Origin of the sequence: Dyadobacter sp. 22481, from assembly GCF_052044875.1 — a bacterium.
Taxonomy (GTDB): domain Bacteria; phylum Bacteroidota; class Bacteroidia; order Cytophagales; family Spirosomataceae; genus Dyadobacter; species Dyadobacter endophyticus.
Genome location: NZ_JBQENV010000006.1, coordinates 115,344 through 173,014, shown reverse-complemented (window position 1 = coordinate 173,014; position 57,671 = coordinate 115,344). Strand labels below are relative to the sequence as shown.

At 49.5% G+C, this 57,671-nt stretch carries 53 protein-coding genes and 1 tRNA gene (2 of these 54 cut by a window edge); 29 read left to right on the top strand and 25 right to left on the bottom strand.

Features of this window, described 5'->3' with window-relative positions; genetic code table 11:
• The 6 genes from ACTJJJ_RS30650 to ACTJJJ_RS30625 all read left to right on the top strand — a co-directional run.
• Window positions 1-37, top strand: partial view of a gliding motility-associated C-terminal domain-containing protein gene (locus tag ACTJJJ_RS30650; protein ID WP_440703804.1) — the 3' portion only. The gene continues 2,870 nt to the left of window position 1, outside the view; 37 of the gene's 2,907 nt are visible here — the last part of the coding sequence; the start codon falls outside the window, past its left edge; its stop codon occupies window positions 35-37.
• Window positions 38-324: 287 nt separating this feature from the next.
• Entirely contained in the window at window positions 325-3,177 is a 2,853-nt protein-coding gene (locus tag ACTJJJ_RS30645; protein ID WP_440703803.1) for a gliding motility-associated C-terminal domain-containing protein, read from the top strand.
• Between the two features lie 127 nt (window positions 3,178-3,304).
• Entirely contained in the window at window positions 3,305-4,183 is an 879-nt protein-coding gene (fabD, locus tag ACTJJJ_RS30640; protein WP_342084556.1) for an ACP S-malonyltransferase, read from the top strand.
• A gap of 67 nt (window positions 4,184-4,250) precedes the next feature.
• A tRNA-Gln gene (locus ACTJJJ_RS30635) sits at window positions 4,251-4,321 on the top strand.
• Window positions 4,322-4,568: 247 nt separating this feature from the next.
• Entirely contained in the window at window positions 4,569-5,174 is a 606-nt protein-coding gene (locus ACTJJJ_RS30630; protein WP_188939090.1) for a TetR/AcrR family transcriptional regulator, read from the top strand.
• A 97-nt stretch (window positions 5,175-5,271) separates the two neighbouring features.
• Window positions 5,272-6,780 (top strand): lipopolysaccharide biosynthesis protein, encoded by a 1,509-nt coding sequence (locus ACTJJJ_RS30625; protein ID WP_188939091.1) that lies wholly within the window; start codon window positions 5,272-5,274, stop codon window positions 6,778-6,780.
• A 13-nt stretch (window positions 6,781-6,793) separates the two neighbouring features.
• Here ACTJJJ_RS30625 and ACTJJJ_RS30620 read toward each other — a convergent pair whose 3' ends face one another.
• Entirely contained in the window at window positions 6,794-7,540 is a 747-nt protein-coding gene (locus ACTJJJ_RS30620; protein WP_188939092.1) for an ABC transporter ATP-binding protein, read from the bottom strand.
• A gap of 21 nt (window positions 7,541-7,561) precedes the next feature.
• A complete protein-coding gene (locus tag ACTJJJ_RS30615; protein ID WP_188939093.1) occupies window positions 7,562-8,290 on the bottom strand; it encodes an MlaE family ABC transporter permease in 729 nt (242 codons plus the stop codon).
• Between the two features lie 62 nt (window positions 8,291-8,352).
• On the opposite strand from ACTJJJ_RS30615, the gene ACTJJJ_RS30610 reads away from it, so the two are divergent.
• From ACTJJJ_RS30610 to ACTJJJ_RS30600, 3 genes are all read left to right on the top strand, one after another.
• A complete protein-coding gene (locus ACTJJJ_RS30610) occupies window positions 8,353-9,063 on the top strand; it encodes an SDR family oxidoreductase (protein WP_440703802.1) in 711 nt (236 codons plus the stop codon).
• A 74-nt stretch (window positions 9,064-9,137) separates the two neighbouring features.
• A complete protein-coding gene (locus ACTJJJ_RS30605; protein WP_426292509.1) occupies window positions 9,138-10,046 on the top strand; it encodes an ROK family protein in 909 nt (302 codons plus the stop codon).
• A gap of 60 nt (window positions 10,047-10,106) precedes the next feature.
• Window positions 10,107-10,817, top strand: a complete 711-nt coding sequence (locus ACTJJJ_RS30600; RefSeq protein ID WP_188939096.1) for a glycosyltransferase family 2 protein — start codon at window positions 10,107-10,109, stop codon at window positions 10,815-10,817.
• 60 nt (window positions 10,818-10,877) lie between these two features.
• On the opposite strand, the gene ACTJJJ_RS30595 is transcribed toward ACTJJJ_RS30600, so the two are convergent.
• The 3 genes from ACTJJJ_RS30595 to murB all read right to left on the bottom strand — a co-directional run bounded on the left by ACTJJJ_RS30595 (window position 10,878) and on the right by murB (window position 15,277).
• On the bottom strand, window positions 10,878-12,923 hold the full coding sequence (locus tag ACTJJJ_RS30595; protein WP_440703801.1) for a T9SS type A sorting domain-containing protein: 2,046 nt from the start codon (window positions 12,921-12,923) through the stop codon (window positions 10,878-10,880).
• A 100-nt stretch (window positions 12,924-13,023) separates the two neighbouring features.
• Window positions 13,024-14,256 (bottom strand): hypothetical protein, encoded by a 1,233-nt coding sequence (locus ACTJJJ_RS30590; RefSeq protein WP_440703800.1) that lies wholly within the window; start codon window positions 14,254-14,256, stop codon window positions 13,024-13,026.
• Between the two features lie 4 nt (window positions 14,257-14,260).
• Window positions 14,261-15,277 carry a UDP-N-acetylmuramate dehydrogenase gene (gene murB / locus ACTJJJ_RS30585; protein WP_440703799.1) on the bottom strand — a complete coding sequence of 339 codons (1,017 nt, stop codon included), beginning with the start codon at window positions 15,275-15,277 and terminating at the stop codon, window positions 14,261-14,263.
• A 111-nt stretch (window positions 15,278-15,388) separates the two neighbouring features.
• Here murB and ACTJJJ_RS30580 point away from each other — a divergent pair, with 111 nt between their 5' ends.
• Both ACTJJJ_RS30580 and gmd read left to right on the top strand, forming a co-directional pair.
• Window positions 15,389-15,955 (top strand): SPOR domain-containing protein, encoded by a 567-nt coding sequence (locus ACTJJJ_RS30580; RefSeq protein ID WP_426292506.1) that lies wholly within the window; start codon window positions 15,389-15,391, stop codon window positions 15,953-15,955.
• Window positions 15,956-16,009: 54 nt separating this feature from the next.
• Entirely contained in the window at window positions 16,010-17,122 is a 1,113-nt protein-coding gene (gene gmd / locus ACTJJJ_RS30575) for a GDP-mannose 4,6-dehydratase (RefSeq protein WP_188939101.1), read from the top strand.
• Window positions 17,123-17,187: 65 nt separating this feature from the next.
• Here the strand turns inward: gmd and ACTJJJ_RS30570 are convergent, their stop codons facing one another.
• Complete coding sequence (locus tag ACTJJJ_RS30570) at window positions 17,188-17,643, bottom strand: thioredoxin family protein (RefSeq protein ID WP_188939102.1); 456 nt, start codon at window positions 17,641-17,643, stop codon at window positions 17,188-17,190.
• Window positions 17,644-17,798: 155 nt separating this feature from the next.
• Here ACTJJJ_RS30570 and yihA point away from each other — a divergent pair, with 155 nt between their 5' ends.
• The 5 genes from yihA (at window position 17,799) to ACTJJJ_RS30545 (ending at window position 21,950) form a co-directional block, all read left to right on the top strand.
• The gene (gene yihA, locus ACTJJJ_RS30565; RefSeq protein ID WP_188939103.1) at window positions 17,799-18,407 is read left to right on the top strand and encodes a ribosome biogenesis GTP-binding protein YihA/YsxC; all 609 of its coding nucleotides are present in this window, start codon (window positions 17,799-17,801) and stop codon (window positions 18,405-18,407) included.
• Window positions 18,408-18,505: 98 nt separating this feature from the next.
• The gene (locus ACTJJJ_RS30560) at window positions 18,506-19,039 is read left to right on the top strand and encodes a DUF5606 family protein (RefSeq protein ID WP_440703798.1); all 534 of its coding nucleotides are present in this window, start codon (window positions 18,506-18,508) and stop codon (window positions 19,037-19,039) included.
• Window positions 19,040-19,095: 56 nt separating this feature from the next.
• Window positions 19,096-19,755: a deoxyribose-phosphate aldolase gene (gene deoC / locus ACTJJJ_RS30555; protein WP_440703797.1), complete on the top strand. Its 660-nt coding sequence runs from the start codon at window positions 19,096-19,098 to the stop codon at window positions 19,753-19,755.
• Complete coding sequence (locus ACTJJJ_RS30550) at window positions 19,752-20,864, top strand: glycosyltransferase family 4 protein (protein ID WP_440703796.1); 1,113 nt, start codon at window positions 19,752-19,754, stop codon at window positions 20,862-20,864. The genes deoC and ACTJJJ_RS30550 overlap by 4 nt, the downstream gene beginning before the upstream one ends.
• A gap of 141 nt (window positions 20,865-21,005) precedes the next feature.
• Window positions 21,006-21,950: a 3-oxoacyl-ACP synthase III family protein gene (locus ACTJJJ_RS30545; protein ID WP_188939107.1), complete on the top strand. Its 945-nt coding sequence runs from the start codon at window positions 21,006-21,008 to the stop codon at window positions 21,948-21,950.
• A gap of 89 nt (window positions 21,951-22,039) precedes the next feature.
• Here the strand turns inward: ACTJJJ_RS30545 and ACTJJJ_RS30540 are convergent, their stop codons facing one another.
• Window positions 22,040-24,040: a M1 family metallopeptidase gene (locus ACTJJJ_RS30540; protein WP_188939108.1), complete on the bottom strand. Its 2,001-nt coding sequence runs from the start codon at window positions 24,038-24,040 to the stop codon at window positions 22,040-22,042.
• Window positions 24,041-24,173: 133 nt separating this feature from the next.
• Here ACTJJJ_RS30540 and meaB point away from each other — a divergent pair, with 133 nt between their 5' ends.
• Complete coding sequence (gene meaB, locus ACTJJJ_RS30535; protein ID WP_440703795.1) at window positions 24,174-25,172, top strand: methylmalonyl Co-A mutase-associated GTPase MeaB; 999 nt, start codon at window positions 24,174-24,176, stop codon at window positions 25,170-25,172.
• 93 nt (window positions 25,173-25,265) lie between these two features.
• Complete coding sequence (locus ACTJJJ_RS30530) at window positions 25,266-25,745, top strand: lipocalin family protein (RefSeq protein WP_440703794.1); 480 nt, start codon at window positions 25,266-25,268, stop codon at window positions 25,743-25,745.
• Between the two features lie 50 nt (window positions 25,746-25,795).
• On the opposite strand, the gene ACTJJJ_RS30525 is transcribed toward ACTJJJ_RS30530, so the two are convergent.
• On the bottom strand, window positions 25,796-26,230 hold the full coding sequence (locus ACTJJJ_RS30525) for a YybH family protein (protein WP_188939111.1): 435 nt from the start codon (window positions 26,228-26,230) through the stop codon (window positions 25,796-25,798).
• Between the two features lie 225 nt (window positions 26,231-26,455).
• On the opposite strand from ACTJJJ_RS30525, the gene ACTJJJ_RS30520 reads away from it, so the two are divergent.
• Both ACTJJJ_RS30520 and ACTJJJ_RS30515 read left to right on the top strand, forming a co-directional pair.
• On the top strand, window positions 26,456-27,331 hold the full coding sequence (locus tag ACTJJJ_RS30520) for a diacylglycerol/lipid kinase family protein (protein WP_440703793.1): 876 nt from the start codon (window positions 26,456-26,458) through the stop codon (window positions 27,329-27,331).
• A 21-nt stretch (window positions 27,332-27,352) separates the two neighbouring features.
• A complete protein-coding gene (locus ACTJJJ_RS30515; RefSeq protein WP_188939113.1) occupies window positions 27,353-27,685 on the top strand; it encodes a translation initiation factor in 333 nt (110 codons plus the stop codon).
• Window positions 27,686-27,697: 12 nt separating this feature from the next.
• Here the strand turns inward: ACTJJJ_RS30515 and ACTJJJ_RS30510 are convergent, their stop codons facing one another.
• Both ACTJJJ_RS30510 and ACTJJJ_RS30505 read right to left on the bottom strand, forming a co-directional pair.
• Window positions 27,698-28,138: a hypothetical protein gene (locus ACTJJJ_RS30510; RefSeq protein WP_188939114.1), complete on the bottom strand. Its 441-nt coding sequence runs from the start codon at window positions 28,136-28,138 to the stop codon at window positions 27,698-27,700.
• Window positions 28,139-28,201: 63 nt separating this feature from the next.
• The gene (locus ACTJJJ_RS30505) at window positions 28,202-29,446 is read right to left on the bottom strand and encodes an ABC transporter permease (RefSeq protein ID WP_188939115.1); all 1,245 of its coding nucleotides are present in this window, start codon (window positions 29,444-29,446) and stop codon (window positions 28,202-28,204) included.
• Window positions 29,447-29,570: 124 nt separating this feature from the next.
• On the opposite strand from ACTJJJ_RS30505, the gene ggt reads away from it, so the two are divergent.
• Window positions 29,571-31,337: a gamma-glutamyltransferase gene (gene ggt, locus ACTJJJ_RS30500; protein ID WP_440703792.1), complete on the top strand. Its 1,767-nt coding sequence runs from the start codon at window positions 29,571-29,573 to the stop codon at window positions 31,335-31,337.
• Window positions 31,338-31,351: 14 nt separating this feature from the next.
• Here the strand turns inward: ggt and ACTJJJ_RS30495 are convergent, their stop codons facing one another.
• Window positions 31,352-31,858: a cupin domain-containing protein gene (locus ACTJJJ_RS30495; protein WP_440703791.1), complete on the bottom strand. Its 507-nt coding sequence runs from the start codon at window positions 31,856-31,858 to the stop codon at window positions 31,352-31,354.
• A gap of 135 nt (window positions 31,859-31,993) precedes the next feature.
• Between ACTJJJ_RS30495 and nudK the strand changes: the two genes are divergently transcribed.
• On the top strand, window positions 31,994-32,581 hold the full coding sequence (gene nudK / locus ACTJJJ_RS30490; protein WP_440703790.1) for a GDP-mannose pyrophosphatase NudK: 588 nt from the start codon (window positions 31,994-31,996) through the stop codon (window positions 32,579-32,581).
• 54 nt (window positions 32,582-32,635) lie between these two features.
• Here nudK and ACTJJJ_RS30485 read toward each other — a convergent pair whose 3' ends face one another.
• From ACTJJJ_RS30485 to ACTJJJ_RS30475, 3 genes are all read right to left on the bottom strand, one after another.
• Entirely contained in the window at window positions 32,636-32,965 is a 330-nt protein-coding gene (locus ACTJJJ_RS30485; protein WP_188939119.1) for a YtxH domain-containing protein, read from the bottom strand.
• A gap of 161 nt (window positions 32,966-33,126) precedes the next feature.
• A complete protein-coding gene (locus tag ACTJJJ_RS30480; protein ID WP_440703789.1) occupies window positions 33,127-33,858 on the bottom strand; it encodes an SIMPL domain-containing protein in 732 nt (243 codons plus the stop codon).
• A 224-nt stretch (window positions 33,859-34,082) separates the two neighbouring features.
• Window positions 34,083-34,517 (bottom strand): MarR family winged helix-turn-helix transcriptional regulator, encoded by a 435-nt coding sequence (locus ACTJJJ_RS30475; protein ID WP_188939121.1) that lies wholly within the window; start codon window positions 34,515-34,517, stop codon window positions 34,083-34,085.
• A 177-nt stretch (window positions 34,518-34,694) separates the two neighbouring features.
• On the opposite strand from ACTJJJ_RS30475, the gene ACTJJJ_RS30470 reads away from it, so the two are divergent.
• The 3 genes from ACTJJJ_RS30470 to ACTJJJ_RS30460 are packed head-to-tail and all read left to right on the top strand — an operon-like array spanning window position 34,695 to window position 37,630.
• Window positions 34,695-35,603: a glycosyltransferase family 2 protein gene (locus tag ACTJJJ_RS30470; RefSeq protein WP_440703788.1), complete on the top strand. Its 909-nt coding sequence runs from the start codon at window positions 34,695-34,697 to the stop codon at window positions 35,601-35,603.
• A gap of 23 nt (window positions 35,604-35,626) precedes the next feature.
• On the top strand, window positions 35,627-36,160 hold the full coding sequence (locus ACTJJJ_RS30465; protein ID WP_188939123.1) for a dTDP-4-dehydrorhamnose 3,5-epimerase family protein: 534 nt from the start codon (window positions 35,627-35,629) through the stop codon (window positions 36,158-36,160).
• 24 nt (window positions 36,161-36,184) lie between these two features.
• Complete coding sequence (locus tag ACTJJJ_RS30460; RefSeq protein ID WP_440703787.1) at window positions 36,185-37,630, top strand: lipopolysaccharide biosynthesis protein; 1,446 nt, start codon at window positions 36,185-36,187, stop codon at window positions 37,628-37,630.
• Between the two features lie 51 nt (window positions 37,631-37,681).
• On the opposite strand, the gene ACTJJJ_RS30455 is transcribed toward ACTJJJ_RS30460, so the two are convergent.
• The 3 genes from ACTJJJ_RS30455 to rpsU all read right to left on the bottom strand — a co-directional run bounded on the left by ACTJJJ_RS30455 (window position 37,682) and on the right by rpsU (window position 41,505).
• Window positions 37,682-40,264, bottom strand: coding sequence for a phosphoenolpyruvate carboxylase (locus tag ACTJJJ_RS30455; RefSeq protein ID WP_188939125.1), 2,583 nt, complete (start codon window positions 40,262-40,264; stop codon window positions 37,682-37,684).
• 66 nt (window positions 40,265-40,330) lie between these two features.
• Window positions 40,331-41,203 carry a tyrosine-type recombinase/integrase gene (locus ACTJJJ_RS30450; protein WP_188939126.1) on the bottom strand — a complete coding sequence of 291 codons (873 nt, stop codon included), beginning with the start codon at window positions 41,201-41,203 and terminating at the stop codon, window positions 40,331-40,333.
• Between the two features lie 107 nt (window positions 41,204-41,310).
• Window positions 41,311-41,505: a 30S ribosomal protein S21 gene (gene rpsU, locus ACTJJJ_RS30445; RefSeq protein WP_090154901.1), complete on the bottom strand. Its 195-nt coding sequence runs from the start codon at window positions 41,503-41,505 to the stop codon at window positions 41,311-41,313.
• A 157-nt stretch (window positions 41,506-41,662) separates the two neighbouring features.
• Here rpsU and ACTJJJ_RS30440 point away from each other — a divergent pair, with 157 nt between their 5' ends.
• The 3 genes from ACTJJJ_RS30440 (at window position 41,663) to ACTJJJ_RS30430 (ending at window position 45,967) form a co-directional block, all read left to right on the top strand.
• The gene (locus ACTJJJ_RS30440; RefSeq protein WP_188939127.1) at window positions 41,663-42,598 is read left to right on the top strand and encodes a Ppx/GppA phosphatase family protein; all 936 of its coding nucleotides are present in this window, start codon (window positions 41,663-41,665) and stop codon (window positions 42,596-42,598) included.
• A gap of 63 nt (window positions 42,599-42,661) precedes the next feature.
• Entirely contained in the window at window positions 42,662-45,232 is a 2,571-nt protein-coding gene (locus ACTJJJ_RS30435) for a zinc-dependent metalloprotease (RefSeq protein ID WP_440703786.1), read from the top strand.
• Between the two features lie 60 nt (window positions 45,233-45,292).
• Complete coding sequence (locus tag ACTJJJ_RS30430) at window positions 45,293-45,967, top strand: peptidoglycan DD-metalloendopeptidase family protein (protein ID WP_440703785.1); 675 nt, start codon at window positions 45,293-45,295, stop codon at window positions 45,965-45,967.
• Here the strand turns inward: ACTJJJ_RS30430 and ACTJJJ_RS30425 are convergent.
• The 4 genes from ACTJJJ_RS30425 to ACTJJJ_RS30410 all read right to left on the bottom strand — a co-directional run bounded on the left by ACTJJJ_RS30425 (window position 45,964) and on the right by ACTJJJ_RS30410 (window position 51,865).
• Complete coding sequence (locus ACTJJJ_RS30425; protein ID WP_440703784.1) at window positions 45,964-47,202, bottom strand: MFS transporter; 1,239 nt, start codon at window positions 47,200-47,202, stop codon at window positions 45,964-45,966. The genes ACTJJJ_RS30430 and ACTJJJ_RS30425 overlap by 4 nt on opposite strands.
• A 107-nt stretch (window positions 47,203-47,309) precedes the next feature.
• Window positions 47,310-48,062, bottom strand: coding sequence for an SDR family NAD(P)-dependent oxidoreductase (locus ACTJJJ_RS30420; protein WP_440703783.1), 753 nt, complete (start codon window positions 48,060-48,062; stop codon window positions 47,310-47,312).
• Between the two features lie 23 nt (window positions 48,063-48,085).
• Window positions 48,086-49,789 carry a S41 family peptidase gene (locus ACTJJJ_RS30415; RefSeq protein WP_188939131.1) on the bottom strand — a complete coding sequence of 568 codons (1,704 nt, stop codon included), beginning with the start codon at window positions 49,787-49,789 and terminating at the stop codon, window positions 48,086-48,088.
• A gap of 126 nt (window positions 49,790-49,915) precedes the next feature.
• A complete protein-coding gene (locus ACTJJJ_RS30410; protein WP_440703782.1) occupies window positions 49,916-51,865 on the bottom strand; it encodes an acetoacetate--CoA ligase in 1,950 nt (649 codons plus the stop codon).
• A gap of 301 nt (window positions 51,866-52,166) precedes the next feature.
• Here ACTJJJ_RS30410 and ACTJJJ_RS30405 point away from each other — a divergent pair, with 301 nt between their 5' ends.
• Window positions 52,167-54,047 carry a pseudouridine synthase gene (locus ACTJJJ_RS30405; RefSeq protein ID WP_440703781.1) on the top strand — a complete coding sequence of 627 codons (1,881 nt, stop codon included), beginning with the start codon at window positions 52,167-52,169 and terminating at the stop codon, window positions 54,045-54,047.
• A gap of 70 nt (window positions 54,048-54,117) precedes the next feature.
• Here the strand turns inward: ACTJJJ_RS30405 and ACTJJJ_RS30400 are convergent, their stop codons facing one another.
• The 4 genes from ACTJJJ_RS30400 to fabF all read right to left on the bottom strand — a co-directional run.
• Window positions 54,118-55,647: a Do family serine endopeptidase gene (locus tag ACTJJJ_RS30400; RefSeq protein ID WP_188939134.1), complete on the bottom strand. Its 1,530-nt coding sequence runs from the start codon at window positions 55,645-55,647 to the stop codon at window positions 54,118-54,120.
• Window positions 55,648-55,850: 203 nt separating this feature from the next.
• Window positions 55,851-56,279, bottom strand: a complete 429-nt coding sequence (locus tag ACTJJJ_RS30395; protein ID WP_426292486.1) for an Hsp20/alpha crystallin family protein — start codon at window positions 56,277-56,279, stop codon at window positions 55,851-55,853.
• 239 nt (window positions 56,280-56,518) lie between these two features.
• On the bottom strand, window positions 56,519-57,265 hold the full coding sequence (gene rnc, locus ACTJJJ_RS30390) for a ribonuclease III (protein WP_188939136.1): 747 nt from the start codon (window positions 57,263-57,265) through the stop codon (window positions 56,519-56,521).
• A gap of 14 nt (window positions 57,266-57,279) precedes the next feature.
• Window positions 57,280-57,671: the 3' end of a beta-ketoacyl-ACP synthase II gene (gene fabF, locus ACTJJJ_RS30385; RefSeq protein ID WP_426292485.1), read on the bottom strand. The gene runs 862 nt beyond the window's last position; the window shows 392 of its 1,254 coding nt (coding positions 863-1,254); the start codon falls outside the window, past its right edge — the gene reads right to left on this strand; its stop codon occupies window positions 57,280-57,282.

Genomic DNA, 57,671 nt, shown 5'->3' with positions numbered 1-57,671 from the left:
GACGAGCATGAAAGGTTGGGTACAATTGCTGAGATAGCAATGCAAAATCACATCAGAGCGCTATTTGTGCTGCTTTGGGACTTTGTTATAATTCATATATGATTTATAAAGTTGTTTTGTAAGTTTACAAACCGACATATTATATTCATTCCCAAAGCACACATTTTTACTTGAATTTTCGTTGATTTAACGTACCTGACAGGAGATATGGTGCCTGCCGTTACCTCCCTATCATTATTAGCTCGACACAGATTTATGCGCTCTGCTTTACGAATCCCACTATACTTTTTCTTCCTGGCCTTACTCTGTAACGGATTCCAGGCCATGGCCACACACATACGCGCGGGCGAGATCACTGCAAAAAGGATCAGTCCTGTGGGTTCCGATCGCCATACCTACGAGATTACGCTAACCGCCTATTTTGATATGCAAAATGGCGAAGGTGCCGCTAATGCCCAGAACAGCGTGTTTTTCACAATTGGACCGGTCATTTCAGGCCCCAGCTCCAACCTGGATGTGATTGAAGCACCCCGCTTACAACCCATACCAAACATTGGAAATAACACTACCCGCAATACTTATACGATCACCTATACATTTCGCAGCGCGGGTCAATACCGCATTTCCTTCGAAGAGGACAACCGTAACAACAACGTATTGAATATCGGCCCCCCGCCGACACAAAACCTGAACTTTTACGTCAGCACCATCCTGGAAATCAGTTCCAGCTTCGGACAAAACCAGACGCCGGTGCTGCTCAATGCGCCGATCGACGTGGCAGCGGTAGGGCAGCGGTACATTCATAACCCCGGTGCATTCGATGCGGACGGCGATAGTCTTGCCTACCGGATGTTTGTGCCACAAAGAAGCGGTGTAAATGGCTCGGGGATCAATTTGCAATACAAAGACCCGAATATGGTAACGCCTCCCGGAAGCACGGAGGCCGGCGCATCACCCGCCACTTTCAGCATGAACAGGGTCACCGGCGACCTGATCTGGGACGCTCCCGTTACCAAGGGCTACTATAACGTTGCATTTGTCGTTGAGGAGTGGCGCGACGGCGCGATCATAGGCCAGATCGTCCGCGATATGCAGATCATCGTAGAGGATGCGCGCAACGACCGGCCGGTGATTCAGCCGATACCAGATATTTGCGTCGAGGCCGGAACGCTGATCAACCAGCCGATTACGGCTACCGACAAGAATGGCGACAAGCTGACACTTACCTCGTCGGGCGGTGTTTACGAAGCTTCGCTCATTCCACCCGCCATTGCCAAATTTACCGTCGCGCAGCAGGGCGCTCAGAGTACTATTACCGGTCTTTTCACGTGGCAGACTTCCTGCGCGCATATTCGCCTGGAACCTTACGATGTTCTTTTCAAAGTGGAAGATGCCCCTGGTCCGGCGGTCCCCAACCCGGCGCTTTTCCGAAAGCTTGTCGATATGACCACCGTGAATATTAAAGTATACGGGCCGAAACCGACGGGCTTGAAGACAACTGCCGTGAATGACCCAACCGGAACTGCTTACCGCCTCAACTGGGATGCTTACAAATGCCAGACAGCAGGTGCTAAAATCGCTATTTACCGTGCGGAGAAATGTACCGACCTTCCCGAAGATGTCTGCAGCCCAGGTATTCCTGCCGGTTCGGGTTACCAGGAAATCGGAAGGGTGGATGTAAACCAGACTACATTCCTCGATAACAATGGCGGCGAAGGCCTCCGCCCGGGTGTTTCATACTCCTACCGCATTGTGGTGATGTTCCCAAGGCCCGGCGCAAAACCTGGCGACCCTGGCTATCTGATCGGTGGCGGCGAAAGTCTTGCTTCGGCGGAGGCTTGCCTGAACCTTCCGTTGGTTATGCCGGTAATCACCAATGTAACCGTCGATTCTACCAGCACTACCAAGGGTGTTATCACTGTTAAATGGATTAAACCAGCAGCTGCGGCAGGATTACCGGCTCAATATCGCCTGTTCAGGGCTTCCGGACAGAATGGCACCGCATTCACACCGATCGCAACCATTAACACCAACCTCACACCAGGAGCTCCTGATACCCTTTTTGTGGACAGAAACCTGAATACCGAGGCGAATGCATACAATTACAAACTCGAATACTACACTACCCAAGGTGGCCAGCTCACCAAATTCGACGAAACTGAAACCGCTAGCTCGGTCAGGCTCGAACAAGCCGCTGCGCAGTCCAACCAGGTAGGCCTTAAATGGACCGCCCTCGTACCCTGGGATAATAGTAACCGTGTACACCGGGTGTACCGCGAGGACAAAAGAAAGCCAGGAACATTCAACCGCATCGCGGAAGTATCCGTGCAAGGGCCACAGACATTCACTTTTGTCGATGACGGTACCGATAAATATGCGGCGGATGGAACGGTTAATGTGACCATCGTGAAGGATTCGACCTATTGCTATAAAGTTGAAACGGTCGGTTCGTACAACAACAGCCAGATTAAACCATCTGTTTTATACAATTTCTCGCAGATACTCTGTATTTCATCGTCGGATACCACCAAACCTTGCCCGCCGGTGCTTAGCCTCGATCCGCTCAATTGCGACTCTCTAAGGGCGCATCCGGAAGCATTTTGTACCTCGGCCGGTTTTACCAACCATCTGTCATGGGAGTACCCGAAAGAACTGGATGGCCGCGAATGTGACCCGCTCGTGACTGCTTACAGGGTATATTATGCAAGATATGAAGGTGACTCCCCGACCCTGATCGCCACCGTGACCACTCCTCCTTCGCCGCTGCAAACCACATTTGACCACCAGGGGCTCGCCTCTTTTGCAGGCTGCTATTACGTCACGGCCGTCAACCGCTTTGGCAGCGAGAGCGCGCCTAGCAACACCGTTTGCCGCGATAACTGCCCGATGTATGTTTTGCCAAACGTATTTACACCAAACGGCGACAACAAAAACGACACATTCCAACCCTATGAATGCCCTGCGTTCGTGCAATCGCTGGAATTCAAGGTTTTCAACCGTTGGGGTGCCCAAGTATTTTCTACGAAAGATGTGAATATCAACTGGGACGGTAAAACCAACGGCGGAAAAGAGCTGGCGGCGGGACAATATTATTATGAAGTAACGATCTATTTCGAATCGTCCAAAAAACAAAGCACACCTGTTTCCATGAAAGGCTGGGTGCAGCTTCTCAGATAATATCCATTCGGGTTTGAAAAAAGGCGACCGGCGTTGCCTTTTTTCTTTCACATTCAAGTATTTCCTTTGTAGCCCGGTTTTTGTACCGGGCTTTTTGTTTCAGCATGAATAACCATAAATCATCCATATGAAAACGGCATATGTTTTCCCTGGTCAGGGCTCGCAGTTCAAAGGAATGGGTCTGGACCTTTACCAGAGCTCCGATTCCGCCAAGGCATTATTTGAAAAAGCCAATGAAATCCTCGGTTTCGAAATTACAAAGATCATGTTCGAAGGCACCGACGAGGAGCTGAAACAAACCAATGTTACTCAACCTGCGATATTTATCCACTCGGTGATCCTGGCGAAGATATCCCCGGACTTCTCTCCCAATATGGTAGCGGGCCATTCGCTCGGTGAATTCTCGGCATTGGTTGCCGCCGGCGCACTTTCCTTCGAAGACGGCCTGTCTCTCGTGGCAAAACGTGCCGCAGCCATGCAGAAAGCTTGCGAGATCCGCCCTTCTACGATGGCTGCGATTCTCGGCCTTGCCGACAATGTGATCGAAGAGATCTGCGCCGGCATTACCGACGAGATTGTTGTACCGGCGAACTACAACTGCCCGGGACAGGTGGTGATCTCGGGGACGATCGAAGGCGTTGAACGCGCCAACGAGTTGTTGAAGGCTGCCGGGGCCAAACGTGCATTAGTGCTGCCCGTTGGAGGCGCATTCCACTCGCCCTTGATGGAGCCTGCCCGGGAGGAGCTCGCAGCGGCTATCCATGCGGCACAATTCGAGCAGCCGATTTGTCCGGTTTATCAGAATGTGAATGCAAAGCCAGCCACAGAAGTAGCCGTTATCAAGGAAAATCTGATCTCCCAGCTCACTGCCCCGGTAAGATGGACGCAGTCTGTCGAGCAAATGGTGGCCGACGGCGCGGAAATTTTTATTGAATCGGGACCAGGCAAAGTTTTGCAAGGCCTTGTAAAAAAGATCGCTAGCAATGTTGAGCTAAAAAGTATTTAATTTTTTTTACTGAAATACTTGACACGTTACCCGACTAACATTACTTTTGCACCACTGTTTACGGTTTTGGCCGATGGTGTAATGGTAACACAGGACATTTTGGTTGTCTTATTCAGGGTTCGAGTCCTTGTCGGCCAACAGTAATCGAAGAGCTCATTTTTCAATGAGCTCTTTTTTATTTCCATCCAATCCCCCTCCTATCCTTAGAATTCTTCCAAATTTCGGAAGTGAAAAGACCTTTTAATAGCATTTCCATCCTTTTGCGACTTTACGGTGACATTAAGGAAACTATTTTAAAAATTTGGTTACTTAATGTAACTTTTCTGCTATAAAATTTGGATATGAAATGTTACATTTACTATGTTTTAACCTAAACAGCACCCATATGAAAGTAGAAAAAGTTAAAAAGCGTGATCGCGAGCGCACGAAGAGTAAAATACTCAAGGCGGTTGGCGAAGTAATTGAACAACATGGCACCGAAAAGGTGGGCGTCAATCTGATCGCCCGCACCGCAGGAGTCAACAAAGTACTGATTTACAGATACTTTGAAAGCGTAGACGGCCTCATGGAACAATATGTCAGGTCGGGAGAATACACGTCAACCCTCAGCACCGATTACATTGACAGCATCCCGGAACTGACACCGGAAGATCGGAACAAAGCTCTCACGTCCCTCATGCACACTTTCACGAACGATCTGCGCCAGCGTAAGGCTACGCGCGACCTGCTCCGCTGGGAAATCGGAACCGGAAAGTCGATGCTTTCAGATGCCCGCAACCAGATTGCGACGCGTATCCTGAGCAAAATAGGCGACCTGCCCTATTACAATGACACCAGCGCGTTGATCGCATTCATTTCAGCAGGCATTTATTTTTTGACCATCTCCTCTGATTATCGTGAAAAAATGCTTGACGTAGACCTTCAAACCGATGAAGGATGGAAGCGGATCGAGCGCGTGGTCGACAGTATCATCTCCGATGTCCGGGGTTGACGATAAAAAACAGAAGGCCCTTCCCACGAAACGGGAAGGGCCTTTCCTTTTATTGGCAGTTACTCACCTATATTTGCGGAGGAAAATCCCGCATTGAATGAGCGTACTGAAAAAACTGGCCAGTGAAACCGCCACTTACGGCATCAGCACCATGCTGGGCCGCTTTTTGAACTACCTGCTGGTCGCACTGCATACCAAGCTTTTTGAGCCTCAGCAAATCGCCGCACAAGGGCAACTCTTCGCCTACGCCGGCCTGGCACTCGTACTCTACACTTTCGGGATGGAAACGGCATTCTTCCGTTTTGCACGCGAGGAGAAGAACCGGAAGCAATATTACGACCTTATATTGAGCGCGGTTATCGTGGTCAGCCTTGTCGGTTCCACCTTCATGTTCCTGTTCGCAGGGCCGATCGCGGAGGTGATCAAATACCCCGAATCGACGTCCATCGTAAGGATGTTCGCTATCATCATGGCTACCGACGGCATTGTTTCGATCCCGTTTGCAAGGCTGCGGCTGGAAGGCAAAGGCAAAAAGTTCGTGATCATTAGGGTTATCAACATCCTCATCAACATTTTCCTGAACCTGTTCTTCCTGCTGGTTTGCCGCGACATTTACGCAGGGAAATACCTTGCATTCCTGCAACCGGCCGTCAATCTCTTTTACGACCCACTCCACGCGCCCGATTACATCGTTCTCGCAAACCTCATCGCCAACCTTGCATTCTTCTGGATGCTGCGGAAGGAGTTCGCCGATTTCCGCTTCGTATTCAGTACCGATCTTTTCAAACCTGTGTGGGTTTACGCCTTCCCGGTCATGGTGATGAATATCGGCGGTGTCCTGAATATGCTTTTCGACCGGGCATTTATTCAGTTCCTGCTGCCCGAGGGCTTCTACCCCGGCCGCAGCAACGAAACCGCCATCGGTATTTACGTGCAGTGCTACAAGCTCTCTATCTTCATGAACCTGGCGATCCAGGCCTTCAAATATGCTGCTGAGCCATTTTTCTTTTCGAAAGGCGAGGACAAGAATGCACCGCCTGTTTTTGCGAAGGTTACGAAGTATTTCATCATCGTGTGCGTGCTCATGTGGGTAGGCATTTGCCTGAACCTCGACTTGTTCGCGGAATTGTTCCTGAAAAAGAAGATCTACCACGAGGGACTGGCCGTGGTACCCTGGTTATTAGCGGGCTATTTGTTCCTGGGCGTATACTACAATCTGGCAACGTGGTTCAAGTTGACCGATAAAACACAATATGGCACGTGGCTCACGCTCTCGGGAGCAGGGATTACCATTGTTACCAGCTTTGTGCTTGTGCCGCAAATCGGGTATATGGGCTTTGCAATCGCATTCGCGCTTTCGGGCTTCATGATGCTTTCGCTCTGCTATTATTTTGGGCAAAAGTATTACCCAGTGCCGTACGATATTGCTTCCGCAATAGGCTACATGGGCGGCGGTGCATTGCTCATCTACGCTTCTTCGCTCGTCAAAATCCCGGATCTCTGGATTTCCGTACCTGTGCACATGGGTGTGCTCGCGATCTTTGGGGTAATTGTTTTCCTGCTGGAAAGAAAGAACATTCCGGCGCTACGGCGCAGAACGTCGTAATAGTTACGGGATGCTATTCCTGCATTTCCCGCAATAACTTATTGGAAAAAAGGAATTCCTTCAGTTCGGGAACGGTGGTTTTTGTAATCTCCGAATTGATCCCTTCCCAAAGTTTATCTCCCTGATAGAGGAACATGATATTCTGCCCGATTTCCATCACCGAGTTCATGTCGTGGGTAATAATGATGGTGGTGATCTGATATTCTTCGGTGATCTCCTTGATCAGCTCATCGATCTTCACCGATGTCAGCGGATCGAGGCCGGAGTTGGGTTCGTCGCAGAAAAGGTAGGCAGGGTTCATCACAATGGCACGGGCGATCCCGACACGCTTTTTCATGCCGCCGCTGATCTCCGACGGCATCCGTTTTGCGGCCGCTTCCAGCCCTACCCTTTGCAGGCAGAATGCCACACGCTCCCGTTTTTCCTCCGCCGATTGTGCCGTAAGCATATCGAGCGGGAAGCGCACGTTTTCCTCTACTGTTTTGGAATCAAACAATGCCCCACCCTGAAACAGCACGCCCATTTCGCGGCGGATCGATTGTTGGGTTTCCTTATCGCAATTGTAAAAGTTTCGACCGTTGTAGAGCACATTACCCTGGTCGGGTTTCACGAGCCCAATCATGCATTTCAGCAATACGCTTTTACCGGTACCACTCCCTCCGATGATCAGGTTTGTCTCCCCTTTCTGGAACTGGGCCGAAATGCCTTTTAAAACTGCCTTACCGTTGAATGCCTTGGAGATATTATTGATTTCAATCATTTTGTGTCCGGTTGAGAGCGCTTACAAAAGCAGCTGTGCGAGCAGGTAATCCGCGATGAGAATTGAAATACAGCTGTTGGTCACGGCCTGCGTGCTTGCCCTACCCACCTCCAACGCGCCGCCCGAAGTAAAAAATCCCTTGAAAGAAGAAATTGACGCGATGAGAAAGCCGAAAACGAATGGTTTTACACACATAAAAAATATGTTGTAAGGCACGAACGAGTCGCGGATACCGTATAAATAATCGCGTTCGGTAATCACACCGGTTAGCGTCCCCGCCAGATAACCGCCCATAATGCCGAGAAATGCGGAGAAAATAACGAGCATCGGGAATGTCAACATCGCCGCCAGGACCTTTGGAAGTACCAGATAGGACGATGAATTGATGCCCATTACTTCCAATGCGTCGATCTGTTCGGTAATGCGCATGGTTCCGAGCTCACTGGCGATATTGGAACCCACTTTACCGGCGAGTACGATACAGGTAATGGTAGGCGCAAGTTCCAGGATCTCCATGTCGCGGACGATGAGCGCTACGGTGGAAATAGGGATAATGGGGCTGACCAGGTTATAGGCAGTTTGAATACAAGACACGGCGCCGATGAACGTGGAGACGATCGCGACGATGAATATCGAACTCACGCCGATGCCCACGCATTCCTCCATCAACCTCCGCCAGTAAACCGATAATTTTTCGCCCTTCCCGAACAGCGTCCCTAAAAAAATGAAGTATTTACCGATTACAGACATGATATCTTAATTGTATTCAATATTTTCGGGAAAATTAGGCAAAAAAAGAAGCAATCAGAAAAATGAATCCATTAGCGGTTGTAACCGGTGGAACAAAAGGGATCGGAAGGGCAGCGATAGAAAAATTTTTGGCACAAGGCTTTGATGTAATTACCTGCGCAAGAAACGAGAGCGACCTGCTCGAACTGCAACAAACATTCAGCGAAAGTTTTCCCCAATCAAAACTGACTTATTTAACGGCTGACCTCTCGGTGCGGGCAGAGGTAGATGCTTTCATCGCGTTTATCCACCAACATAATACACCGCCGCAGGTACTTATCAACAATACCGGCGTATTTATCCCCGGGCAGGTTCATAACGAAACGGAGGGCACGCTGGAAAAAACCATGGAGACCAACCTGTACAGCGCCTATCATCTCACACGCGGGTTGCTTCCCGGCATGATGGAGCTCAAAAAGGGCCATATCTTTACCATTTGCTCCACAGCCAGCATTATCGCCTACCCGAATGGCGGCTCGTACTGCATTTCGAAGTTTGCATTGTACGGGATGACCAAGGTTTTGCGTGAAGAAATGAAGCCGTATAATGTGCGTGTAACGGCCATTCTCCCGGGCGCGACGTACACCGATAGCTGGAAAGGCACCGATCTTCCGGAAGAGCGTTTCATGGATTCCAGGGACGTCGCCGAATCAATCTGGTCTGTCTATGCATTGTCTTCCAGGGCAGTTGTCGAAGAAATTTTGATCCGCCCGCAGCTGGGAGATTTGGATTAATGAGTGAACAATAGAGCAATTTTACTAAATTGCCACATTTTTAAAATTATTTATTAAACCCATATTTTCATTTCATGGAACAATACCTCGGTATAGACGTGGGCGGTACTAACGTAAAAATGGGGATCGTTGACGCTACGGATGGAAGGATCTCGAATTTTTACAGTCACGATACTGCCAGCTGGCGCAGCTCCGGGCATTTTATAGACAGACTAGGTGATGCAATTGCACTCCAACTCGTTGAATATCCCGAAGTCAAAAAAGTAGGGATTGGTGTCCCGGGACTCATTTCCCGCGATAGGACCACGCTGATCGAAATCACGGCAATCCCCGAAATCGACGGGATCACCATTGTTCCGGATTTGAAAGCAAGGTTCCCGCAGCATGATTTTTACCTGGAAAACGACGCGAATGCGGCGGCTTTGGGCGAATACTATTTTGGCGAAGACAAACTTCCGGAAGACTATATTTTCGTAACCCTGGGGACCGGCATCGGCGGCGCGGCGATTATCGATAAAAAGGTATTCAAAGGCGGTGGCGGTAATGCCATGGAGCCAGGCCACGTTCCTTCCAAAAACGGAAAGGTCCTCGAACGCAACATCGGTAAAAAAGAACTGCTGGATATGGCCAATGCCATGCGCGCGGCTTACACCGGCACTACCCAACTTCCTTCCGACGGCACTATTTCAACGACCGGCCTGGTAGCGGCTGCATCCGCAGGCGACGAACTTGCCAAAGACGTTTTCCACGAAATGGGTTACCTGCTCGGTGAAGGCCTCGTGTCGATGATCCGTATCCTGGATATCACAACAATTTTGATCGGCGGTGGTATTTCTGCCTCATTTGAGTTTATTTTGCCGGCTATTAACGACCGTTTCAAGTACTGGCTGACGCCCTATTACCTGAAAACCGTTACTATCAAACGCGCAACGCTCGCTAACGACGCCGGACTGCTGGGAGCAGCTTCATTGTGTTTTGAATAACAAATAACCCCGAAACAATAAAGATTCACTCTTAAACAGTCACACTCTTATTTTTCCCTGATGAAATTATCGGTTATCGTTCCTGCTTACAATGAAGAAAAGACAATCCGAAATGTGCTGGATAAACTCAAATCCGTTGACCTGATAGGCAATTTTCAGAAGGAGATCGTAATCGTGAATGACTGTTCTGCCGACAATACGGAGGCGGTTGCCAAAAGATTTATAGAAGAGAATCCCGAGCTGGAAGTGGCTTACTTCCGGCATGAATATAACCAGGGGAAAGGGGCCGCATTGCATACGGGTATACGCCGTGCAACGGGCGACTACATTATCGTTCAGGATGCCGATCTTGAATACGACCCCCAGGAATTCAATATATTGCTAAAACCGGTTATCGAAGGATATGCGGATGTGGTGTATGGCTCCCGCTTCATGGGTGGAAGACCGCACCGCATCCTTTTTTTCTGGCACACGATAGGAAACAAGTTCCTGACGTTCCTGAGCAACATGTTTACCAACCTCAACCTGACGGATATGGAAACATGCTACAAGCTCTTCCGCGCCGACATTCTCAAAAACCTCAAACTGGTAGAAAACCGCTTCGGCTTCGAGCCCGAGGTGACAGCCAAAATCTCCAAAGTACCAAAAATCCGCATTTACGAAGTCGGCGTCTCCTACTACGGCCGCACTTACGAAGAAGGCAAGAAAATCAACTGGAAAGATGGTTTTCGCGCGCTGTACTGCATTGTACGCTACGGACTGGGCAGCTGATCGTCCGTAAGTAAAAACCCTCTACATAGTGCCGCAGCTCGCCGGAGGTCCCCGACATACCTAACGTTTGATAAACTGCTGGGCAGTCCGCACGCCATCCTGGTTTTCAAAATTCAGCAGGTATGTGCCGGTTGGCCAGTTGGCGACATTGATTTCTTCACCTTTGGAGGCTTTCAGGGCTTTTCGGTGCAGGATCTGCCCTTTCGCATTCAAGACGGCCATGGTACCCGTAGCCGCATTCTTGAACTCGACCCGCAACACGCGATCGGTGGGGTTCGGGAACAGTTGCCAGAGCATGTTCCTGGCACCGATTTCGTTGCCGAGAATTAGGCTGAGGTCAACGGTTACGGTTGCGTAGCCCGACTGTGAAATGTCGTTGAATGCCTGAATCCGGTAAGTATAGGTCGCATTCAGTTGGATATCGCGGTCTTCAAAGGATAGCGACTGCCCGTCGAGTTGTTTCACAACCTCGTAAGGAGCGGAATCGGATTTTTTGCGTTGCAGCACGTAGCTGGTGGCAGTTTCTACCGCAGGCCAGGTCAGTATCACCGAATTATAGGTACGGTTGGTCGAGAGTTTTACACTGGGCAGCAGCACGCCGATCCCTACTTTATCAAAAGAAAATGCGCCCAGCCCACGCTTGTTCAACAGATAAGGCCCCGCGTAAATGCCAATATTTTGTTCAAATGGCCATTGCAATGGGAGGTTATCTGGATAAAACGTGGGTAAGTAGCTCAACTTTGTTGCATTGGACGGCTCTTTGAGCGTCAACGTAACTTGGTTGCCTGCCGCCTTTCCGGCCGAGAAAGCAGCTTTCTTTTCGTCGCCGTCAAGGAAAAAGAAGTTTTTCAGGCTCAACACCAGCGGCTTGCCATCCTGCCCTTTGATGGTTGAATCGGCGGGCCATTTCAGCTCCTGGCCTTCTTCAAAGACCAGTGTAATCTCCTTTTTCTCCGCATTGGTATAAAATGCTTTTTTGATATCCGGGCTCCTGACATTGTCCGAATCCTTCGACCCGTAAACGCGGGGCGCAAAGAAGCGGTACATCCGGCGGCCAAATTCTTCGTAACCCGACCTGTGATAATGCACGCCGTCATAATCGGGTGTTCCAATAGCTGCAAAATGATCTGTTTTGGGATAGATGTATTTAGTTCTCCTCAGAAAATCACGCACTGAGCCTCCTACCGGGTTCGGATTGTCGTTTCTGAGAATAATCAGATTCGATTGTACAACTACAAATTGTTCGACCTGAGGATAGTCACGTACCCAAAATTTCTGCAACTGGTCGTACTCGGTGGCATAGTTAGGGATGTTTTCGAACACCTCCTGTTCACCGTGCATCCAGATGAACGCCCTGATACGGGAAGGGCTGGCAACGTTCACCCTTTTACGCAAACTGCCGTAAAGTGAGCTAATGCTCGAAGAGTCGTTGGAGCGGCGGCTATTCAGAAATTCGGTCAGTTTTGCCCCGGGTAACGATCCATTGATCACACAGGTAGGAATGCTATCGCGCTCCAAAATCTCCTTCTGCATTTCAAGGCCCCAGGCGCCTACGTAGGTCCACGACCACGCGGCGACAGTCCAAAGGGTGTCGCCAGGTAAAATAGCCGGGGTCTGATCGGGCGTGCGGGCAATGGTACGCGCATATTTGCTTGACCACGCGCCAAAAACAGTAGCGGCCGCATTAGACTGTCCACTGATCACATAAAAATCTCCCCCCACAAGCTCGTTGCGCCGCACGATCAGTGCGGAATCTGTTGCATGACAGGCATATACTTCCACGGAGTAATCCGCCATTTCCGCCTTGATTTTGGGCTTCATCGAGAATGTACCGGTCGTCTTTCCCCCGTAGTTGATCGCCGACTTCTGGTATCCGACCCGTACATTGTTCCTGAACGTAACCACCGACATATGGTCCCACCCCGCCAGCTCGATGACACCGGAAATAGGTACCTCGGCCAGATTATCGTCGGCACGCGCATACAATTGCATATCGCGCGGCAGTTTATCGAAAACCACGGAAAAAAAACGCTGTGCAATGGCACTACCTGTTGTACAACAGAAAAGAAAGGAAAGCAGGAAAAGTTTTGAGTGTGTAAAGTTCATTTCATTAAGACGCTGTTTCTGATGGCTACTGGAAATACTTCGCCCCGGAATCAATGACAGTAGGCGAATGGCACATCGATGCCCGGTTATAAATATATCTTTAATATTTTACATTTAATGTCTCCGGTTTGTTTTCGGTACGTGACGCGGCGGGCAGCCAATGTTCGTCATACATAGCCAGGAACCATAATACCATGATCATCGGCAGGGAATATTTATCCCACGATAGCTGTGCCTTACCCAGCAGCAGGATATTCAGCAGAAAAACCCACGTCGCAAGGGTGAACCGCGGAGATATGAAACGGACGAGCGTAACGAGCATCAGCAACCCGAAAATCAGTTGTTTCAGTAATCCGCTGATACCTGTCTTCATCAACAATTCATCCACATAACCCAGGTATGGCCATGTGAAATAGGGATTATGAGCCTGTTTGGCAGGGAAAAAGGCGACAATCACGGCAATTACCGCCAGAAAACCGGCGAACATGATCGGATGCTTGCGCGGATATTCTAAAAAGTGTGAAAAACGGCGCGTCACCAATGTTTCAGGAATAATATAATACACCGCCACCACCGCAGAGGCGTACATTAAATAGCCGAAATTATAGTTTACCAGTTTATCCGAATCATAATGCTGGTTGGCCATGACCGAGGCGGGCGCAGGTCCGTGCCAGATTACCACCCAGGGGACAATGGCCAGAACCGCCAGCGCGTACCAGACCCAACCCGGATCGGAGAACACGCTTTTCACCAAAATCACAGGATTAGTACTCCATTTTACATTTTTGAACACCTCGTACGCCAGAATAGCCGCAGGAAATGCCAGCATGTATTGCCGGCAACAAACAGCTGCCGCCAGCGACAGGAAGCCCACCCAATGCCATTTACGCAAATAGGCGATCACACCGCCGAGCGTGAATACCATCGCGAAAATATCGGTGTAATAGTAAACGCTGATGAGGTAATAGTTCGGAAAAATCAATAAACCGCCCAGGCAGAGCCAGAAACGCTTCGTGCGTTCGGGGCTGAACCAAACAAAGAGCATTAGCAATGCAAAACTCGTGAAAGCCGTCAGCAGGCGGAGATTTTGAATATCCTTTCCGAAAACCCGCAGCACCCAGCCGCCTAGAATGAAAGGGATGGGCGTATTCAGCTCGTTGTAGGTTTGGAGTAAATGCAGCGAGGGAACCGGTTCGGTACTGAACAGCACTGCCGTGGGCAGGTAATGGTGTTCGTCCTGGTACGGGTCCACGGTAAACCGCTCTTTCAGAAAAAAAACAATGACAAATATTGCGAGCAGGGCAAATGAGGTGTATAACTTTTTGCGGTGCATGGTTCTAAATAAAATTGACTTCTGCGTTGAGCCGGATCCCGAACTTCCCGGCCACGGATTCCTGAATTTTTTCTGATAATGCTTTGATCTGCGCCCCCGTACCGCCACCATAATTGACGAGCACCAGCGCCTGGCGCGCATGGACGCCAATCTCGCCCTCGCGGTAACCCTTCCAGCCCGCCCTTTCGATCAGCCAGCCGGCCGGCACTTTCACCGTTTCGGCATCCACCGGATAACCGGGTACCTCCGGAAAGGTTTCCCGCAAACGTGTAAACTGAGCAACCGGTATTTCAGGGTTTTTGAAAAAACTTCCCGCATTCCCAATTTCAGCAGGGTCGGGCAGCTTGCTGCGGCGGATTTGCATGATGGCCTCGCTAACGTCGCGGATCGTCGGATTTTCGGTACCCATTTCCTGCAATGTCTTCTGGACATCTCCATAAGCAGCATTCAAAATAGGTTTCTTGCTAAGCTTAAAAGTGGTGCCCGTGATCACGTATTTGTGCTTCAATGCTTTTTTGAACACACTCTCGCGATACCCAAATTCACATTCTGAATTATTGAAAATGCGTTTTTTGCCATTTTCAATATCGACAGCCTCTACCGACTCGATCACACTTTTAATCTCCACACCATACGCCCCAATATTCTGCATCGGCGCCGCGCCCACCGTTCCGGGAATGAGCGACAGGTTTTCCACACCACCATAGCCTTTACCGACACAATGCATCACGAAATCGTGCCAAACCTCGCCCGCACCCGCTTCGAGCACGACCGTTGCCTCATTTTCTTCAACTATCGAAATACCTTTGATAGCGGGATGGATCACGAGTGCTTCGATGTCCTTTGTGAGTAAAATATTACTGCCTCCGCCGAGAATGAATTTCGGCGTTTCCTTCCATTCAGGATCACGCAAAACGGCTATTAACTCGTCGACGGACTGCACATTTACGAAATACCTGGCATCGGCATCGAGCCCGAATGTATTGAGATGACGAAGTGAAACGTTGGATTGTATTAGCATTGAAATCGGGAATAAACCGGGTAAAGTTAGGTATTACATTCAAAATTAAGTGGTATGGTGATTCATCCAATTTTGATTAAGTTTGTGGGCTCAGTTACAATGGTTCAGGATATGACGCTAAAAAAGAAATTTTTATGGGCTCTGCATCTTGGTATCATTTTGATTTCGGGTTGTGCCAAAAAGTCGGTAGTGAGCTCCGGTTCCGAGTACAAGGAAGATCTTTCGGCGGTCCGGCCACGCTATGAATACGTAGAACCCGCCGTCGTGACCCGTGCGGAACCGGCGACAACCGCTAAGAACAGCAACGTTCCAAAAGCCGATGTAGATAGGCCGTTGTATGTCAACAAAAAACTGGAATCGGTGCTGGATACGCTGTCGAAGCAGAACAAGTCCATCCGCTACATCAATGGTTTCAGGATCCAGATTTACGTAGGAAATGTGCGGCAGGAAGCAGATGGTGCGAAGTCCTATGTTTACCAGGCTTTCCCGGATTTGAACCCTTACGTTTCGTACACCCAGCCGACCTACCGAGTGAAAGTGGGCGATTTCATGTACCGGAGCGACGCAGAGCAATACCTCGACCTGATCCGCGAGCAATATGCTTCCGCGGTAATCCTTGCCGACAGGGTGGACATCAAACGAAGCCTGATGGTTAGCCCGGCTTCGGACCACAATTAATGTAATTACTTTTTAACCGGATAACATTATCCACATATACATACTACCAACAGAATGAAGAAAGCGCTAATTACAGGGATCACCGGCCAGGATGGTGCCTATTTGGCCGAGCTCCTTTTGAGCAAGGGATATGAAGTGCATGGTATCAAACGCCGCAGTTCGTTGTTCAATACCCAGCGGATCGACCATATTTACGAGGACCCGCACGAGAAAAACGTGCGCTTTCACCTTCACTACGGCGATCTGAGCGATTCTACAAACATTATCCGCATCATCCAGGAAGTTCAGCCGGATGAAATATATAACCTCGGAGCAATGTCTCACGTGCAGGTAAGTTTCGAGGAACCGGAATACACTGCCAATGTCGACGGTATCGGTACGCTCCGTATCCTGGAAGCAGTACGTTTGCTGGGATTGACCAAAAAAACCAAAATCTACCAGGCTTCCACTTCCGAACTGTACGGTTTGGTGCAGGAAGTGCCGCAGTCGGAGCGCACGCCGTTCTATCCGCGCTCGCCTTACGCAGTTGCGAAGCTGTACGGTTACTGGATCACCGTCAACTATCGCGAGGCATATAATATGTTCGCGGTGAATGGTATCCTTTTCAACCACGAGTCGCCATTGCGTGGCGAAACTTTCGTGACGCGCAAGATCACCCGCGCGGTTGCACGTATCGCATTGGGCTTGCAGGACAAAGTGTACCTGGGTAACCTCGACGCGCAACGCGACTGGGGCCATGCCAAAGACTTCGTGGAAGCGATGTGGCTTATCCTACAACAAGACACAGCCGAAGATTTCGTGATCGCAACAGGCGTCACCACGCGTATCCGCGAGTTCGTGCGCATGGCATTTGCGGAAGTTGGCATCGAAGTCGAGTTCAGCGGTGAAGGCGTCGACGAAATCGCGAAAGTGGCTAAATGCAACAATCCTGATTTCAAGATAGAAATCGGCAAAGAAGTAGTGGCTGTCGATCCGCGCTATTTCCGTCCAACCGAAGTGGAATTGCTCATCGGCGATCCTACGAAATCGATGGAGAAATTGGGCTGGAAACCGAAATACGATCTGAAAGCACTGGTGAACGACATGGTTACGGCCGACGTCCAACTGTTCCGCAAGGACCGTTTGCTCGAAAGCAGCGGCCACCGCGTTCCCAACTACTACGAATAAGATTTACACAAAATATAAAAACCCCGCAGAGGCATTCTGCGGGGTTTCTTTTTTATACTAATAATTTAAATAGCAGGGCCCTTTTGTACGGATTTGGCCGCTTTGATCAAGTCCTGAGGTTGCTGATAGCCCAGAAGCTGCTTCACCACCTTGCCTTTGCCATTGATAAAAAACAGAGTCGGATAGCCTTCGATCGGATACTTCCTCGCGAGCGCGGGTCCTTCACCGGCTTCCATATCGATTTTTACATTGATAAAATTTCCGTTGAAAACCCCGGCCACGTCCTCACGTGTGAAAACGTTTTTTTGCAACTGCTTGCAAGGCCCGCACCAGGTCGTGTAAGCGTCCAGAAAGATCAGTTTGTTCTCTTTTTTAGCTTTTTTAAGCAGGGAAGACCATGAGCCTTCGGTGAACTGGATGCCCTTTTCGGCCGCCTTTTTATCTCCTTCCCCGGCCATTGCCACGGACATGGTCAGCATCAGCGCCACGATCGCGAACCCGAGATTTTTAAGATTTTTCATTTTTTTAAATATGATTTTTGATTTCAGTATTCCATAACGAAAATACGCCTTTGTTTTATTTTACACAATTGTGGGCTGCAAGGCTATCTCGCACCTTTTGCGGATAAGAATCTCAAAAAAGGGTAACTTCGCAACTTTATTAACGCCAGAAAACCATGAAAGTTCAGGAAGCCAAGTATGTGATGAGTAACTCCGACTACGAAAAGTGCCCGGAGCCCATCCTTCCCGAATATGCATTTATCGGACGCTCCAATGTGGGTAAATCGTCGCTTATCAACATGCTGACAGGCAAAAAAGCGTTGGCTAAAACCTCGCAGCAGCCGGGAAAAACGCAGATGATCAACCATTTTATCATCGACGACACGTGGTATCTGGTCGATTTGCCCGGTTATGGTTATGCCAAAGTGAGCAAAGTCGAGCGCGACAAGTGGGAGAAGATGATCCATGATTACCTGCATTACCGCGAAAACCTGATTTGCACCTTCGTGCTGGTGGACGTCAGGCACAGCGCGATGGCCGTCGATCTGGAATTTATGGCAGCATTGGGCGAGGCGGGCATTCCGTTCGAGATCATATTTACCAAAGCTGATAAGCTCAAACCGGGCCAGGTAGCCAGCCAGGTGGCGGCTTACAAGCTAAAAATGGGTGAAATGTGGGAAGAAGTGCCGGAAATGTATGTAACCTCGGCAGAGAAAAATGAAGGCCGCGAGCCTATTCTGGCGACAATAGAAACTTATAATCAGTCGTTTGTGAAGACAAAGTAGCATATCGGTTGTTTCCCCGGCAATCTTTCCGTTATTTTGCGCAAAAATTGATTGCCGCATCCAACATTAACATCAAGATATAAACATAGTAAGAAAGGATGAGTGAAAAAGTAGAGTCAACAGGAATGGATTTGTTGAAAGAAGTAGCCAATGTATCCGGCAAGCCAGGGTTGTTCCGCATTCTGAAACCAAGCCGTGCGGGCGTGATCGTGGAAAGCCTGGACGAGAAACGTGAAAAAACGCTGATCGGCCCGACTGCTCGCGTATCGGTACTGAAAGACGTTTCGATCTTTACAGACGGTGCAGAAGAATCTGTTGCCCTGTCGGATGTGTTCCTGAAAATCCGTGAGATCCACGGCGAAGAGGTTACATTGTCTGTCAAAACTTCATCAGATAAAGAACTCATCGAGTTTCTTGCTGAGGTACTTCCGGATTTCGACCGCACGAAGGTGTATGTGTCGGACATCAAGAAAGTCATTACCTGGTACAACCTGCTTTCGAAATACACGCCCGAAGCATTTGTTGCAACAGAAGGTGAGACGGAAGTTGCTGCCGAGCCGGTTGCAGAAACCCCTGCGGTAGAAGAAGATCCTGCGAAAAAGGCTCCCAAAAAAGAAAAAAGTAAAGCTTAACAGCGACTGATATAATGTGGAACCCTGCCTTTCCGGCGGGGTTTTCCGTTTTTAATATGGACAATCTTTCTTCCTACATCGACCATACGCTGCTCAGCGCGACGGCCAGCGAAACCGACATCCGCAAAATCTGTGAAGAGGCCTGGATCCATCAGTTCAAGGCCGTTTGCGTCGCACCTGTATATGTGCCGTATGTAATGGAAATGCTGGAATTTTGTCCGGTTAAAATCGAAACGGCAACGGTGATCGGCTTTCCAATGGGCTATTCTACCACTGCTACCAAGCTTTTCGAAGCACGGGAGGCATTGCAAAATGGTGCTACCGAGCTCGATGTGGTAATGAATCTTTCACAATTCAAATCCATGGCTTATCTGAGCGTCCGCGAAGAACTCAAACAACTCTCGGACCTCGCGCATGAGCAGAATGCATTGCTGAAAGTCATTGTCGAAACCGCTTACCTCGATTCGTTCGATCTGTACACGGCCTGCGAAATCTGCGCGGAAGCCAAAGTGGATTTTGTCAAAACATCCACCGGCTTTGGGCCCGGCGGTGCGGATGCCGAAACGGTTCGTAAAATGCGTTCGATTCTGCCTGCGGAAGTAAAAATCAAGGCATCGGGTGGTATCAAGACTTATGAACAGGCCATTGCCATGATCGAAGCCGGTGCGGAACGTATCGGGACTTCGTCGGGCGTAGCGATCGTAACCCGCGCATGAAACGCGTGCTGCTGCTCAGTACGGCGCACCCGTCGGCAGACCCGCGCATTATGTACAAGATTGCGCCTTCGCTCCAAAGCTATTATGAGGTGTTTTGTGCGTTGCCCGGGGTTCGCGGAGATTTGCGAGAAAATCTGCATTTGATCAGCCTGCCAAAATTCGGGCGGTTGCTCCCCAGGATTTTACTGGCGCATCCCATTGCATTGTTAAAATGCCTGCCGCTGAGGCCGGATATCGTCCACATTTTTGTACCAGAGCTGATCCCCCTCGCCTTGCTCTTTCAGTGGGCAGGTGCGAAAGTGGTTTACGAAGTGCAGGAGAACCTGTTTAAGAAATTCGCCATCAAGCGATATAACAATAATCTGGTTTTCAAAACACTATTCCGTTTTTTCGACAAACTGGCGCGACGGAAGTTTCACTGCATTTTTACCGACGATGCCTATTTAAACGAATACCACGAGCTGGCAAGGCCATTCGCTGTTATCCACAATTATGTATCACTACCGGTAATAGACTCCCTCCCACCTGCGGGCATACGCGGGCGCGGGCCCGAGCTATTCTACCTGGGTGTGGTGTCTATGGAACGCTGCCTGGATACGATGATCAATGCGCTGGCCCTATTGAAGAAGAGCTATCCTGACTGCCATCTGCACCTTTTCGGCCCCATGAGGGTAGACAAGGAGGAGCTGGGAGCCATAGCAGACTACGGGCAGGTAATGAATAATATCACATTCCACGGTTATACCGACCAGCAAGTGGCGCTAAAATATGCCAGCCAGGCAATCGCCGGTATCGCATTGCTTAAACCTGTGGCCGATTATCCGGATTCGTTTCCAACGAAAATGTTTGAGTACATGGCACTAAAATTGCCTGTTATTACTTCGGATTTCCCTCTTTACAAGCGAATCGTGGAGGACTCGGGAAGTGGTTATTGTATCTCACCGTATGATCCGGAAGCGCTGCATAACGCGCTGCAATGCTGCATTTCCGAGAATGCGTTACGCTCGCAAATGGGTAACAACGGGAGAAAAGCCTCGGAGACCCGCTATAACTGGGCCTCGGAAGAAGCAAAACTGTTGTCATTTTATAACGACATTTTGCATTCCTGACAATCTGATTTACAGAAACACGCATTATGATTTTATAAATTTATTATTGAATTGTTCAAATATGGAGTGCTACGATTTCTACGAAATATTTAACTTTCGGAATCGAAAAGAATTGTAGCTTGCGAAGTCAACTTCTCAATCATGTATATTAATACGGTTAGTCATTATCTGCCAAGCGAAGTTATTGGTAATGAATATTTTACAAATCTCAACAACCTATCTAACGAGTGGATCACGGAAAGAACGGGAATCTCAGAAAGACGTAAAGCATCAGCAGACGAAAATACCTCGACCATGGCCATCAGGGCTGTGGAATCCTTACTTGAAAAAATCCCTTACAGTAAAAACGAGATAGATCTGATCGTGGGGGCAACTTATACGCCTTACGATACCATCGTCACGCTCGCACACGCGGTACAGCATCAGCTTCAAATTCCCGACATTCCCGTCGTGAGCATTTCTTCCGCATGCTCGTCGCTGCTCAATGCCATCGAGATCGTCGAAGGTTATTTTGCCATGGGCAAGGCCTCCAAAGCGCTGGTGGTAGTTTCCGACCATAATACGGCCTACTACAACGAAATGGATACGGTTTCAGGGCATTTGTGGGGAGATGGCGCTTCTGCATTGCTCATTTCAAAAGAGCGGCAGACGGAGAACGATATGCAAATCAAAAAGTTGATTACCGGCGGTGCTGCTACCAGCGGAAAAGCAGTGGATGCAGTGGTGCTTCGGCCGAACGATCGTGGAGTGGTGATGCCTTTCGGACGTGATGTGTTCCAGAATGCATGCGTGTACATGCCCAAAGTAAGTCAGCAGGTTTTGCAAGAATGCGGCCTGACGATCAACGACCTCGATTACCTTATCCCGCACCAGGCCAATCATAGGATCAGCCTCAATGTGATCAATACATTGGGTATCCCTGCCGAAAAACTGATATCGAACATTCAATACCTCGGTAACACGGGCTGTGCCGGATGCGCGATCGCGCTTTCGGAGAATAAAGAGAAATTCAAAAAAGGTGAAAATATCGTGATCACGGTATTTGGCGGCGGCTATTCGTACGGGGCTATGCTGCTTACCATTTGATTGCCCGACAATAAGTCATAAACATAGGTTGCATCAAAAACTTCGTTGTCAGCTTAGTCATATTTGATGCAACCTATGTCGCTCAATGCTTAGTTCACGTCCGGCTCGGCATTGTATGATGCCGGTTTCCAAACATTGTTTTCAGGATTGATATCCGGGAGGCTATGCTCAGGATCAATCATTACCGACCGGATAGGCCCCTGAGTAGCCGCTTTGAACGTCCATGCACCCCCCCGCTGCCAGATTTCTACCGGCAGTTCAACGCGCGTTTTTTTCCCACTTACTTCTTCGATATCCACTTTTACGGGCATTGCCAGCTGGTCCAGGTTCTCAATAGTGATATAAGAGCCCTTCTGCGGGTTTTGTTCTACATAGGCCACCTCCTTCACTGACTGGTCGAGTTTATAATTCTCGAAAAACCAGCCTTTCCAGAACCAGCCCAGGTCTTCGCCAGCTGCATCCTCGATGGTTCGGAAGAAATCGTAAGGCGTGGGATGCTTGAATGCCCAGCGTTGCACATAAATTTTGAATGCATAGTCGAAACGCTCTTTGCCGAGAATTTGCTCGCGAAGCATTTTCAGGCCTAATGCAGGTTTATAATACGCTTCCCAGCCCAGGTTCACGGCCTGAACCACGTCAGGAATCGTCATAATCGGATCCGCTTTCGGGCGGAAGATCATCGGTGCCAGACGATGCATATCGTTCATCTGGGTCGTTTTATATTCCCCATTATTAAAGTTATCGCCCGAAAGGAAGTTGATAAACGTATTGAACCCTTCGTCCATCCACGCATATTTACGCTCATTGTTACCTACGATCATCGGGAACCAGTTGTGGCCGAACTCATGATCGGTTACGCCCCAAAGATCCTCTTTACGGCTCTTGCTGCTGCAAAAAACGATTCCGGGATATTCCATACCACCCACAATACCGGCCACATTCGTCGCCACGGGGTAGGTATATTCATGCACATAATTGGAATAGAACTCGATGCATCCCTTTACGTACTCGGTCGAACGGCCCCAGCCATCGAGCCCGCCGTCCTCGGCCGGATACACCGACTGCGCCAACGCAGTTTTGCCTTTCGGCAGGTTCATACGCGCCGCATCCCATACAAACGCTTTGGAAGTAGCCCAGGCAATGTCGCGCGCCTGCACGCAACGGAAGCGCCAGGTCAATGTGCCCGATTGTTTTGGTCTCGTATTTGGGTTAGTAACTTCTTCTGCACTGCGGATTACGACGGTCTGGTCGCTTTTGGCAGCTTCGGCCAGTCTTTTACGTTGCTCAGCGGTAAGTACTTCGTTCGGGTTAAGCAATTCGCCCGAACCTACTACGATATGATCCCAGGGAACAGTTACATTGTATTCAAAATCACCATATTCGAGGTAAAACTCACCTGCACCAAGGTAGGGAAGCAAATTCCATCCTTCGATATCGTCAAAAACGGCTACGCGGGGGTACCATTGCGCCATTTCGTACACGATACCATTTTTCGTTTCAAGCGTACCCATGCGGTCGGAGCCGTACTCAGGAACTTTGAATGAATAGGCCAGCTTGATTTTAATCACATCACCATTCGCTTTCACCGGTGTTTTGAGGCGGATCTGCATCCGGGTATCGGTAATCTTGTATTCCGCATCCACAAATGCGCCCTTACCTTGCTGCACAGTTACTGCTTTGATGGAATCTCCGCCGTCAAAACCCATATTACCGAAACGGCCACCGGTAACCGGCGTGGTTTGTGCGCCTCTCGAATGGCTGCCAAATGCATTCTGATCGAGTTGGAGCCAGATAAATTCGAGGTTTTCAGGACTATTGTTTTTATAGGTAAGCTCCACTTCCCCGCTCACAGTCCCTTTCTCCTCTTCGAGCGCTACATTGATCTTGTAATCGGCACGGTTTTGCCAGTATTTGGGCCCGGGGGCGCCACTTCCGGTCCGGTACTCGTTGCCGGGCTGGAAGTTGAAGAGCGGGTGGAAGAGCACATGCGCATCATATTTCACCTTCTCCGCTTCCTGTGCGATAGTGTTGTTGAAGAAGCCCAGACTGCTCATTGCAATGAGGCCCAGACGAAATACTGAAATTTTCATTATAATGGTTAAAAAATTGGAAATATTGGGTTGTAAACGAGCAATATACACCTTTTCACCTGTTTTAAGTCAAAAAGTTTCATTTTAGCGACAGACAGTGCCTGTTTGTCTGCCAATGTAAAATTCACGTCCAATGCGCCAGCGATTGCCTGTCGAAACATATACCAAAGGCGTCCTCGCGGGCGACCGGGCAACGCTCAGCCGGGCCATTACGGTCATGGAAAGCAGCCTTCCCGACGACCGCGCATTGGCAGGCCAGATCCTCCAAAATATCTTGCCACATACCGGTAAGTCGATTCGCATTGGCATTACCGGCGTACCGGGGGTGGGGAAAAGCACATTTATCGAGGCATTCGGCGTTTACCTTACTTCGCTGGGCAAGCGCGTAGCTGTGCTGGCGGTCGATCCGAGCAGCAAACAGTCGGGCGGGAGCATATTGGGCGACAAAACGCGAATGGAAAAACTCGCACGTGACCCGAACGCGTACATCCGCCCTTCGCCTACGAATCTTTCGCTCGGGGGCGTCGCACGGCACACACGTGAGGCGATATTGTTGTGTGAAGCGGCAGGTTACGACATGATATTGGTTGAAACGGTGGGCGTTGGCCAATCCGAAACGCTGGTAAAAGGCATGACCGATTTCTTCCTCCTGCTCATGCTTGCCGGTGCGGGCGACGAGTTACAGGGCATCAAAAAGGGCATTATGGAAATGGTGGATGCCGTGGCTGTTAACAAGGCTGATAGTGGCAACGAGCTGGCAGTCGCGAAAGCCGTCTCCGAATACCGTCAGGCTTTGCATCTTTTCCCGGAGCCGCCCTCGAAGGTGCCCGTTCAGGTTGTGGCGTGTTCGGCATTGGAAGGCATTGGAATGGAAGCAATTTGGAAGCTGATTTCGGATTACTATGCTCAAACTTCCGAACATGGCTTTTTACAGCAAAACAGGCAGTTTCAACGGGTAGACTGGCTTCGCGAGCAGATCCGGCAGTTGCTGGAAGACCGGTTTTATGAAAATGAATGGGTGAAAAAGCACATCGCCACCATGGATGAGGCTGTCCGAAGCGGGGAAAAAGTGCCCGGCGAGGCGGCGGCGGATTTGATCAACGCTTTTCTTCTTAATTCCGCTAAGTCATAAAAATTCCCTGTAAGAGCATTTTTCACTAAGTTTGCGCGTTAAACACTAACGCGAATCAACTCTATTGATCTTAACTTTTTTACGTTCTCAACTATGAAAAAAACCTACGCCCTCAGCAAGACCTCCTTGCTCGCCATGCTCATGATCCTTTCTGTCGTTTTTGCTTGTAAGGATGATGACAAAGATGATCCGACACCGCCAGCAAACAACGATCCAATCGTGGCGACGTGGCAACTTACTGCCGTTGCAGCTGCTCCCGGATCTACGCTCCCCGTTGATCCTGCCGCACTCGTCCCGTGTATATACAGCTTGAAATTGACTTTTAAGGCCGACAATACCGTTGCCACTGCCGATTGTCCTACTGCTGTGACGCTCATTAATTCCGTTATACCCATCACTGGCGCTAAATGGGAAGTTAAGGATGGTAATCTGATATTGAAAGACGCTTCGAACAATTCCAAATCTTTTAAATACACGCTGAACGGCTCCGATTTGCAAGTTGCCGTTGACGATGCCGCCGTTATTCCTGGTTCAGCGGCTATTGATGTCGTTTTGAAATTCAAAAAAGTATAAGCTTTCAAATAATAAACAAAAGAGCCGGGCTTCTCAGTCCGGCTTTTTTGTTACCCGCTCGTATGATCGCAAACGATCAGCCATTTGCCCTTAATTTTTTTGAACAAAAGCGTGTAATGCCCTTCCATATCGCCTTTTTCAGGTCGGGTCAAATGAAATTTCCCTACCACGAACGCGACACCCGGGCCCGGGAATGAAAAATTGAGAAAGGTAAATTTCAAAGTACCCATCGTCGCACGGTCGGGGTAACGTTTGAGATAACCCTCATAGGTAGGCTTGTAGCCGTAGGTAATACCCGTCTTTCCGACAAACATCAGCGAATCGGATTCCCAGTAGCCGTTCATGAACGATTTGATATCCCCTTTGTTCCAATCTGCTTCCTGACGTTTCAGAATGCCGAGGATCTCGTCCTTGTCGCGCGCCGATTGGGCATTTGCCGTGAATGCGACGCCGATCAGAATGAGGGTAAAAAGCCAGTTTCTCATATTTTTTACGGATTTTTGTAGTGCAATTGACGATTCTAAATATAACGGAAAGATCATCGCCCCGGAAAGGCGCATTGCCGAAATATCATTGATCCAACAGGTATGAGCAAGTTTAACAGCATTTTCAAGAAAATCGACCGTCAGCGATACCCTTTCGTAGATGGTCTGTATTACCTGTTCATCATTGTTTTTCTCCTCATTCTGTTCCTATTTTTTGCCTGACCAGTGACCCATCCCTATTTATTTATACTGAATCCCAATTCGGGCACCTCGATCGGCAAGAACAGCGCGGCTGTACGGGAACGGATCCATTCCGTCGCGAAAAAGAATGCCGGTTCTGCCCAGATCCTCTTCACCGAGGAACCCGCCCACGCGACACAGCTCGTGCGCGAGCATATGCACACGGAAAAGTGGAAGGCCATCGTGGCCGTCGGTGGCGACGGTACTGTCAATGAGATTGCCAAGGCGCTTGTTGGAACCGATATCCCGATCGGCATTCTCCCGCTAGGCTCGGGAAACGGCCTCGCGAGGCACCTGGGCTTGCCCCTGACCCTGGACGCGGCATTGAAACGGCTGTTCGAAGGAAAGCCCTCGACGATTGACAGCGCCGAATTGAACGGCATACCGTTCTTCTGTACTGCCGGAATGGGCTTTGATGCTTATGTGGGGCATTTGTTCAGCCAGCAAAAGGCACGGGGGCTTGCTACTTATGTCAATGTGTCGTTCAAGGCATATTGGTCCTATAAACCGCAGCTGTTCCGGCTTAACGGCGTCGAAACGCAGGCATTTTCGCTCTCATTTGCCAATGCAGGCCAATTCGGGAATAATGCGTGGGTAGCGCCGCAGGCCAGCTTGCAGGATGGCTTGCTGGACGTGTGTACGATCAGCCCGTTCCCGCAATGGTACGGCACAGCGCTGGCTTACGGCTTGTTTACCAAACAGTTGAGACAATCAACCTATATCAACTACCAGCGTGCTACGGAAGCTCTGGTTGAAACCGACACCCCTCCGATGATCCACTACGACGGTGAGCCGCTGCAACTGGATACCACACGGATTGAAGTGAAAATAAAGCCGGGAAGCCTGAATGTGATCATTTGAATTCCCCTAACTTTTGAAAATATGTCGAAGAAAAACCGCTCGGGCGTCGTGTACTCCACCAACCCGGACTTTGAATACAACGACCAGGAAGACGAGGTTGAAACCCTGGCCCCACCGCAACAGGATCTCCGCATTTGGCTCGACCGCAAAGGCGGCGGAAAGGTGATTACGGTTGTCAAAGGGTTTATCGGAACAAATGCCGATTTGGAGGCATTAGGCAAGCAGTTGAAAAACCTGTGCGGCACCGGCGGCACCGTGAAAGACGGTGAGATCCAGATTCAGGGAGACCATCGCGACAAGGTGATTACCTGGCTCAGCAGCAAAAGCTATAAAGCAAAAAAAGCCGGAGGCTAGCTCCGGCTTTGGCTATAATGCCTTGGTCGTATCGATTTCCGTTGGGGCAGGCACCGTAGAAGGTGGTGGCGTCACAGGACGGCTCGGCCCGAGTACTTCCACGTCGGTGACAAAAAACTTGGTGTCACCATTCCAGGGCAGTTTGAAAAACTTCTCTTCGTAAGTCAATGAGACCCGATGACCATTTTTGATCGCCTCTTCCAGTTTTGAAATAGCATCCTTGTTCTTGCCGCTTACCGAGAACACCCATTGCGATGAGTTCATCGTGCCGTCACCTTCGAACAGGCCGCCCATTCTCAGCTCGCCTTCGTATGTTTTGAACAGGTAGCCCCGGTTACTCAGCCTTGTCACATATCCGCCGCGCTTTCCTTCACTGTAATATCCAAAGGTGATATAATATAAAATCCCAAATACGATTGCCAGAAATACGGCGAAAATGACCCACTTACGCATAATATTCGATCAGTGATGGTGATAGAAGCGAACTTCGCAAAACGGTTTGATTTTTCCTAGTGATTATTTTGCGCGGATGGCGATCACCGGATCCATGCGTGCGGCGAGCATTGCGGGAACGATCCCCGAAAGCACACCTATAATGCTCGACACGCCCAACCCAAGTATCACATTGCGCGGCAGCAGCAGGATTTCGAGCGACCCGAGTTTCAGGAACGAAAGCAGGTACACCAGGAATATCCCCACAAGCCCTCCTACAAGGCTCAGCATCACTGCTTCGAAGAGAAACTGGAACAATATCGAATAATTCTTGGCGCCCAGCGATTTCTGAATACCGATCAGGTTTGTTCTTTCCTTGACCGATACGAACATGATATTGGCAATTCCAAAACCACCTACCAGAATGGAAAAGCTCCCGATTACCCAGCCCGCGATCGTCAATACCGCGAACAATCCGGAAATCGCGACGGCTGCCGCTTCGGGCCGGTTTAATGAGAAATTATTGCCATCGCGAGGCTTGATACCCCGCTTGGTCCGCATTAGCCCCACGATTTCCGCTTCCACTTCCTTCATACCGACATCATCGGGAAAGCCCTTCACTACAATGTCTGCGCTTCGCCGGCCGGATTGAAACAGTTTGGAAAATGAGGAGAACGGGATCAGGCAAATTTTATCAGGGCTACCGCCAAAGTCAACCAGGCTCTCTCCCTTTTTCTCCCTCACGCCGATAATTGTGAACTTGTGGCCCGCCAGTTTGAAAGGCTTTCCGACAGGATCCTGACCGGGAAATAGCGATTCTGCGATATCCGCACCGACAATCGCCACATTTCGGGCGTTGTTGGTTTCAAGCGGAATGAAGTAACGGCCGTTCTGGACGGGAATGTCGGAAATAAGGTTGTATTCAAACGACACGCCCTGAATCTGGGCGTTGATGCTATTGGAGCCATTTTTGAGCGTCGTGCTACCCCTGAAATCCATGACAGCCACGGCACTGGCACTTTCCAGGTTTTCGTAGAGGTATTTATATTCGGAATAGGTCGGTTCCGGCCATTGAAAGTATTTCCACCATTGATACTCGCCACCGAAGCCCCACGGCCATTTTTGTACATAAATCACTTTATCGCCGATGAAGCTCAGGCTGTCGCGGATGCTTTTTTCCAGCGAATCGACAATGGTAAACACGGCAACGATCGCGAATATGCCCACCGTGACGCCGAGAAGCGATAGGATAGTGCGGGTAACATTGGTTTTGAGCGCTCCCCAGGCGAAGCGGAAACTCTCCCAGACCTGTCGTAAAAACTTCATCATGACGTTACGGACAATTTGAATTCAAAAGTTAACGCATCGCCCCAATGCATCGAAATAAATTGGTATAAAAGGTAAGAAAAAGGGTTCGATTTAATAAATTACAACATCAACCTGACACTCCTATATGAAATTACGCTTCGCGCTCATGCTGCTGGCCGGCACGCTATCCGGCGTTTCCTACGCCCAGAAACCAGTACAGGAATCTACCGGCTTCTATCAGTTCCTTTCCGACGATCCTAATCAGAAACCTTTTTTCAGTGACCGCAAAGGCGTCGTCGCACAAAACGGGATGGTCGCTTCGGCCCATCCCGAGGCTTCGAAAGTGGGGGTGGATATTCTCAAGGCAGGCGGAAATGCAGTGGACGCCGCGGTGGCCGTGCAATTTGCGCTGGCTGTGGTTCATCCTTCGGCAGGCAATATCGGCGGCGGCGGATTTTTGGTTTTACGAGATAAAGATGGCAAAAGTTATAGCATCGATTTCCGCGAAAAAGCTCCCGGAAAGGGCCACGCCGATATGTATCTTGACAAAGACGGCAATATTGTTCCCAATTCGAGTACACTGGGGCGTCTGGCGTCGGGCGTGCCGGGGTCTGTGGATGGTATGGCCCAGGCGCATGCCAGGTATGGTAAACTAAGCTGGAAGCAGGTATTGCAGCCAGCCATCGACATTGCCGCAAATGGGGTGATACTGACGGAACGGGAGGCACGCAGCCTCAACTCGATCAAAAAGGATCTGTTGACCATAAATCCAGGCTCGTTGTATTTCCTGAACCCGACGGGCAAGGATTGGGCGGCGGGCGATCTCCTCGTGCAGAAGGACCTGTCCAAAGTATTGAAGCGTGTTCAGAAGAAAGGTCGGGAAGGCTTCTATGCCGGCAGAGTGGCCAAAAAGCTCGTAAAGGATATTAACAGGAACGGAGAAGGCATTATCAGCAAACAGGACCTCGCCGATTACCATGCACAATGGCGCGAAACCATTACCGAAGGATATAAACGCTATAAGGTGATCACGATGGCACCGCCATCCAGCGGGGGCGTAGCATTGCTGCAACTTATGCGCCTCACCGAGCAGCACCCGCTGCGCAAATGGGGCTGGCACAGCGATTCGACTATTCAGGTGATGATCGAGGCCGAGCGCCGCGTGTACGCCGACCGCGCTAAGTTCCTGGGCGATCCCGATTTCGTGAAGGTGCCGGTGAACGATCTCATCAGCCAAGCTTACCTGCAAAAACGTTGGAGCGATTTCTCCTGGGACAAAGCGACCGACAGCAAAAATATTCACGGCGGCACGCTGCCGGGCTACGAGAGCCTGGAAACCACACACTTTTCGGTGGTAGACAAAGAAGGCAATGCAGTATCCGTCACAACTACCTTGAACGGTGGCTACGGCAGCCGCGTCGTAGTGAAAGGCGGGGGCTTTTTTATGAACAATGAAATGGACGATTTCAGTATTAAAGCCGGCGCACCGAATATGTACGGGCTGATCGGCAATAAAGCCAATGCGATCGCACCGGGCAAGCGAATGCTCTCTTCCATGACGCCGACCATCATCGAAAAAGACGGAAAACTGCTGATGGTAGTGGGTACGCCGGGCGGTTCTACCATCATTACATCGGTTTATCAAACCATTCTAAACGTCCTGGAACACGGTATGACCATGCAGCAGGCCGTGAATGCATTGAAATTCCACCACCAGTGGCTGCCCGACAAAACTACTTTCGAGGCCAATGCATTCTCGGCCGAGGCCATTAAGAAGTTGCAGGACAAGGGCTACATCCTCGAACAGCAACGCAACTCCATCGGCCGGATGGATTGCATCCTGGTGCTCCCCGACGGCTCCCTCGAAGGCGGCTCCGACCCACGCGGGGACGATACGAGCGCAGGATATTAACGCACGCCGGGTTGTCAGCAACGGGTAAGTTCGGCGATCAGCCCGGCGTGTTGGGGATAAGCCTGGGATAATGCCTCCCGCCCGGCCATTTCGAAGTCGGCAAAATCGAAACCGGGCGCTACGGTGCAGCCCACGAGCGCGTACGTGCTCCCGCTCGCGGGGCGTGAGCCGAACCACGCACCGGCCGGTACCACGGCCTGGAATGTTTCTCCATTGTCGGGATTGCTACCTAGCCTGATTGTGTTCAGCTCGCCTGTTTTTTCATCTATTACAAACACTTCCAACGCTTCCCCGGCATAGAAATGCCACATTTCATCAGCCTGAATGCGGTGGAATGCGGAGAAGTTGTGCGATTCGAGTAAAAAGTAAATGCCGGTCGAAAATGCCCTGTCGCCCCCGAAACGCGTGGGTAATGCGTGGTGCGGAATACTTTCGGATGCGCGGTAAGTTTCGGCATAATAGCCGCCTTCCGGGTGAGGCAGAAGGTTATACTTTTCAATCCAGTAAGATGCAGGTTTCATGGAACGTAGGTTGAGATAACAACCGCAAAGTAATCCGGATCACTAAATATTCGCCATTGGCTCATTCTTTTTTGCTCGTAGAAAAGTTTTGATTAATTTTGATCATTATTAATCACAAATAATCAAATTCAATCAATGGCAAATCCCCGCGTCAACATGGCATCGGAAGAAGTCCTTTCGAATAACTGGTACACGCTTCGCAAATACACATTCGACTACCAACGCGCCGACGGCTCCTGGGAGCGCCAGGCGCGTGAAGCGTACGACCGCGGGAATGGCGCGGTGATTTTGCTTTATAATAAGGAAAAACAGACCGTTGTGCTGACAAGGCAGTTTCGCCTGCCTACTTATACCAACGGGAATGACACCGGCATGATGATCGAAGCCTGCGCAGGCCTTCTCGACAAAGACAATCCCGAAGCATGCATTAAACGTGAAACGGAGGAGGAAACCGGTTACAAAGTAAGCTCGGTGAAGAAAATATTCGAAGCATACATGTCGCCCGGCTCGGTGACTGAAATCCTTTACTTTTTTGTAGCAGCCTATTCCGACGATATGAAAGTCAGTAACGGCGGGGGCTGCGCCACGGAGCAGGAGAACATTGAGGTAATTGAAATCCCCTTCACAAAAGCGATTCAAATGGTCACCAGCGGCGAAATCAACGACGCCAAGACCATCATGCTCATCCAGTATGCCCAGATCAACGGTTTACTAGGGCAATAAAAATGCCGGAGAGTGCCTGGTACAAGCATTCTCCGGCACCCATGTGATCTGTTATCAGGAAATAGGGTCGGGTGTTGGCGTAATATCCGTTTCCGTGGATGCAGCGTCCTTTGTGCCCTTGAATTTTTCAAACAAATCCTTAAAAAAGGTCTCCGCATCCGGAAAGTTGCCCTTCAGAGTTTCCGCCCCTTTGGTTTTTAGTTCCTCGAAATACTCAGGAGCTTTATCGATGGCCCCTTCGGCTTCGGCTTTCAGGTTGTTAGCCTTTGTTTTAAGGTCTTCCAGAAGCTTCTCTCCCTCCTCGGTCTGAAGGTATTTGTGTGCTGCCACTCCCGCGGCGGCTCCCAAAATAAATGTGGCCAGGTGTTTTGCGTTAATGCTCATGATTTCCAGTTACTTAGTTTGAGATTGAATATTCAATTTAAGGAAACTAATAGTTCCAACAAAAGAACGGACTGACAAATCCGGATGCATTACACAGAAAAAATTGTGCCCGGCAAACTATTTACCGGGCACCTGAGAGGGAAGTTTATGCGTGAAACGGCCTATTTGATCTCAAATGCAGCCTGCATCCGGTAACTGATCTTGATTTTCTGATACTGTACATCGCTGTCCTGAACGGTATCCGAAGCCTCTGCTGCAAATGCACGCACATTGGCTTTGGCGAATACCGGCTGAGGAAAATAAAGGTTTTCGTCCAGCTCTTTGATTTCGAGCACTTTGCCCAACTTCTGATCCAAAGCGGCTACCAGGTACTCTGCCTTCACCTTGGCAGCTTTCAACGCATCGATCTTCACCTGCTTTTTGAATTCTTCACGCTTCGAATGGTCGACGCGCGCTACATTGGCATACTGCACACCACGGCTTTCCACCTTCGACAAAATGCCGTCCAGTTTTTCGGCGCTCGAAACTTTCAATTCATACTGTTTCGCTTCCAGGAAAGTTGCAGGCTTTTTCTTTTTGTCCACATAGTTCTGGTAACCGCCCACCCCACTGATCGACAATGCCTCTTTTGGCAAGCCGGCATCGGCCACCGCCTTGATCAGCTGCTTTTCGAGGGTAGAGATATTGACTTTGTCCTTCTGGTTCTTCTCGTCCTGGAAATACTCGCGGAGCGAGATGTTGAAATAAATTTCATCGGGAACAACCTCCATTTCTGCGAAACCCGCCACTTCTATATTCGGTACCTGATATTGCAGCTCAGATTTGACTTGGGAAAATGCGGGGGTAACAAGTGATGAAGTGATGAGAGCGCCGAGCAAAAAAAACTTTTTCATGGCCTTAATGATGGATAAAATGAAACTGATTTAACCGAACAGCCCTTTCAAACCTGCTGGTTGCGGAACCGTTCTATGGTTTAGATACAAAAACGTGGTGAAAGGTTTAATGGGAAGCTCCCGCAAATGCCCCATCAAGGTCGCACTTCTACACAAAAAAAGTGGAAGAACCACGTAAAAAGCTGTCATTCTTCCACTTAATGGAGAGGTAAAATTCCGTCAAATCAGGTAAAATTTTGGTAAATAGAATCCATGATCCGCACGAAATGCTGGTAATCGGCGTCGCTGAGACTTCCCCACCCTTTGCGGCGGATGTCGGCCACGATCGGGAACGCCTGGTTGTAGATCGCCTCCCCGCTTTTGGTGAGAAACAGATTGAATTTCCTGCGGTCGCCCGCAGCTGGCCCGCGCTCAACCAGGCCTTTCTTTTCCAGCAAATCGATAATCCTCGTCACGGTCGGAGGGTCTTTGAAGGTCATTTCCGCCAGCTCGTTCTGGCTGATGCCCTGCTTTCTGAAAATATGGTCAATAAGCACCCATTGGTCGACCGTAAGGTCAAAACCCGCCTCAGTCAGCTGCTTTTGCAATGCATTGCGAATCTTTTTGATAGTCGTATCTATCTTAAAAAAGTAGGCACGATGATCCGACTGGTGTGTCATGATGTGGAAGTAAAACAGGTTTGGAATGATTGAGTATTATCAAATATAAGCCTACGCAACAATTCGTCTACTAATAATTGTGAGGAAAAGTTTGGTGATTTTATATTTCCGCCAAAGGATGCCTTACGGAGACTAAAGGCTATGAGTAAGATGAGATATGTACTTACTTTCCCCTTCATGAGCAGCCCTGTTATCTCGATCGTTACAGCAACCTACAATCGGAGCAATATCCTTGGTTTCACGATCCGGTCTGTATTGAACCAAACTTTTCAGGAATGGGAGTTGATCGTTGTCGGGGACTGCTGTACGGATGATACGGAATCGGTGGTAAATGGTTTTCAGGACTCCAGAATAACCTTTATCAACCTGAAAGAGAACTTCGGTGAGCAGTCGGGCCCCAACAATGTAGGCCTGAAACAAGCAAAGGGTGATTTTATCGCCTTTCTGAACCATGATGACCTATGGTTTCCTGATCATCTTGCTTATTCTCTCAATTTCTTGCAATCGTCAGGCGCAGACCTGGCCCTGGCGGCCGGGTTCATAGATCACGGAGAAGAGAAAAGTTATTTTTACCTGAGTGGTGTAGTTTCAAAAAAGTACGGTTACCATCCGTCACGCATCTTTGTGCCTGCGAGCAATTGGCTTTTCAAGCGAAGCCTGATCCAGGACGTCGGTTTTTGGCGACCGGCCAGGGAGCTGCACCTCGTGCCATCGCATGATTGGCTCAAACGTGCTTTCGAGGCCGGCAAGAGGATTGAGCCAACCAGGCATTTTACGGTAATTGCCCTGCCTTCCAGTTCGCGAAAGAACTCTTATAAGGACCGCATGTCCCAGGACAGCCAGCGGTGCTTTGAGCAATTACGCGACAATCCGCATTTTAGAGAGCAATTGGCGGTCAAATACTTATATAATTGCTTCGAAGAAAGCTATTATGATGAAAAAACGTATTACTGGCGATTTTTTACGAAAAAGATTAAAACTGCCTTCATCAGATTGGGCTTGAATACCATAGAATTCTACATGAAAAGAAACTATCGAAAAGGCGGTCTGGTGGCAAGCTATCGCCAAAAAAGAGGACTCAACTAACTCAAACTAACCTTCCCCGAACAATGTTACAAGCCGAAAAATGGAGTATCGACAGCGCGATCAAAGACGCTAAAAGTATTACCGCGCAATGGAACCCCTCTAACCTGGACCTGATTGACGGCGTCAAAGTGAAAGAGGTTAAAAATGTGATCAAAAACAATGGCTTCCTGACGGAAATCTACCGGCAGGACTGGGAACTCGACAACCTAACGGTAGATCAGATTTTCCAGGTTTCGTTGCTTCCCGGCGGTATCTCGGCGTGGCATGCGCACGAAGTTACTACCGATCGCATTTTTGTAAATACAGGTCTGATTAAAGTCGTTTTGTACGACGCACGCCCGGAATCCCCTACTTACGGGCAAATCAACGAATTCCGTTGCGGGGCGTTCAGGCCTATGCTCATCATCGTTCCTCCACGAATATGGCATGGCGTGCAAAACTTTACGAACGAACATGCCGCATTATTGAATATCGTCGATCGGGCATATCAATACGACGATCCGGATCACTGGAGAATACCCGTTAACTCTCCCGAAATTCCCTATACATTCTCCTGATCCACATCCGAAACAGGCGCTCCATTGGAAAACATCAACCCCGATTCGTTTGAACGGTCCGTCTTTTCGGGCATCAGGTGGAATCTGATTATTTCCTTTGGCGGACAATTAAGCAGCATTGGCTTTAATTTACTGCTAAGCCGTATGCTCGGACCCGGCGATTTTGGGTTGCTGGCCGCGGCGATGGCATTTACGGGCCTGATTGAGACCTTTGGCACACTGGGGAGCACTTCTGCGCTCACCCAGCGTGCCGTCGTTAGCGACCGCTTCTATTCGGCGGTACTCGTCGTGACATCCCTGCTTGCGATATTAATGATGCTCGCTATTGGCTTTTCATCGTCATTTCTTGCTGCGTTTTATAACAAGCCCCAATTACAGGACGTGTTCCTGCTGCTGATGTGGTCCATCCCTTTTCAGGCGATCGAGGCATTCCCGCTCTCTGAATTACAAAGGCGCCTGGCCTTCGATAAGATTGCATTCACCAATATCCTGAGTATTGTCGTTTCCGGAGTAGTGGCTGTATGGCTGGCATACAACGGACATGGCTGGATAGCGTTGGGGGCAAGACTCCTCCTCGTGCAAAGCGTCCGAACGCTTACATTATGCGCTTATGCATGGCCGAAGTTTAGGTTTCGTCCGGCGCTCTCCGAAATAAAGGAACTCCTGCATTTTGGGGTTCCTCAATCGCTATCACAGTTTTTGTTGGTCTTCGGTAGGAAAATTGACGACATCCTCATTGGGAAATGGATGGGAATCAACGCATTGGGAATATATAGTCTGGCTTACAGCCTCTACGTCTGGCCTGTCTCGAATATCAAGGGCAGGATTTCCCAGGTTATTTTTGCCGCGTTTTCCAAAATCCAGGGGGACAGAACGGCGATGGGCAGCTTTTATCTGAAAACGGTATCGCTCGCGACATTGATTGGTTTTCCCGTGATTGTCGGTTTTTCAGTGGTATGCGATCTTGCGGTTCCCATTTTATTGGGTGATAAATGGATACAAGCAATTCCTATATTGAGAATTCTGGGTTTTGCATCGCTATTTGAGATTTGTGTTTTCCCGGGAGCCATCTATCAGGCGATCGGCCAAACCAAATCATATCTGAAAATCATCTTACTCACCCGAATGATCGCCGCCTCGGGTATCCTGTTTGCATTGGTTGCGGGATATGGAATCGATGGGGTCGCCGCAAGTATTGTCGCCACGAGTCTGGTGAGCTTTCTGGTCTACAATCATTTTGTAAAGAAAATCATTTCGGTAGGACACTTTGCGCTCATCCGGATCATTCTAAAAAACAGCATTCCCAGCGTCGCAATGCTCGCCCTGATCTTAATGGTGCGGTACTTCCTAAACGGCCGTCTCGCCCCATTGCCGGAGCTTACATTGTCAGTACTCGCCGGCGCAGGGGCATACTTTCTGCTAATGAAAAGATATCACCCCGAGATTTTAGCCTCCAAGGGCATTTCATGAAAAATGCCGGTAAGATCTCTCCTACCGGCACCTTCTCACAAAAATTTACTGCTAAGCCGAGTTCCGTGCCGCATTGATAATCCCGAACATCGCCCGAATAATGAGCTGATTATAGGTCTCCACATCAACCGGCAGTTCCTTCGGATCGCCTGCGAGCATTTGCAATGCATATTGCTGGATGGTGATCAACGGCAATACGATACGCTCGCGGGTTTTAATGGAAACTTTGGTGACGTTGTTGCTATCGAGCAGCTCCTTCTGGCCCGATACATCAAGCAAAAGCTCGCGTGTAAGCAAGAATTCGTTATACATTTTATCCCAGAACTCACGGTAATCCTCATCGTCGCGAAGGTACTTGGTGGCCGGGAAGAATGCTTTGGAGAGCGACTGCATTGAGTTTTCGATCAACGTCCGAAAGAAAAGCGATTTCTGATAAAGCTTTTTGATATCATCGACTTTGTTCTCCTTCGCCAGTTCCTTGATCGCGGTACCGAAACCGTAAAATCCGGGCACATTCTGTTTCATCTGCGCCCATGAACCTACGAACGGGATTGCCCGCAAATCTTCGAATTTCAGGCCTTCGTCGTCGTTGCCGCGTTTGGTCGGACGGCTACCGATGTTGGTTTGTCCGTAAAAACGCAATGGCGTCTTTTTGTCGAGGTACTTGACAAACATCGGGTGGTTTTTCAAGTCCAGATAGGAATTGTAGGCAATTTCAGCCATTTCCTCGATCAGATCTTTGTCTGCATCCGTCAGTTCATCTTCGCGGTGACCTTTGAAAAGGTGGTTTTCAAGGCCGGCGGTGAACAGCCTTTCCAGGTTATACATGGCCGTCGTAACGGTGCCATAATTGGAACTGATGGTCTGTCCCTGAACCGTAAGCTGGATTTCCTTATCCTCGATATCCTTGCCCAGTGATGAATAAAAGTTGTGGTTGTTGCCGCCCCCACGTGCCGGAGGTCCCCCGCGGCCGTCGAAGAATGTGACTTTAATGCCAAATTCACGCGAAACCTTGGTCAGCTCTTCCTTCGCGCGGTAGATCGACCAGTTGGCTCGCAGATAGCCGCCGTCTTTGGTGCCATCCGAAAAGCCCACCATGATCGTCTGGTGATTCTCGCGGTTGCTCAGGTGGTTGCGGTAGTAATCGTTTTCATATAGCGAGCGCATAATGTCCGGTGCATTGGCCAGGTCATCTACCGTTTCAAAAAGCGGTACTACGTCGAGCGCCAGCTTGCCCTGTTCGTCTGCAATCAGGTTTTTGGCCAACGCTACCACCTGCATTACATTCAGTGCGGAAGTATTGTTGCTGATTACATACCGGTGCGCGCCTTTTTCACCATTCTTCTCCTGGATCGTCTTGATCGCCCGGATCGAACCAAGGATGTCCTTAGTAAGCTCATCCTCATAGTCTTCATCCCGAAGCGGTATATTCAGGGAAAGCAGCAGGTCGATCTTCTTGGCCTCATCCCAACTCTCGTAATCGCTGTATTTCAGCAGCGGAATCTTCCTTTCCAGTCTTTTCAGAATATCCTCCCAGGCCTTGCCATGCTTGCGGCTATCCTGACGGACGTCGAGGCTTGCGAAGAAAAAACCGAATAGATTGAGTTTTAAAATAAAGTTATCAAGCAACTCCACGAACAACCCCTGATGCTTGTTCACCAGCACTTCGCGCGCTTTGAGCAACTCGTCGATCAGCTCCTGCGCATTTTCGTATCCTTCTTCAAACGGCCCGAAAATGGTGCTGTTCATCTTTTTCTCCGCCAGCGAAACCGCTTCGTCGACTCCTTTAAACGTCAGGCGGCGTTTTAATTGGCGGATATCCCGATAGTAGCCACGCAACAGCGTCTCGCGCAGGCGGTCGGCGACTTTGAGTGTGATTTCGGGGTTCACAAACGGGTTCCCGTCGCGGTCCCCGCCCGGCCAGAAGCCCAGACGGAACACATTCGGGTAAGGCCAGTCGTGAACGCTCATTCCCAGGCCATTAATGAGTTTTTCAAGAATGGACGGAATGGCATCATAATATACATTTTCGAGGAACCAGCACAGGCTCACCGCCTCATCGAAGGGTGTGGGTTTTTCATGGTTAATGAAAGCCGTTTTCCCAAGCTGCAACAGCAACTGGTTTACCTCTGTAAAGTCGTTTGCCTTGATTGCATCTTCCAGATCGTTGATAATGCCCAACACTTTGCCGGAATAAAACTGGGTCGGGTGGGCAGTCAGCACGATGCGCACGCTGAAATCTTCCAGCTTTGCGAGCAATTTCTTTTTCAGTTCGTCATTTTCCAGCCGTTCGGTCAGGTAGGTCACCGAGCCTTTGCCGGTCAGGTCGTGCGTTTCGTCAAAAGCAGCATCTTCCACTGAGTCGAAAAGCACCACCTGGCGTTCGATATATTGGATGAATGCAAAAAGCAAGTCCGCGCGTTCCTTGGGAGTAGCTGTTTCCAGGAGCTCTGAAAAAAAATGCTCGATGATTTCTTTGGGAGATTTGCCTTCCTGAAAGCCTACCTCGCTTTGCTGGGTCAGTATCGGAAGCAGAGAGCCAGTTTGGAAGATACCGCGATACGGTAAACTCAGAAACAGGCTATTAAAAATATTATACTTCGTTACAACTGCGTCCTGGAAACTATTATTCATAATGGAGTGACGAAATTATATTTTGAAATTTGCACTGAAGGCAAATATAACCTTAAAAAATGGGTTTCAGGCTTTGGGGTGCGCTTGTTGATGCGTTTTTTTAAGCTTTTCGATGGAGTTATGGGTGTAAATTTGCGTGGCGGCCAGGTTGGCGTGTCCCAGTAATTCCTTGATCGCATTCAGATCGGCGCCGCGGTTGAGCAAATGCGTGGCATAGGTGTGCCGGAGCACGTGCGGGCTCTTTTGCGACAGCGTCGTAACGGCGGAAAGGTATTGCTTCACTTTCCGCTGTACAAAAACCGGGTAAATAGCTTTATTTGAATCAGTCAACAGCAGAATGTCAGTATTTTCCTCCGGCGCACGCTGTTCTGAATATTTTTGAAGCAATTGTGCCAAAGAGGTGGAGACAGGCACTATCCGCTCTTTCGACCGTTTCCCGAAAACACGGATCGTGCGGGCGGGCAAGTTAAGGTCTTTTAATTCCAACTCCACGAGCTCCGAAAGCCGGATACCGCTGCCATACAGCAGTTCCATAATTACCCTGTCGCGCAGTCCTTCGAAATCGTCCGAAAATGTGCCTTCTTCAAAAAGCATTTCCATGGATTTCTCTTCTACAAATGCGGGCAGTTTTTTGCGGGTTTTCAAAGCCGACAGGATTTTCGTCGGATCACTATCAATGTGTTTTTTCTTCCTTAAATAACCAAAGAACGTCCGGAGCGTCGCAATTTTCCGGTTAATCGACGATGGGTTGAGTCCTTCTTCCATCATACTCACTACCCACGACCGGAGCATCGGCGCTTTGGCTGTTTCGGGCTCGGCGCAATCGTATTGGAAAAGAAGGTATTTCTGAAACTGTTCGAGATCAGTCTGATACGATTTGATCGTATGCGCACTCGAGCGCTTTTCGAATTGGAGGAATTCCAAAAATGGCGTTATCATACTCCGAACATACGAAAAGGAGCCATCTTATTCAAGATAGCTCCTTTTCGTATGATGTGGATACAATAATCCTATAGAAGTCTTTCAGAGAACCATTCCACCAGGAACTAGTCTTCTAAATGACCGTATGTTTTCTCTTTGTAAACTGCACGCAAAACTTCGAAACGACGCTTTACAGATGGCTTTTCAAAAGCTGTACGCGCACGAAGCTGGCGCATTGTACCAGTTCTTTCAAATTTCTTCTTGTAACGCTTAAGAGCGCGGTCAATCGATTCGTTGTCTTTGATGTTAATAATAAGCATGCTTATAATTTCTAATGTTCTTTGAATTGGTTTCTGAAATCGGACTGCAAAGAAAAACTATATCCGACAGAAAATCAAGAAATAACTCGTTAAAATTCGTTTATTTTTGTATCCATTGCATTGAAATGAAAGTCATTAACAGATTAAACAGCCCGATATGAGTTCGAGACTGGGAATAATTGATTTAGGTACCAACACTTTTCACCTGCTGATCGCGGAGCCCAACGGTGCTCATTTCAAGACCGTTTTCCACGAAAGCAGGCCTGCCAGGATCGGCCTGGGAGGTATCAACAAGCGCATTATCACCCCCGAAGCGCAGGATCGTGCGCTGGCCGTTCTCTCCTATTTCCGCGAGAAACTCGACTCCTTTGAAGTAATGCCCGAAAAGACTTTCGCGTTCGGCACCAGCGCGGTCCGCAATGCAGAAAACCGGCAAGCATTCTGTTCGGAAATTTTTGAAAAAACAAATATTGAAGTCACGATCATCGATGGTAACCGCGAGGCAGAATATATTTACCACGGTGTGCGCCACGGTGCCGACATTGGCGAGGGGCCTTCACTGATCATGGACATCGGAGGTGGCAGCGTCGAATTTATCATTGGCAACCGCTCGCAGATATTCTGGAAACAGAGCTTCGAAATCGGCGGGCAGCGACTCATGGAAAAATTCATGCGGAACGACCCGCTTTCCCAAGCCGACCGCCGGAGCCTGTACAATCATTTTGACGAAAACCTCATTCCCCTCGCGAATGCGGTCCACCAATATGCCCCCGAAAAGCTGGTAGGCTCGTCGGGAACGTTTGATACCCTTGTCGATATCGACTTTCACCACCGCACGGGCGACTGGCCACCGGCATCGGAAACCGATTTCAATATCCCCCTGGAAGAATTTTACCGCGCCTATGCCCTCATCCTATCCGGCAACCACGACGAACGCATGGCGATCCCCGGTATGATCGAGCTGCGTGTGGATATGATCGTAGTGGCCGTCTGCCTGATCGACTACGTGCTCAAAACACATGGCATCGGGCAAATCCAGGTTTCGAAGTATGCCCTCAAAGAAGGCGTCCTCGCCGAATTGATGGCACGCTGACCACCCAACAACTCATTTAATTACACCTTTATACTTTATCCCAAAACCAACTCTATGAGATTAATGCGTTACCTTCTCCTCGCGACGCTGGCATTCGTGTATATGCACGACGCCCACGCGCAACGAAAGAAAAAGAAAGACAAACAAGAAGATGTCAAGATCGACAAGGCCGTCGACGCGGTGGCATCTGCGGTAAAAGACAAGCTGAAAGACGACAAAAAGAAAGGCCCGAAGGCATTCAAAGATCTGATCGATAGTACCAATGCAATCAGCCAGAAAGGCATGATTTCCGTTCATAAGATGGAAGACAAATGGTATTTCGAAATCGCCGATTCACTTCTGAACCGCGATATTATGGCTGTTACCCGATATTCCAAAACCGCGGCAGGCGGAGGAATCTTCGGCGGTGAGGAAGTGAACCGCCAGATGATCCGTTGGGAAAGGGGAATGGATAATAACCTTCTGCTGCGCTCTGTGACGATCGTTGTGACCAGCCCCGACAGCACCAAACCTATTTTCCAGGCCGTCAAAAACTCCAATTCCGACCCTATTATCGGTGTTTTTGATATTAAAGCCGTGAAAAAAGACCCCGAGAAATCCTCGGTGATCGATGTTACCGAGTTTTTCAACTCCGATAACCAGGTATTCTCGTTAAGTTCCGTCAGCAAACAATTGCTGAAACTTGCAGCGTTCAAAAAAGAAGCCTCCTTTATTTCCAAAATCTGTACTTACCCGATTAATACCGAAATCCGGACGATCAAGACGTTCAATGTGACGCCCCAGGTGCTGACACCCACACCGGTCCCTTCGGTCGGTCAGTACCTCCCTTCCGGCCTGGATGCCGGGGTTGTAACATTTGAAATGAACTCCTCACTGATCCTGCTGCCGAAGTCGCCGATGAAAAAACGCATTTTCGATAGTCGGGTTGGTTATTTTGCTAATCAATATGCCACTTTCAGCGAGGAATCGCAGCGTTCCGACACGGAGGTTTTTGCCGTAAGATGGCGCCTCGAACCAAAAAATGCCGAAGACGCCCGCAAACAAAAAAACGGCGAACTGATCGAACCTAAAAAACCGATCGTTTATTACATTGACCCGGCGACACCCGAGAAATGGCGCAAATACCTCAAAGCCGGTGTCGACGACTGGCAGGTTGCATTTGAAAAAGCGGGCTGGAAAAACGCCATTCGTGGCGAGTATTGGCCTGAAAGCGACACCACAATGAGCCTCGAAGATGCCCGCTACTCGGTAATCCGCTATTTCGCGGCCGATATACAGAATGCTTACGGGCCTAATGTGCACGACCCGCGCAGTGGCGAGATCCTCGAAAGCCACATTGGCTGGTACCATAACGTAATGCGCCTGCTACGCAACTGGTATATTATCCAGGCCGCGGCCGTAGACCCCAAAGCCCGTACCAAGAAATTTGATGATGAATTGATGGGCCAGCTCGTTCGTTTTGTATCGTCGCACGAGATTGGGCATACGCTTGGCTTGCGCCACAACATGGGCGCCAGCTCGGCTACACCAGTTGAAAAGCTACGCGACAAGGCTTGGGTTGAAGAACACGGCCATACCTCCTCCATTATGGATTATGCGCGTTTCAATTACGTGGCACAGCCGGAAGACGGTATTACCAACCTCTTCCCACGCATCGGCGACTACGACAAATGGGCCATTCAATGGGGTTACAGCAACTTCCCGGACGCCAAAGATGCCCAATCCGAAAAGCTGGCGCTGAATACCCTGACCAAAGCGGCTTACCAGGACAACCGCCTGCATTTTGGAACGGAAATCAGCCCGTACGACCCACGCTACCAGACCGAAGATTTGAGTGACAATGCCATGAAAGCTTCGGAATATGGCATCAAAAACCTGAAACGCATTATCCCGAACCTGATCGAATGGAGCAAGGAAGACGGCGAAAGCTATAAAGAACTGGATGAAATTTATGGCAATGTGGTAACGCAATACCGTCGCTACCTGGGCCACGTGATCAAAAATGTAGGCGGTATTTACGACACACCGACTACCTACGATATGGAAGGCCCGACTTTCACGACCGTTCCCAAAGCCACGCAAAAAGAAGCGATCGACTTTTTGAATGCGCAGCTTTTCAAGACGCCAACCTGGCTTCTGGACCAGAATATCCTGAACAAAACGAAGCCTGAAACCGGTATGGAGGCAGTGAAAGCATTGCAGGAATATGCATTAACAGCCCTTTTCGCTGGCGACCGCGCGGTACGACTGATGGAAACAGGTATTTCTGCCAAAAATTACACGCTCGACGATCTTTTTACCGATCTGGAAGCGGGAATATGGTCGGAAGCCAAAACCGGCAAGCCGATTGACCTTTACCGCAGGAATCTTCAAAAAGTGTATGCCGAAAAGCTGGTTTCCTTACTGAAACCGGGCCGGGCTAATGTCCAGTCCATTCCGGTAGGCATTACCTACGGCTTCTCGACCCGCTCGGTAGAACTTGAAAAAACCGACTTACCGTCTATTGCCCGCGCGCATTTGGAGCAATTGAAAACCACTGTAAATGCGGCCATCGCGAAAAGCACCGACAAGAATACGCGGTACCATTTGCAGGATGTGTCCCAGAGAATCAAGCAGGCGCTCGATCCTAAATAATGCATAATGAATCAGGCAGGTCATAACGGCTTGCCTGATTTGTTTTCTAACCTTTGAAAAATGGCTGAACTCACCGAATTGCTTCGCCAACACCCCGCATTCTCTGCTATTGTGCAGAACGGCAAACCGTATTGCAAGCTGGATTTTACGGCTGGCAATGCAGATTTGCTAACGCGTGACCTGTCGGAAACGCGTGATTTCTCCGATTATGTTTTTCACGAGCTTTTAGCGGGCAATGCTTATAATGGCATCGGCGGCTACGGCGAAAACCGTGTCATTTACCGGCATCGGAAACACTTCACAGCCGACAGCGAAAAGCCCCGCAGCATTCACCTGGGCGTCGATATCTGGACGGATGCAGGCACGCCGCTTTACGCGCCACTGGATGCGACGGTGCACAGCTTTGCTTTCAACAACCATTATGGAGATTATGGCCCTACCATTATCCTTGCACACGAACTGGACGGAATCCCGTTTTTCACGCTTTACGGGCATTTATCGCTAAACTCACTGGAAGGTTTGTTCGAAGGCAAAACGATTAAAGCCGGCGAAGACCTCGCCGCCATCGGCCCCTACCCTGAAAATGGCGACTGGCCGCCGCATCTACATTTCCAGATTATTCGGAACATGGGAGATTACAAGGGCGACTTCCCCGGCGTCTGCCATGCTGCGGATCGGGACTATTATTTGGATTTATGTCCTGATCCTGCGTTGATTTTGAGGATTAGTGATTAATGTTTCTTCTCCAAATTCGGCAAGAACCCGGTCAACAAACCAATCAGCGGCAAAAACGAGCAGATCCAGAAAACATATTCAATACTGGTCTTATCAGCTACCGTACCAAGAATGGCCGAACCGATGCCGGCGATGCCGAATGCAAAACCGAAGAACAAGCCGGCGATCATTCCTACTTTGCCGGGAATCAATTCCTGCGCGTACACAAGGATTGCCGAGAATGCGGAAGATAAGATCAGACCGATAATGCAGCTTAATACACCCGTCCAGAACAGGTCGACGTAAGGCAACAGCAACGCAAATGGCGCCGCGCCAAGAATAGATATCCAGATCACATACTTACGACCGATCCGGTCGCCTACCGGCCCGCCAATGAATGTCCCTGCCGCTACCGCAAACAGAAAAGCAAACAAGTAAATCTGCGAGCTCTGAATGGACACGCCGAATTTGTCGATCAGGTAAAAGGTGAAGTAGCTCGAAATGCTAGCCATATAAATGTATTTCGAGAAGATCAGCAGGAGCAGAATACCTATCGAAACTACCACTTTGGATTTCGACAAAGTGGTTTCCTGCTTTACTGCGCCGGTCGCTTTTTTGACAACCGTGGTCAGATTTTGCTTGTACCAGCCGCCTACCCACGAAAGGATAACAATAGCCAGCAACGCCACCAGCGAAAACCAGATCACCTGGAAGCGGCCATAAGGCAGCAATATCAGTGCCGCCAGCAATGGCCCAAGCGAGCTGCCCGCATTACCCCCCACCTGAAAAAGCGATTGCGCCATCCCGTGCTTGCCCCCGGATGCCATGCGCGCCACACGCGAAGCTTCGGGGTGGAATACCGCCGATCCAATCCCGATAAGACCTACGGAAAGCAATACAATATGAAAGCTATTTGCCATTGAAAGCGATACGAGCCCCAGCAAAGTAAAACACATGCCGACTGCCAATGCATAAGGCTGAGGCCTTTTGTCCGTATATGAGCCTACAAGCGGCTGAAATACAGACGCACTCACCTGGAATGTAAATGTAATGAGCCCGATCTGTGAAAAACTCAAATGAAACGACTCCTTCACCATCGGATAAATCGACGGAATGAGGGATTGCATTGTGTCGTTCAGCAAGTGAGAGAAACTTAGCGCCAGAAGAATTGGAAATACTGTCTGGGAAGCGGAAACTGCTGTTGTGTCCACGGCGGCCGTAGATTCAGCGGAAGAATTCTGGTCGAAACTTTTCATAGGCATTCAAAATGTCCCCGACTTGTTGTTTATACAAGTCGGGGCTAAAAAAGAATGATAAAGGTATCGATTCCCGGCCGAACTATGGCCAGAAACCAAATAAAATTCTATTTACGATGGATCACGGTGGCTGCCGACTGGGCTCCGGCCAGGATGGTAATATCCGCAATCGTAACGCGGTCAGGCGCATTGACGGCGTACAGGATCGCATCGGCGATGTCACCGGGTTGCAACGGATCGAAACCCTGGTACACCTTTTCGGCCCTATCTTCATCACCTTTAAAGCGGACAAGCGAAAATTCAGTCTCGACGGCGCCCGGCGCCACATTGGTTGTCTTGATGCCGTGCTGTGTGAGTTCAAGGCGCATTCCCTCGCTGATGACCTCCACGGCGGCCTTTGAAGCGCAGTAGACCGCGCCATTCGGGTAGGTTTGCTTCCCGGCAATGGAGCTGATGTTTACAATATGCCCTTTGCCGCGTTCGAGGAGCAGTGGAATAATGGCTTTCGAAACGTAGAGAAGCCCCTTTACATTGCCATCGATCATCGCGTCCCAGTCGTCGGTATCGCCTTCATCGAGCGTGCCGAGGCCGTGGGCATTGCCTGCATTGTTGACCAGGATGTCGATGTTTTTCCACTCGTCGGGCAACGAACCTACTGCTGCCAGCACTCCGCCCTTGTCACGAACGTCAAACAAGAGTGTGGTCACCTTTACTTTTGAAGCCAGTTCAAGGGCAACTTCGTCGAGACGCTCCTGGCGGCGGCCGCACAAAATAAGGTCTATTCCAGCCCCGGCAAATGCTTCTGCCGTGGCCTTGCCGATACCGGATGTAGCTCCGGTAATAAATGCAATACGGGACATTGAGTGAATGGTGTGGAGTGAATTTACTTTTTGTTTTTAGGAATATTCAGGCTGCTGAACTCCCCTTTTTCCAGCTGTGCCGCCTGATTGAAAAGTTGTACCGCCTGTTGATAAACATTATCGCCCGGGTTTAGAACCTGAAATACCTCGTTGTTCAGACCGCTCTTTTGCTTTCTTCCCCACACATAGCGACCGATAATCGCCTTGGTTTGCGAGGTAATGAGCGATTTGGAAAGGTTCAGTTCTTTTTCATTCGGTTTGATACCCGCCTTCGAAGCGTCTTTCACCAACTCGGCCAGCATTACATCCGACACCTGGAAGGATTTCAGGAATTCCTTGAACGGCTGCTTTTCAAGTTTTTTCTGGTTTTCGTTGGCATAGCGCAGCGCATATTCACGAATAATGTTTTTGGAATACAACTCAAACAGGTATTTGCTGTTCATCAAAGTATCTTTTGCAACAAAAATATCCGGGGTAATACCGCCTCCACCGTACACGACGCGGCCGCCGTCGGTTTTATAAATCTTGGTTTTATCAAATTTGATGCTGTCGGCATTGAAAAGCTCCCCGCTTTCGTAACGGTGCGTCAGGTCCTGGCTGTAATCTTCTCCCTTACCCATTTCATAGGGCTTCTGAATGCTCCGGCCACTTGGCGTATAGTAGCGCGAAATGGTCAGGCGCAGCTCGGAGCCGTCAGACAGTTTGATCGGCATTTGTACCAGGCCTTTCCCATATGACCTGCGTCCGACAACCAATGCACGATCGTGATCCTGTAAGGCGCCGGCGAGAATTTCGGAGGCTGATGCACTGCCTTCGTCAACGAGCACGATCAGTGGTCCTTGTTCAAAAAGACCGTCTACATGCGAGCGGGTTTTACGATCGAACCGGCTGTCTTTACCTTCCGTATAAACTAGCAACTTATCACCGGCGATAAATTCGTCGGCCATACTCGTGGCGCGCTCCATGTAGCCGCCGGGATTGCCGCGAAGGTCAAGGATGAGGTTTTTCAATCCACTGGCCTTCAATGTTTTTAATGCAGATTTGAATTCGTCGAATGTGGTTTCCGAGAAACGGCTTACTTTAATGTAGCCAATTTCCTGGTCCACCATGTAGGATGCATCCACCGAATAAGTCGGAATACGGTCGCGCACCACCGCAAAATTCATTTTGTCCTTCAACCCGACCCGTTCGATCGCCAGATCGACTTTCGTTCCTCTCTTACCACGCAATAGCTTGTAAACCTGCGCATTGGTAACTCCGGGGCCCGACAAGTTTTCTTTATTAACAGAAATAATGCGGTCGCCACTCTGAATACCAGCGGCCTCGGAAGGCCCGCCGCTCAATGGCGTTACCACATAAACCGTATCGTTATAAATATTAAATTCAACGCCAATGCCGTCGAAACCGGATTCCAGCTGCGACCGTGCCGCCGTAGCCTCCTCGGCATTGAAATAAGCCGTGTGCGGGTCGAGTTTTTCGAGCATTTTGGAGATCGAGAAATCGACCAGCTCGTCGGTATTTACTGAATCCACGTAGTTATTTTCCACCAGCATCAGTACTTCCCTGAACTTGCCATAGCCCTTTGCAACGTCCGAAAGCTTCTTGCCACCGCTGAAAAATGTACTCCCGAGCAGCACTCCTGCCGCCAGCGTGATGGCAATGATGATAGGCAAACGAACTACGGATTTCGAGTTCTGGATGGGGGGTTGGGGGCTATGTGAATTCATACCTGTAAAAATTAGGAGTATGGGCTGGCGTCGCGGGAATTGGATATTTCCCCAACGTGAATTAAACAATTTTGGTTGCCTAATGCAAATGAATGCAGGGCGTTAACATACCAACAGCACGTATTTCTAGATAAATGCTTTAAGTGATTCGGGATTGCGCATCGTATCGATATTAATGCACTTCGCCGGATCCTGCCCCATGAGTATCCGTTTCATAGGCGCCTCCATCTTTTTGCCATTGATCGTATAAGGGATATCGCCCACCTGCTCAATGGTATCCGGCACGTGGCGCGGGCTGTATTGGGTCCGCAGTGTGTCCCTGATCTGCTTTTTCAACTCATCGGTCAATTCCTTGTCTTTTGCCAGGACGACAAAAAGCGAGATTGTACCCTCACCGTTCGATTTTTCGAGGTAAACGGCCAGGCTGTCCTTCACATCCGGAATGCTTTCGACTGCCCGGTAAATTTCCGCGGTCCCGATGCGGACGCCACCGCGGTTCAAAGTGGCATCGGAGCGGCCGTAAATAATCACCGATTTCCGGTCCGTAATCTTGATCCAGTCGCCATGTCGCCATACGTGCGGGTACATTTCGAAATAGCTGGAAATGTATTTTTCGTCGTGTTCGTCATTCCAGAAATAGATTGGCATCGACGGCATGGGCTGCGTAATAACCATTTCACCCAGCTCATTCAACACCGGTTTCCCGTCCTCGTCAAAAGCTTCTATTCTCGCCCCCAGCATCCTGCACTGGATCTCTCCTGCGTACACAGGCAGGAGCGGGCACCCCCCTACAAACGCGCTGCACACGTCCGTGCCCCCGCTCAGGGAGATCAGCCAAACGTCCTTTTTGACTTGTTTGTAAATCCATTCAAATGCTTCCGGTGGCAGCGGCGAGCCCGTAGAACCAATCGTTTCGAGGTGGCTCAGCCGCTCAGAAGTAATGCTGACGCCGCTTTTCATGGAAGCAATAAAGAATGCTGCCCCGCTGCCGAAATGTGTGATGCGCGCCTTTTCGGCCAGTGTCCAGAGCACTTGCGACGACGGATAGGCCGGGGCACCGTCGTACATCACCAATGTGGCTCCACAAAGCAAAGAGCTCATGGCGTAGTTCCACATCATCCAGCCGGTGGTGGAATACCAGAAATACCGGTCTCCCGGCTTTACATTCTGATGCAGCATTAGCGCTTTCATATGCTCGATCAGGCAGCCGCCGACGCTATGAGTAATGGCTTTGGGTTTGGCCGTCGTACCGGAAGAGTAAAGAATCCAGATCGGGTGATCGAACGGTACCGGTTCGAAATCTATACCGAAGTTTTCAAAATGCAGAATGTCATCCCAGGCGGTGAAGCGGTCTGGACGCGTTTCTGAAAATATATTATCGATCAGCACCGTGTCTTTCACGCTGGGCAATGCCGCGGAGAGCTCGCCGGCGAAGGCGGTAATGTCATAGCTTTTGCCGTTATAAGCGTAGCCGTCCACAGTAAACAAAACCTTCGGCTCGATCTGTAAGAAGCGCTCGGTAATGGCCGGTTTTCCAAAGTCGGGCGAGCACGACGACCACACTGCCCCTACCGCATTCGTCGCCAGAAACGCGACTACCGCCTGCGGAATATTGGGCAGTACCGCCGCCACGCGGTCTCCCGGCTTCACACCGCGTTGTTTCAGCCAGGTGGATACGGCTGCCACCTGCGTTTCGAGCGTTTCCCAGGATATTTCAATGAGTTCCGATTTTTCCGACTGGAAGAGGATCGCCGGACGGTCTTTTGTTTTATTCCTGAAAATATGTTCGGCATAATTCAGCTTCGAGCGCGTGAACCAGCGCGTCCCGATCAGGCCATTCAATGGCTTTTGCAGCACTTCCAGGTACAGATCGTGCGATTTGACATTGAAGTAATTCCAAAGACTTTCCCAGAAATCTTCCAGGTCGGTCACCGACCACTCCCAAAGATCGTGATAGGAACGGAAATAGAGGCCCTTTTTGACAAAAAGCCAGTCCATATACTTTTTCAGATTGGACTGCTCCAACAGGGTCCTTCCCGGTCTCCACAAAGGTTGCGCCTGTGCGTCAGCTGACATAATACAATTGTTAATGAAGGTTTAGTTAGGTAAAAATCGCTGTTTTTGCGGCATTTTCTCCAATAGTACTTATAAACGTTTGCATATCATTTCTGACATAAACACGTTCGAAAATTTTTACCCGGAAAAATTCATGTATCTTTGCAGGCTAATTTTTTAAACACTAGTACTCTGACCATCAGATACGTTGGCTAACCAGTTTTAGTGGCAATTCATACCATTTTGTGCGAATTAAAGCACTAATCGGTTACAAGGTAAATTTGTAAGAGGAAATAAATCCAGTAGTGATACTGCATTCCTAATGAGAAACAGAAGCAATTCAAAAGGCGGCAACAGTTCCCGCCCATCAGCCGGAGGCTCCAAAGGTGGAGGCGGCTACTTCAAACGCACTAAGCCTGAGACCGAAAGCCGGTTCAGCAAGCCCAGCGTAAAAAAATCCAGTCTGAAATTTTCAGCTCCATCCGAAAACAGAGGCCAGAAAGCACGTCCGAGCTTCGATCATGAGAAGCCGCGCGACGATCGCTCAGGCTTCGGTAAGCCGGGCTTCGACAAGCCGGGATTCGATAAGCCTGGATTCGGTAAGCCACGATTTGACAAGCCTCGCTTCGACAAGCCCGATTTCAAGAAATACGGATCAGACCGTGGCGACAGCCAGCGCCCGTTCCGTCGTGAAGGCGATTCTGCCGACCGCGGTTTCAAAAAAGACTTCCGTTCCGGCGACCGCCCTGGTGACAGAAAACCATTTGCCGATCGTCCTGAAAGAGCCGGATTCGGTGGCGGAGACCGCAATCGTGAGTTGAAACCCCGTTTCGACAGGGATAACGACGAACGCGAGTTCAGGCCACGTCCGGACAGAGATTCACGCGACTTCAAATCACGCCCGGAAAGAAGCAACGGTGACCGCGAATTCAAGCCGAGCTTCGATAAGCCGAGATCCGACAGAGATAGCGGCAGCCGTGAATTCAAACCGAGATCCGACAGAGACAGCGGCAGCCGTGAATTCAAGCCAAGATCCGACAGAGACAGCGGCAGCCGTGAATTCAAGCCAAGATCCGACAGAGACAATGGCGACCGTGAATTCAAACCAAGGCCTGAAAGAGGTAATAATGAGCGTGAATTTAAGCCGGGCTTCGATAAGCCGGGCTTCGACAAGCCGCGCCTCGAAAGAGACAATGGTGATCGTGAGTTTAAGCCGCGTTCCGAAAGAGAAGGAGGTGAATTTAAGCCACGTGCGGAGCGTGCGGGCGACGATAGGCCCGGCCGTTCATTCAACCGGAATGAAGGTTCATTTAAAAAAAAAGACGATAGGGAGGACAAACCCTACCGCTCCCGTTTCCAAGACGACGAACAGCTGCCGGACCGCAGCGGGTTGGAGAGACGCGTAGGCCGGTACGAAACCGCACCGCGTTATAATCTGGAAAGCTACGATCAAAAGAAGAAAGCATCACCGAGGCATAAAGACAAGGAAGAAGGCGATGAGATCCGTCTCAACCGGTACATCGCCAATGCGGGTATTTGCTCCCGCCGCGAAGCCGACGACCTGATTTCTTCCGGCCAGATTTCGGTTAATGGCAAGATCGTTGCCGAAATGGGTTACAAAGTGCGTCCTACCGACGTCGTGAAATACGGCAAGAAAGCATTGAACCCTGAGAAAATGGTGTATATCCTGATCAACAAGCCAAAGGATTATATAACCACCACCGACGATCCAGAAGAGCGCAAAACCGTGCTCGACCTGATCGCGGGCGCATGCTCGGAGCGCGTGTACCCGGTAGGCCGCCTCGACCGCAATACGACCGGTCTGTTGTTGCTTACTAACGATGGCGAATTAGCTGAAAAGCTGACGCACCCTTCCAGTGGTATTAAGAAGATTTATCAGGCAGAAATCGACAAGCCGATTACTACTGAGGATTTCGAGCAGCTGCAAGCCGGCGTAGAACTCGAAGACGGGTTTATCCGTCCCGACGAAGTGGGTCTGGTTACTCCGGACGCTCAGGTCGTAGGTCTTGAAATCCACAGCGGCCGCAACCGCATCGTTCGCCGGATGTTCGAGCATTTGGGCTACGAAGTTCAGAAACTGGACCGTACCGTTTTCGCTGGTCTGAACAAAAAAGATCTGCCACGCGGCAAGTGGCGTTTCCTGACCGAGAAAGAGGTGATTAAGCTGAAATTCTTGCTTTAACAGCAACGGTTATAAAACAAGAAGGGCTGCGATGATGATCATCGCAGCCCTTTCTTTATACATTCAATTATTACAATCTGAATCCGAATGAGTAGACATCGTAAGGAGCGTCAGGGTAAAGTCCCTCAAACTGCACCATCGATTCTTCTTTGCCTGCGATCGCAGCTTCAAATTCCTTCACAGTTTTGACAGCTTTGCCGTTAACTTTGGTGATAATGAAACCTTCTTCCACCTGTGAACGGGCGAACTTGCCGCCGTCGATAGACAGTACTTTCACACCGCCATCGATTTTGTAGCGCGATAGTCTTTGTTTTTCCTGATCGCTCAGGTTACCGAACTGCGCACCTAGCGAGCTCATTACAGCAGCCGATTCGTCTCTTTTGATGATTTCGGAACCACCTGTGCGATTACGCAACGTAATGCTCAGGTCTTTTTCCTTGCCGTCGCGGTTCACGGTCACATTCACTTTATCGCCAGGCTTGTGCAACCCGATCGATTGCTGCAATTCAGGGATCGAGTGGATGTTCATACCGTCCACTTTAACGATCACGTCGCCTTTGGCAACACCGCCCGCTTTGGCTGCGCTATTTTCGGTGAAATCACGAACGTAAACTCCGTCATTTACTTTCACACCATATTCTTCGGCTTTTCTGCTGTCGAGGTCGTCAAGAGAGATTCCCAGATACCCGCGTTGTACATTACCGAATTTGATCAGATCGCTCGATACCTTTTTCACAATGCTCGAAGGCACCGCAAATGCGTAACCTGCGAAGCTACCTGTGGGGCTCGCAATGGCGGTATTAATACCGATCAGCTCGCCTTTCAGGTTTACCAATGCACCACCACTGTTGCCAGGGTTCACCACGGCATCGGTCTGAATGAATGATTCCAGCGGTGAGTCACCGGCAGTAGCCGCAGTAGGCTGCATTTGGTTACGGCGTGATTGGCCGATAATGCCCAATCCCCGGCCTTTTGCACTCACGATACCGGCTGTTACCGTAGATTCGAGGTTGAAAGGGTTACCAACAGCCACTACCCATTCCCCTACTTTCACCGCGTCGGAGTTACCCAGCGTTACGGCCGGCAGATCTTTGCCTTCAATTTTAATCACGGCAATATCCGTGGAAGGATCGGTACCGATCACTTTCGCGCGAAATTTGCTTTTGTTATGCAGCGTCACTTCCAGCTCCTGCGCACCTTCCACCACGTGGTTGTTGGTAACGATGTACCCGTCGCCAGAGATGATCACACCCGAACCGGTTGCTTCCGATTGCTGAGGGCCGCGTTGGCCACCACCAAAATCGTCACCGAAGAAATCCCGGAAAATGTCGGGGATCTGCTGTTGCCCACGGGATTGTTGGCGTGTAATAGTCGATTTAATATGGACCACTGTTGGTGTGGTAGCCTCGGCGGCATAAACGAAGTCGCCCGGAGCACCCGCTGGCGCGCCTGCAGATGTGAAACGTGCTATATTTTCAGAAGCCGCTTCTTTAAAAATCACATCTTTATCATGATCAGGAGCCAGGAATTTGAGGCCAGCTATGGTTGACGCACTTGAAATCAACCCAACCAACACCAAACCTTTCCAATTTGTTTTCATAGACATATGTTGGGGTTATATTTTTATGGACAAATAACGTAAATCGGTTAACAAATTATTCCCGTCGTAGATTCGTTTAACATCTTTTAACAAAGATATTCGATTTGGGAATTTACTAAAATATCCTGCCAGGCGATTATCCATTGGTCTCACAAAAAAGGCGTTATCCTTTCGAATAACGCCCATTATGTAAGTCCGGCAGATTAAGCGATCTCGATCTGGCGGGCCGGTTTTTCTTTCGCTTCCTCACGTTTCGGCAAAGCGATGCTTAGAATGCCATCGGCATAGTTAGCCTCGATCCTGTCGCCGTCGACGGTATTAGGCAAAGTGAAGGTCCTTTGGAAAGATGAATACTTAAATTCCTTCCTGGTGTACTTCTCGTTTTTGTTCTCTTCCTTCTGCTCTTTCTCAGCTGAAATGGTCAGTTGATTCTTTTCAAGGTTCAGTTTGAAGTCTGATTTTTGAAGGCCCGGAGCCGCTACTTCGATGCGGAAACCTTCTTCGTTTTCAACCACGTTCACAGCTGGTACGGTGCCCGCAAATGCAGGCGTGTTGTATTCGTTAAAAAGATCCTTACCAAAAAATCCGTTCAAATAAGATGGACCTGCGAAATGTTTGACTAATGTGCTCATTGCTATAAGGTTTTATGTTTTTAGTTTTTCTGTTTTCTTTTAACCTCACGGTTATGCCCTCTATTTAACAACTTCTGTTCCGGGCTTGAAAAACTGAAAAAATAGCGCCAAAATGACCGATTTCACCAAAAACACGTTAGAAAATACAGACAAAATGACCGATTCGCGTTTGCAAAAATGACAAAAACGCCATTAGCCCATTGGAAAACCAATGAGCGGATATTCACCAGGAAGCAGGGTTATTTCAATTCAAGGATGGCACAGGCCTGCTCAGAGGCAGACTGCTCGGCTTTCTTCTTGGTAAAGCCATTACCTGTTGCAAAAGGCTCGTCGTTGACGAGGATCTGGGAGATGAATTCGCGGTGGTGGCGGGTGCCCCGTTCTTCAAGTATTTCAAAACGGATTTCCTTGCCTTCGCGCTGCGCCCATTCGATAATGAGGCTTTTGAAGTTTACATTGTTCTGGATAATGTTGTCCAGATCGTAATGCGTGATGAGCTTGCTGATAATAAAGGTACGCGTAAAACGGAAACCCTTATCGAGATAAATAGCGCCTACGAATGCTTCGAGCGCGTCCCCATACATGGATGAGCGGGGCGACATCCCGCGGCGGTTACCATCGTATTCGATCAACCGGTCGAGCCCCAGCTTACGCGAAATCTGGTTCAACGACTCGCGGTTCACGATCCGTGAGCGAATTTCGGTAAGGAAACCTTCGTCTTTGTAGGGATATTTGGTAAAAAGAAATTCTGCTACCACCATGCCCAGCACCGCATCGCCCAGGTATTCCAAACGCTCGTTCGATTCCCTGAAACCTTTGATTGCGGTTTCACGGGAAGCGGAGGTATGCCTGAAAGCCAGCTGATAAACGCCAAGATTGGAAGGCTTGTCGCCAATGACATGCGCGATCGACTCCTTAAATTTTTTATCCTCAGCACTTCCGGTCCTGAAAAGGGAAAGAATCGGTATAAGAATTCGCTTTGCCAATGGTAGAGATTTAATCAGTCTTCGTACTTTTTGAAAACGACTGATGCATTATGACCTCCGAAACCGAATGTGTTACTCAAAGCGATATTTACGCGACGTTTTTCAGCTTTATTGAATGTCAGCTTCAACCGCGGATTGATTTCCGGGTCGTCGGTAAAGTGGTTAATGGTAGGCGGCACGACCTGGTCTTTGATCGCCATGATACAGGCGGCAGCTTCGATGGCTCCTGCTCCTCCCAATAAATGCCCTGTCATCGATTTCGTAGAGCTGATATTCAGATCATATGCATGCTCGCCGAAGAATTTTTCTATGGCTTTGATCTCCTGCGGATCACCGATCGGGGTTGATGTGCCGTGGGTATTGATGTAATCGATTTCCTCAGGCTTGATACCCGCGTTTTCGATCG

Coding starts and splice junctions, on each gene's coding strand:
- ACTJJJ_RS30645 (WP_440703803.1), top strand. CDS start 325: ATGGCCACACACATACGCGCGGGCGAGATCACTGCAAAAAGGATCAGT.
- fabD (WP_342084556.1), top strand. CDS start 3,305: ATGAAAACGGCATATGTTTTCCCTGGTCAGGGCTCGCAGTTCAAAGGA.
- ACTJJJ_RS30630 (WP_188939090.1), top strand. CDS start 4,569: ATGAAAGTAGAAAAAGTTAAAAAGCGTGATCGCGAGCGCACGAAGAGT.
- ACTJJJ_RS30625 (WP_188939091.1), top strand. CDS start 5,272: ATGAGCGTACTGAAAAAACTGGCCAGTGAAACCGCCACTTACGGCATC.
- ACTJJJ_RS30620 (WP_188939092.1), bottom strand. CDS start 7,540: ATGATTGAAATCAATAATATCTCCAAGGCATTCAACGGTAAGGCAGTT.
- ACTJJJ_RS30615 (WP_188939093.1), bottom strand. CDS start 8,290: ATGTCTGTAATCGGTAAATACTTCATTTTTTTAGGGACGCTGTTCGGG.
- ACTJJJ_RS30610 (WP_440703802.1), top strand. CDS start 8,353: ATGAATCCATTAGCGGTTGTAACCGGTGGAACAAAAGGGATCGGAAGG.
- ACTJJJ_RS30605 (WP_426292509.1), top strand. CDS start 9,138: ATGGAACAATACCTCGGTATAGACGTGGGCGGTACTAACGTAAAAATG.
- ACTJJJ_RS30600 (WP_188939096.1), top strand. CDS start 10,107: ATGAAATTATCGGTTATCGTTCCTGCTTACAATGAAGAAAAGACAATC.
- ACTJJJ_RS30595 (WP_440703801.1), bottom strand. CDS start 12,923: ATGAACTTTACACACTCAAAACTTTTCCTGCTTTCCTTTCTTTTCTGT.
- ACTJJJ_RS30590 (WP_440703800.1), bottom strand. CDS start 14,256: ATGCACCGCAAAAAGTTATACACCTCATTTGCCCTGCTCGCAATATTT.
- murB (WP_440703799.1), bottom strand. CDS start 15,277: ATGCTAATACAATCCAACGTTTCACTTCGTCATCTCAATACATTCGGG.
- ACTJJJ_RS30580 (WP_426292506.1), top strand. CDS start 15,389: ATGACGCTAAAAAAGAAATTTTTATGGGCTCTGCATCTTGGTATCATT.
- gmd (WP_188939101.1), top strand. CDS start 16,010: ATGAAGAAAGCGCTAATTACAGGGATCACCGGCCAGGATGGTGCCTAT.
- ACTJJJ_RS30570 (WP_188939102.1), bottom strand. CDS start 17,643: ATGAAAAATCTTAAAAATCTCGGGTTCGCGATCGTGGCGCTGATGCTG.
- yihA (WP_188939103.1), top strand. CDS start 17,799: ATGAAAGTTCAGGAAGCCAAGTATGTGATGAGTAACTCCGACTACGAA.
- ACTJJJ_RS30560 (WP_440703798.1), top strand. CDS start 18,506: ATGAGTGAAAAAGTAGAGTCAACAGGAATGGATTTGTTGAAAGAAGTA.
- deoC (WP_440703797.1), top strand. CDS start 19,096: ATGGACAATCTTTCTTCCTACATCGACCATACGCTGCTCAGCGCGACG.
- ACTJJJ_RS30550 (WP_440703796.1), top strand. CDS start 19,752: ATGAAACGCGTGCTGCTGCTCAGTACGGCGCACCCGTCGGCAGACCCG.
- ACTJJJ_RS30545 (WP_188939107.1), top strand. CDS start 21,006: ATGTATATTAATACGGTTAGTCATTATCTGCCAAGCGAAGTTATTGGT.
- ACTJJJ_RS30540 (WP_188939108.1), bottom strand. CDS start 24,040: ATGAAAATTTCAGTATTTCGTCTGGGCCTCATTGCAATGAGCAGTCTG.
- meaB (WP_440703795.1), top strand. CDS start 24,174: ATGCGCCAGCGATTGCCTGTCGAAACATATACCAAAGGCGTCCTCGCG.
- ACTJJJ_RS30530 (WP_440703794.1), top strand. CDS start 25,266: ATGAAAAAAACCTACGCCCTCAGCAAGACCTCCTTGCTCGCCATGCTC.
- ACTJJJ_RS30525 (WP_188939111.1), bottom strand. CDS start 26,230: ATGAGAAACTGGCTTTTTACCCTCATTCTGATCGGCGTCGCATTCACG.
- ACTJJJ_RS30515 (WP_188939113.1), top strand. CDS start 27,353: ATGTCGAAGAAAAACCGCTCGGGCGTCGTGTACTCCACCAACCCGGAC.
- ACTJJJ_RS30510 (WP_188939114.1), bottom strand. CDS start 28,138: ATGCGTAAGTGGGTCATTTTCGCCGTATTTCTGGCAATCGTATTTGGG.
- ACTJJJ_RS30505 (WP_188939115.1), bottom strand. CDS start 29,446: ATGATGAAGTTTTTACGACAGGTCTGGGAGAGTTTCCGCTTCGCCTGG.
- ggt (WP_440703792.1), top strand. CDS start 29,571: ATGAAATTACGCTTCGCGCTCATGCTGCTGGCCGGCACGCTATCCGGC.
- ACTJJJ_RS30495 (WP_440703791.1), bottom strand. CDS start 31,858: ATGAAACCTGCATCTTACTGGATTGAAAAGTATAACCTTCTGCCTCAC.
- nudK (WP_440703790.1), top strand. CDS start 31,994: ATGGCAAATCCCCGCGTCAACATGGCATCGGAAGAAGTCCTTTCGAAT.
- ACTJJJ_RS30485 (WP_188939119.1), bottom strand. CDS start 32,965: ATGAGCATTAACGCAAAACACCTGGCCACATTTATTTTGGGAGCCGCC.
- ACTJJJ_RS30480 (WP_440703789.1), bottom strand. CDS start 33,858: ATGAAAAAGTTTTTTTTGCTCGGCGCTCTCATCACTTCATCACTTGTT.
- ACTJJJ_RS30475 (WP_188939121.1), bottom strand. CDS start 34,517: ATGACACACCAGTCGGATCATCGTGCCTACTTTTTTAAGATAGATACG.
- ACTJJJ_RS30470 (WP_440703788.1), top strand. CDS start 34,695: ATGAGCAGCCCTGTTATCTCGATCGTTACAGCAACCTACAATCGGAGC.
- ACTJJJ_RS30465 (WP_188939123.1), top strand. CDS start 35,627: ATGTTACAAGCCGAAAAATGGAGTATCGACAGCGCGATCAAAGACGCT.
- ACTJJJ_RS30455 (WP_188939125.1), bottom strand. CDS start 40,264: ATGAATAATAGTTTCCAGGACGCAGTTGTAACGAAGTATAATATTTTT.
- ACTJJJ_RS30450 (WP_188939126.1), bottom strand. CDS start 41,203: ATGATAACGCCATTTTTGGAATTCCTCCAATTCGAAAAGCGCTCGAGT.
- rpsU (WP_090154901.1), bottom strand. CDS start 41,505: ATGCTTATTATTAACATCAAAGACAACGAATCGATTGACCGCGCTCTT.
- ACTJJJ_RS30440 (WP_188939127.1), top strand. CDS start 41,663: ATGAGTTCGAGACTGGGAATAATTGATTTAGGTACCAACACTTTTCAC.
- ACTJJJ_RS30435 (WP_440703786.1), top strand. CDS start 42,662: ATGCGTTACCTTCTCCTCGCGACGCTGGCATTCGTGTATATGCACGAC.
- ACTJJJ_RS30430 (WP_440703785.1), top strand. CDS start 45,293: ATGGCTGAACTCACCGAATTGCTTCGCCAACACCCCGCATTCTCTGCT.
- ACTJJJ_RS30425 (WP_440703784.1), bottom strand. CDS start 47,202: ATGAAAAGTTTCGACCAGAATTCTTCCGCTGAATCTACGGCCGCCGTG.
- ACTJJJ_RS30420 (WP_440703783.1), bottom strand. CDS start 48,062: ATGTCCCGTATTGCATTTATTACCGGAGCTACATCCGGTATCGGCAAG.
- ACTJJJ_RS30415 (WP_188939131.1), bottom strand. CDS start 49,789: ATGAATTCACATAGCCCCCAACCCCCCATCCAGAACTCGAAATCCGTA.
- ACTJJJ_RS30410 (WP_440703782.1), bottom strand. CDS start 51,865: ATGTCAGCTGACGCACAGGCGCAACCTTTGTGGAGACCGGGAAGGACC.
- ACTJJJ_RS30405 (WP_440703781.1), top strand. CDS start 52,167: ATGAGAAACAGAAGCAATTCAAAAGGCGGCAACAGTTCCCGCCCATCA.
- ACTJJJ_RS30400 (WP_188939134.1), bottom strand. CDS start 55,647: ATGAAAACAAATTGGAAAGGTTTGGTGTTGGTTGGGTTGATTTCAAGT.
- ACTJJJ_RS30395 (WP_426292486.1), bottom strand. CDS start 56,279: ATGAGCACATTAGTCAAACATTTCGCAGGTCCATCTTATTTGAACGGA.